Here is a 57,242-nt window from a genome sequence, read left to right as displayed (position 1 = left end):
GCGAGTGCCGCGGATCGGTGACCGGGGTGTGGGCCACCAGCGTCTGCCGGACCCGGAGCAGTTCGGCCAGATCATCCCGCGCTCCGCGAGCCCGGTAGTGGTCGTCGAGAAGGTACGCGAGGTTCTTCAAGCGGTCGAGCACCTCGGACGACCCGGCCGGCGTGAGCTCCACCGCTCGCCGCGCGGCGTCGACGGCTTCCTCCATGACACCGGTCTCCCCGGTCTCACGGGACCAGTCGCGCAGGACGACGGCGAGGAAGTGCAGGCTCCTCGCGGTGAGTACGTCATCGGGGGAGCACTCGACGGCGGCCCGCGCGTGCTCTACGGCTTCCGCCAGGGGGGCGAGGTCCTTCGTCACGGTGAACGCCGTCCGCAGCGCGACAACGAGGTTACCCAGGTAGAACGCCTTCTTCGTGGACGGTTCCTCATCGACGGCCGTCCGGCTCCAGTCCAGCGCGTCGGCCAGGGTTTCGAGGTTCCGGTTCTGCCGGAACGCGGTGTGCATCAGCATGCCGATGTTGTTGGCGCAGCTGGCCGAATCCTCCGGGCTTTCGTACGCCAGGAGGTAAGCCTCCGTGACCTTTCGGACGGCTTCCTGCAGGAACTCGAAGTCGCCGGTCTGGTGGTAGCGGGTCTGCAGCAGGCCCCCGAGATTGGACAGGACCGAGCCGCGCTCGGCCACGTCCTCGGCGGCCAGCACGGCATGGCCGAGGTCGATCGCCTTCTCGATCGACGCGGGGTCCGCGCTGTGCCGGGCCACGCGGAACGCCTCCCAGAACCGCTCGGCCAGGCCGTTCGCGGGTCCGCCATCCACGCGTCAGTCCTCGTCGCCGTTCGAGGTGCCGGCCGGTCCCCCGGGCGCCTCGTCCGGCTCGGCGACCTTGTGTTTCGGGGTGTAGCCGCGTTCCGCCGCCTCCTGCAGCAGCGCCGCCTCTTCGGGCGCGAGTTCGGGTTCCTGCGCCATCACCGCTCCTCCCCCGGCACGGCCGCCGGTTCTCCGGCTTCGACGAACTCCAGCACGTCGAAGTCTTCCGCCCGCAGTCGCAGGCCCGCCGTCCCGTGCACGCGCGCGCCGAACGACCCGTCAGCACCCATCACGCGCGCCGACTCGAGGTACAGCTCGGCCGGGTGGGGGTACGAGGAGGCGTACGACCGGGCACCGTACCAACCGCCTGCCCAGTTGCCGTCCTTGAGCCGCACGCGCACGAAGCACGATTCGCGGTCGCGGAACGCGTGGTCCCAGGCGCTGGGCGTGCGCAGGAACCGAGCCTTGCGCCGCCGCCGATCCACCAGGGAAACGGTGACCGCCGCCACGGCCGGCACGACGAGGAACAGCACCACGGCGACGAAGCCGACCACCCGCGGCCGCTCGACGAAGCCGTTCCAGCCGCCGGTGCCCCGAGCCAGGCGAACCAGCACCGGCCCCGCCACCACGGCGTACAGGGCGTCCAGCGCGATCGACGCGACGATCGCCCGCAGCACCCGCTCACCGAGATCACGCTCACCGGGCACCGGTCCGCGGCGGCGTTCCCGGACGAACTGGTAGGTGACCCCGGGCAGCACCAGAAGGACGAGCAGAGCGAGCTGCACGACGGTCGCAGGCGCCTGCACTCACCACCCCCATATCTCACGAACTCCGTTCGATCACGCTACTGGCTTGCGTGCTCCGCGGTCGGCAGAACCCCCCTTTTCCGCGGCTGCCGGGAGACAGCGGCTGGGACCCGCCTGCGCGCGTGACCAGGGTGCACTTCCCCGGCCGTCCCGTCCGAGCCCCGTATCAGAGCGGCGACAAGCCGCGCACGTGCGGCAACGCGTGTGCAACTCCGAGCGCCCTGCTCTACGGAGACGGAGCCTTCTTGCTCTGCCTGAGGGCTTCCTTGTCAGGCGCTTGCGGCTTGAACTGCCCGTTCACGTCCAAGAGATGGCGTAAGCCAGCTGGGGCAACCACACGGGCAACCACACCTTTGGCGCGGCCCGCTCGAAGAGCGCGCGTATGGCGACGTGGCCGTTCAGTGCAAGGTTCGCTACCGGAGTGAAATGTCTCCAGTGCGTGAGAAAAGTGAGACGAGAGCCTCGGAAATGATCAAGGGCGGATTTGACCTGCGGCCGGTCTGAGCCCATGGCCCGATCAGGCTCTCCCGGAGGTGGGAGGCTCCCTGCGACGAGGGCTCCGCTCCACCTCTGGGCGAGCCTCCTCTCAATCACGTCAAGGGCAGCACTTCAACTCCGCCCTCGCCGAGATGACGATGTGGAGCCGGACAGAACTGTCCGTGAAGATCCGCAGCGCCCGGATGTGTTCGGCGGCGACAGGTTGCCGGTCGAAGACCGGGGTGTCCTCGAAGACCCAGGGTGGATCGAGCTCTGCCGACGGACTGGGGCACGACTCGGTTAAATCGGATCGGCTTCTTCGCGGGTCGGTTCGCATACCACCCTGCTGGACGGGGCAAGCAGCCTTTCGGCGACGATGGCAGGAACGTCAAGCGTGATCGTAGGGCGCCCCCAGTCCGCGTCCACGGCCCACATGGCCACGACGCCCTGCGTCCACAGAGCCAGCCCCGCGAGCAGTGGTCTCGGGAAGGTGCGTCATCACCAGCCCTGTCGACCTGCTCTCAGCCGATGCGGCCAGAACGCGAGTCTGGGCCTCCCAGGACTCGATCAGACGTGCAGCTCCGGCCAGCGCCTCGTCATGTCCCTTCCGAATGCTGCGGATGTCCTGCACGAGGCAGTGGGACATGTACGCGCGAATTGAAAGGTCCCGCCCAACCGCTCTCGGCCGCGCTCTGCCACCGGCGCCACAGCGCGTTCAGCGCTGCGGACGCCTTGTCGCCAACTGCCCAGTACCGCAAAGGCCGGATCCGCTGCGGCAAGCCGGGCATCTCCAGCGTTGCCGCCACCGCAGCTACGAGCAGCCCCGCCGGCTGGACGAGCACTGCCGCCTGCGAGCGCATTGTCTACAGGTCAGGTCTGCACTTCGAGCGCCTCCGGCTCGACGCGCCACCGGACATGTCGAGGCTCCGCAGCCCCCTCCCCCCCACTTCACCCACTTCCATGAGCGCAACCCGGGCCACGAAGGGGGCGTACCGGACCCCTAGGACCGGGGAGCGGAGGTGCAGAGCGCCCAATACGGCGCTCTGGTGGGCCGTTCCCCACTTCACCCCACTTGCGTAGAACAGCACCGCGGCCGAGGGCGACGGCCGCCCCGAGGGCCGGGCGCCGCCGCGGCGGTCACACGCTGCGGAACGCCAGCACCACGTTGTGGCCGCCGAACCCGAAGGAGTTGTTGAGTGCGGTGATCCGGCCCTCGGGCAGGGCCCGGGGTTCGCCGCGGACGATGTCCGCGTCCACCTCGGGGTCGAGGGTGTCGAGGTTGATGGTCGGAGGAGCGAGCCGGTCCCGCAGCGCCAGGACCACGGCGACGGACTCGACACCGCCGGCCCCGCCCAGCAGATGGCCGGTCATGGACTTGGTGGCGGACACCGCGAAGTGGTCGGTGTCGTCGCCGAACACCTTGCGCAGGGCGAGGACCTCGGCGACATCGCCCATCGGCGTCGAGGTGGCGTGCGCGTTGACGTGCACGATCTCGGACGGCTTCACGTCATTGGCGTCCAGCAGGTTGGTCAGTGCGGCGGAGATGCCGCGGCCGCTCGGTTCCGGCTGGGTGATGTGGTGGCTGTCGGCGGACAGCCCCTGCCCGACGGCCTCCGCGTAGACCCGCGCACCGCGCCGCGCCGCGTGCCCGGCCGCTTCCAGGACGACGACACCCGCACCCTCGCCCATGACGAAGCCGTCCCGGTCGGCTTCGTACGGACGGGAGGCCGCCGCCGGGTCGTCATTGCGCTTGGACATCGCCATCATGTTGCCGAAGGCGGCCATGTTCAGCGAGCAGATGGCCGCCTCGGTGCCGCCCGCGAGGACGATGTCGGCCCGGCCGGTGCGGATCATCTCGACGGCGTAGCCGATGGACTCGGCGCCGGTGGCGCAGGCGCTGACCGGACTGTGCACCCCGGCGCGGGCGTTGATGTCCCGGCCGACCGTGGCCGACGGGGTGCTGGCCATCATCATCTGCATGGCGTGCGGGGAGACCCCGCGGGGCCCCTGCTGCTTGAGCATCTCGTACTGGTCGAGCAGCGAGGTCATCCCTCCAATGGCGGAGGCGACAACCACGCCCAGCCGGTCCGGATCCACCGCGGCGTCCGCGCCGGCCCGGCCGGTGAACCCCGCGTCGGCCCACGCCTCGCGCGCCGCGACCAGGGCGAATTGGGCCGCGCGGTCCAGGGTGACCGTCTCGGGCAGTACCTCCCTCGGTTCCACGGCGGCCTCGGCGGCGATGCGCACCTGGACCTCGTCGGCCCAGTCGTGCCGCAGGGGCCGGACGCCGGAGCGGCCGGCCAGCAGGCCCTGCCAGGTCGAGGCGGCGTCACCGCCGAGCGGTGTGGTGGCACCGAGGCCGGTGACGACCACGGTGCGGTCGATCGCTGTCACAGGAGGTTCTCCACGTCCGGATCGGTGAGGGGCTGGGCGGGAAGCCCCCGGAAGGTCAGGGCCACGTTGTGCCCGCCGAAACCGGCGGAGTTCTTCACCGCAACGTTCTGCTCGCCCCCGAGCTTGCGCGGGCCGCCGTGCACCACGTCGACGTCGAGGCCCTCGCCGAGGCGGGTGAAGTTGCGGGTCGGCGGCACGATGCCGTGGCGCAGGGCGAGGATCGTGGCGATCGACTCGATCGCGCCGGCCGCGCCCAGGCTGTGCCCGGTCATGGACTTGTTCGCCGAGACCGCCGGGCCCCGGTCCGCGTCCCCGAAGACGGTCCGGATGCCGTGCGCCTCGGCGGCGTCGCCGGGCAGGGTCGCCGTGCCGTTGGCGTTGACGTGCGCCACCTCCTCGGGCCGGACGCCCGCGTCGGCGAGCGAGGCGCGCAGGGCCGTGGCCGTGCCGGCGCCGGACGGGTCGGGCTGCACCATGTCGTAGGCGTCGGAGGAGATGCCCACGCCGACGAGTTCGGCGTAGATCCGCGCGCCCCGCTCCCGTGCGTGCTCCTCGGACTCCAGGACGAGGATGCCCGAGCCCTCGCCGAGCACCATCCCGTCGCGCTCGGCGTCGTACGGCCGGGAAGCCGAGGCGGGGTCATCCACCCGCTTCGACAGGGCGCGCATGGCGCCGAAGGACGCCAGGACGAGCGGGTGCAGCGGTGCCTCGGTGCCCCCGGCCACCACCACGTCCGCCTCTCCGCGGCGGATCAGCTCGGCCGCGGTGACCAGCGCCTGGGTGCCGGAGGAGCAGGCGTTGACGGTGGCGTGCACTCCGGCGCGCGCGTTGACGAGCAGGGCGACGGCGGCGGCGGCGCCGTTGCCCATGGACATCGGCACGGTGAGGGGCGGAACCCGGTTCCACCCCCGGTTCCGCAGCGCCTCCCAGCCGCCGATGATCGCGTGGAGGTCGCCCAGGGCGGCCGACACGACGACAGCGACCCGTCCGGGGCGCACCGCGGCGGTGTCGAGTCCGGCGTCGCCCCAGGCCTCCGACGCGGCGGTCACCGCGAGCTGCGCGGAGCGGCTGAGCCGCCGGCGCTGCTTGTGCTCGAGGCCGGGCCCGGGTTCGGTCCGGACGCGCCCGCCGATCATCGGGGGCATGTCCTCGGTCCACGGATCGCCGTCCAGCAGACGGATGCCGTTCTCACCGCGCAGCATCGCCTCCCAGGTACCGGCGACGTCACCGCCGAGCGCGGTGGTCTCTCCGAGGCCGGTGACGACGACTTTCGTACGGTCGTGCTGAGGAAGGGTCCCCGGCATGACTTCTCCTGTTCAGGTCGTTGATGAAGAGGGGCACGTTGCCGGCCGTGCCGGCGGGGCCGCCGGAGGCTGTGCTGCCTCCGGCGGGCGACGTGCGGGCGGCCCGTCAGGGCTGGTGGTGCGCCGTCTGCGCGAGCTGACCGGCGAGCTTGCCGGAGTCCTTCTTGACCTGGCTGACGAGCACCTTCTTGAGCAAGGACTTCGGCATGATCCCGAAGTAGTCCCCGGGCTCCACGTCGAACGTCCACTGCACGCCGGTGGTGCCGTCCGCGTGCTCGGTGTAGTCGTAGGTACCCGTGTAGCCGAACGGCCCGTCCACCACGTGGAACCTGGACCGGTGGCCCGGTTCGTACTCGTCGATCTCGACGGTGAAGGTCATCTTCTTGCCGATCAGCTGGAAGGTGATCTCGTAGCGGCAGCCCGCCGCCGCCGCGCCGTTCAGCAGCCGCGTGTCCACGCAGGCGGACTGCCACTCGGGGTCCCGGGCGGGGTCCGACAGCCAGGCGAACGCCTCCTTCGGTGCCACCGGAAGGTCGAACGCGTACTCAGCCCTGAGCGTCATCGCTGTGTGCTCCCATGTGTGGTGCGATCGCCTGTGCGGCGACAGCGGCGTGCGGCGGATACATGACGGAGTTGTGGTCGCCGGAGACGTCGACGACCCGGAGCGACCCCTTGATCAGCGCTTCCCAGCCGAGCTTCGGCCCGTAGTCGACCGTCTCGTCGACAGCGCGCAGCAGCAGCAGGTCGAGGTCGTCGGGCTCGGGCAGGTAGGTCTGCAGGGCGATGCCGTTGGCGAGGTACGCCTCGAAGTAGCGCAAAATCTGCGCGCGGTCGGCGTCCTCGGCGAGGACGCCGATGGCGGCGGCCCGCTGCAGGATGTGGTCGAACGCGGCGTCTCCGCCCAGTGCCCGCAGGTCCTGCGCGGGGATGTCGAGGGTCTTGCCGTAGGGCACCGCGAGGTCGCGCGCGAACCACGACAGGATCGTCGCGTCGTCCGCGGTCTCCGGGATGTTCTCCTCGATGGGGGCGCGGCTGTCGATGGCGGCGAGCAGTTCGATCTCCTCGCCGGCCGCCCGGAGCTGTCCGGCCACCTCGTAGGCGATCACGCCGCCGAAGCACCATCCGCCCAGAGCGTACGGTCCGGACGGCTGGATCTCCCTGAGGTAGTCGATGTACCGGGCGGCCATGCCCTCCACGCTCACCTCGGCCTCGCCCACGTTCTCGATGCCGGGGGCCTCCACCGCCAGGACCGCCCGGCCGGCGGGCAGGTGACGGGTCACCTCGACGTAGCAGAACACGGTGCCACCGAAGGGGTGGAACAGAAACAGCGGCCTGCTGCCCGGCTCCCCCTCGCGCAGGGTGACGATCGGGGCGCGGGAGGTCTCCTGGCCGCCGCGGCGGACGATCGTGGCGAGTTCGGCGATGGTGCCCTGGCGCAGCAGTTCGGAGATCGGGATCTCCACTTCCCATTCCTTGCGGATGGCGGCGCTGAGCCGCACGGCGAGTAGGGAGTGGCCGCCCACGTCGAAGAAGTTGTCGTGGACGCCGACCTCGGGGATGCCGAGGATCTCCGTCCACATCCGCGCCAGGGTGATCTCCGTGGCGTCGCGGGGCTTTTCGAAGACCGCGTCCGAGGTGGCGGCGGGCGCCGGCAGCCGGTTGCGGTCGATCTTCTTGTTGGCCGTCAGCGGCAGTTCGTCCAGGAGGACGACGATGCCCGGGACCATGTACTGCGGCAGCGAGACGGCCGCCGCCGACTTGAGGCCCGCGGGCCTCAGCTCGGCGCCCGGTTCCGGGACCACGTAGCCGACGAGCCGCTCGTCGCGGACCACGACGACGGCCGCGGACACCCCGGCCACCGCCTGCAGTACGGCCTCGACCTCGGCGAGTTCGATGCGGTACCCGCGCAGCTTCACCTGGTTGTCCAGGCGGCCGTGGTGCAGCAGCCGCCCGTCGCTGGTCCAGCGTGCCCGGTCGCCCGTGCGGTACAGCCGCTCCCGGGGAGCTGCGGGCAGCCCGGTGACGAACCGCTCCGCGGTCAGCTCCGGCCGGTCCCAGTAGCCGACGGCCAGTCCGTCGCCGCCGATCCACAGCTCGCCGGGGAACCCGGGCTCGACGCCGCGTCCCTGCGGGTCCAGCACGTACAGCCGGGTGTTGGCGAGGGGTCGGCCGATGTCGATCCCGCGGGCCGGGTCGACCATGCCTTCGGTGGACCAGATGGTCGTCTCGGTCGGCCCGTACACGTTGCGCAGGCTCGCCACCCGGCCGGCGAGGAACTCGGCCAGTTCCAGTGGGAGTTCCTCACCACCGCACAGCACGTTCAGCCCTGGGCAGCCGTTCCACCCGGCGTCGCGCAGCATGCGCCACGAGGTGGGGGTGGCCTGCATCCAGGTCGGGCCGGAGTCCGCGATCCGGGCGGCGAGGCGCGCGCCGTCGGCAGCGGTCTCGCTGTCGCACACGATGACCCGGCCGCCGGCCACCAGCGGCATGAACAGTTCCAGCCCGGCGATGTCGAAGGAGATGGTGGTCACCGCGAGCAGGCTGTCGGCGGCGGAGAACCCGGTGTTCTCCCGCATCGACAGCAGCAGGTTCACCAGGGCGCGGTGCGCGATCGCCACGCCCTTGGGACGACCGGTGGAGCCGGACGTGTACAGGATGTACGCCGGGCCCGACGGAGTCGGCACCGCCGGTTTCGTGCGCGCGCCGTCCCCGGTCCGCTGTGCGACGGTGCCGGTGACACCCGCGTCCAGGTCGTCCAGGTTCAGCACGGGCAGCCCGGCCGGCCGGTTCTCCCGTAGGGCCCGCTCACCGAGCAGCAGCCGGGCCCGCGAGTCCTCGGCCATGTAGGCCAGCCGCTCCACGGGCAGCTTGGGATCCAGCGGGATGTACGCGGCACCGGCTGCCATGACGCCGAGCAGGGCGGCCACGAGCCGCGCCCCCCGCTCCGCCATCACCGCGACCCGGTCGCCGGCGGCGATCCCGGCCGTGCGAAGGGCCCCGGCGATGTGTTCGGTCTCCGTCAGGAGGCGGTGGTAGCTCCACTCCTCCCCGTCGGCGACGAGCGCGATCGCGTCGGGCGTGCGCCGGGCCTGGTCCCGGAAGAGTTCGGGGAGCCCGGCATCGGGCAGTTGGCGCACGGGCCCCGTGCCCTGGGCGGCGAGCTGCGCCCGCTGCCGTTCGTCGCCCCGGGCGAGCCGGTGCAGCGGCTCGTCCGGGTGGCCGACCAGCGTCTCCACGGTGGTGACGAAGGTGGCGGCCAGTTCACGGGCCGTGCCCGGCTCGAAGACGTCGGTGTTGTACCGCAGGACGCCCGCGAAGGCGCCGTCCCGCTCCCCGCCCATCTCGATCCACAGGTCCGTCTGGCCCTCCTGCTGCGGTAGGGGGTAGGGGCGCAGCGTGGCGCCCGCGATGCCCAGTTCGGCCGCCGGACCCGGGTCCAGCAGGAAGAACGCGTCCATGTCGTTCAGGAACGGCAGCCGGTCCCAGGCGAAGCCGGCCTGGTACAGCGGCGTCCGGCTGGGGTCGCGGGGCGGGGCGAGTTCCCGCACCAGCCAGGGGAAGGGCAGTTCCTGCGCCCGCATCGCCTCCAGCGCCCGGGTCCGGGTCGAGGCGAGCACCTCGCGGTACGTCGCGTTCTCGTCGACCTCGCCCCGTACCACGACCGTATTGACGAAGTTGCCGAGGGCATCGCGGAACTGCCGCTGGAGCCGCCCGGAGGTGGGTGTGCCCACCAGGACGTCCGACTGGCCGCTCAGTCGGCTCAGCAGCACGAAGTAGGCGGACAGCAGCACCATGTACGGCGTCGCCGACGCCTCGCGCGCCAGGTCCCGCACCGCCTCGGTCGCGGCGGTCGACAGGGCGAACGGCACCGAGCCGCCGTCGTAGGTCGGGGCCGGCGGCCGGGGCCGGTCACCGTAGAGGTCGAGGCCGGGCGGCGCGTCCGCGAGCCGTGCGGCCTCGCCGTCGACGAGTTCCCGGGCCTTGTCGGTGGTCAGAAACTGCTGCTGCTGCTCGGCATACGTCGCGAACGCGCCACCGTCGAGGGTGAACCGGTTGGGTACGCCCTCCAGCCTGCTGCGCACCTCCGAGAGCAGCAGCGCCAGCGACCAGAAGTCGGCCGCGACGTGGTGCATCACGGCGGCGAACACCCAGGTGCGCTCGGCGGTGCGGTAGAGGTGGACGCGCCACAGCGGGGGCCGGGACAGGTCGAACGGTGCCCTCGTGTCGGTCCTGACGCGGGCCCGCAACGTCTCGGGGTCCAGGTCACGCGCGTCGGTGTGCCGGATGTCGAGGGGCACGGACTCCTGGACCCACTGTTCCGGGCCGTTCTCGCCGGGCCGGAAACAGACGCGCAGTGCGTCGTGCTCGCTCATCAGGTCGCTGAGGATCTGCTCGACCCGGGTACCCAGCTCTGGGTCGGCGGTGACCTCGGCGCCGAACACGAGGTGGTAGGCGGAGCACTGCGGGTCGGTTTCGTGGATGAACCAGAGGCCGACCTGCTGTGCGTTGACGTGGGGCAGCGGGGCCGCCGGGGATGCTGTGGCCGTCGGATTCGTCATCGCCGGCCGTCCGCGGCGACCGGCACGGACTCGGTGTTCATGAGCTTCCACAGCGCCTCGGCCAGGGTGTCCACGGTCGGGTGGTCCCACAGCAGGTCCACCGGCAGGTCGGACAGGCCGCAGGCGTCCTCGACCTCCATGCCGACGGAGAGCGCCGCCATGGAGTCGAGGCCGTAGGAGGTGAACGGCTGGTCGGTGGAGAGTTCCTCGGCGGGTATCCCGGCCTCGGCGGCCACCGCCTTGGTGAGTACGTCCTTCACGTCGTCGAGCGTCAGGTGCGTGGAGTTCATCGCGGTTCGGGACCTTCCGGTGTTGCGGTGGACAAGGGCGTCGTTCACAAGGTGGCGGCCGGCTGGTCGCCGCCGCTCGTCTCGGGCGCGCCCGGCCGGGCCTGGCGCACGGTGCGGATGGAGAAGAACTCGTTGTTCTCGCGCTGGGCGTTCATGCGGTCGAAGAGCTGGCGGGCGATGGCCGGGTCGAGGTCGCCGATCCGGTACTCGTGGATCTGCTCGCGCCCCAGGGCGGCATGCAGCCAGGCTCCGTCGGCGAAGAACGCGTCGAGGTGGTCGCGGTTGTGCAGCCAGACACCGAGGGCGGCCACTGCGGCGTGCAGGGCGCAGAGTTCCTCCGCGAGCCGCATCAGCCGGGGCGAGGTGGTCTTCGCGGAGGCCGGCGAGCGGTCCGTCCGCCGGTCCGGGGAGCGCCGCTCCTCGTCGACGCGCCGGAACAGCGTGTCGAGCCGCTGCCGCAGGGCCTCGGCTCCGGCGCGCAGCGCGGCGAGGCGCTCCGCGTCGCAGCCGGCGGTCGGGGTGAGCCCGGCGAGGTGGTCGATCAGCGCGGGGAGGCTGGCGAGGACCGCGTCCCTGCCACGGCCGAACACGCTGACCCGGGCGGGGTGGAAGGGGGGGAGTTCGGCCCGCAGGTCGTACAGCGTGCTCCAGTCCTCGTCACGGGGCCTGCCGTGGGCCTTGGCGAGGGCGGCCAGCTGCAGGGTGATGCTGTCCAGGCAGACCGGTTCACTGCCGTCGAAGACCGACACGACGGCACCGTCGCGCAGCATCTTCTGGAAGATGCCCGCGTGCTCCGGGGCGCGCATGTAGTACCGGGCGCCCAGCGTGCGCGCCAGCGCCTTGCCGGCGTGGTCGGCGAGGCGGGCCACCTGGACCTTGGCGGCGTTCCCCCAGACGCTGAACTCCTCGGTGTACAGATGCAGCCCGCGCATCGCCACCAGGCTCTCGCACTCCGCGACCAGCATGCTGAGGTAGGCGTTGGCGAGGGATTCGGAGACGTACGGGATCTCGCTGGCCGGGCCGTCGTACAGGGTCCGGCCGGACAGGAACCCGCTCACCGTCCGCAGCATGGTGTCGCCCGTGCCGAGGGACAGGCCGGTGCACAGGGTGCGGGTGATCAGCAGGCCCCGCAAGGACAGTTCGAGCCCTTCTCCCTCGGCGCCCAGCCGGGCGGAGGCGTCCACCCGGGCGTCATCAAAGGCGACTCCGCTGATGTCGCATCCGCGCAGGCCGTAGGTGGGGACGCGAGGCACGCCGGTCACCTCGCCGGAGACGATCCGCGACCTGTCCACGAGGAACATGGACTGCTTGCGCTTGTCCGGTACGTCGTCTTCGCCGGTGGTGCCGAGCAGCACCACGTGGGTCGAGGTGCGGCCCCGGTTGATGGGCCATTTCTCGCCGGAGAGGACGTACTGCCCGCCGTCCGGGACGGCTTGGAAGTCGTTGGCGGCCAGGTCGGCGCCGTGCCCGGGTTCCGAGTAGGCCAGGCAGGGGATGACGCCGCCCCGCAGCACCGTGTCGGACCAGTGCGCCCGCTGCTCGGCGTCGCCGCCGATCCAGGCGAGCATCATCCACACCTGGGTGCTCTCGCTCACCGCCACGTTCATGTCGCGACGCGCAATCACGCGGGTGAGCCACAGCAGTTCCTCGGTGCTGCGGAGATCCCCGCCGAGCCACTCGGGAACGAAGTACCGGTGGAAGCCGAAGGCGCGTGTCCGGCCGATTGCGTCGGCCGGCAGTTCCTCTCGTTCGTCGAGTTCCAGCCCTCGCCGGAAGGACATGGAGTTGGCGTCCACCCCCGGATCGCCCAGCCACTTCTCCAATGCCTCGGCCGGCACTGTCGCATCTGTCGAACGCTGCGCCACTTCTCCGGACACGGCGCCCGCAAGTGGTTTTTCGGTTACCAATTCACGCACGAAGTACTCCCCATTCAGCGCATGACAAAGCAGGACTCGGCACTGGCCGGTAATCACCGGAGGTCACCAGAAACACCGGCAATCATCGGTAGTCACCAGCGATTACCGGCGACCACCGGAAAGCGTCGGCAATAAGGATTCAGCCCAGGACTGCGCACGGCACGTCAATGTGCCGCGGCACCAACTCAGGCCGGAAGGGCACCGCTGCCAAGGCGCGCGCACGCGACCGACACGGGCCAGAGAACTAGCAGGTCAGCAGCTTCGGCGTCAGCGCCGTTCACCGCGACAGACGAACATGATGTGGATCACTCGCACGCCCCCGTGACGTTTCACAAGGCGCGGCGTGAAATGGCCGACACCTTGCCCTTCGGGCTCCGCAGAGCCCCTTCCCCGTTTTGATTGCCCATACAGCAACCCTGCCGCACCCCAGGCGGCTTCGCGCTACGCCAGGACTCTAGCACTTACAAGCCACAATAACTTGTGACGCAGGTCACTGTTTCAGAATTCTTTTGAATGAGGATGCGATTCCACTCGGAAGGTCAAATTCCATTGCCGTGAAGGGGATTATTGAATTCCGATTCACCGTCTCGCATTTCCGTTGAATTCGCAATTGACACTCCATCCAATTCGTCCACCGCGAAGGCCGGCGCCCGACACACGCAGACGCCCGGCCGGGTCGAGCCCGGCCGGGCGTCTGCGTGTTGCTGTGCGGTGTGGGTCAGGAGGGGGCGCCCACCGGTTCCGGTCGCAGCTCGCCGTCCTCGTCGAGGTCCGGCGGGATCGTCGACAGCGCACTGGCGTGGAGATCCTTGGTGCGCAGCATGAGGAAACCGATCAGCGCGGCGATGAAACCAAGGATCGCGCACAGGGTCATGGCATCGTGGAAGGCGGTCATGAAGGCGTCCCGGCCGGCGGCCACCACCTGCTCCTTCATCGAGCCTGCGTTCGCGGCGACGGCGTCGAACGCACCGGCGCTGATGCCGTGGGCGGCTTCCTCCGCCACGCCGTCACCCATCTGCTTGCCGACCGCGGAGGCGGCGAACTCGTCCGCCACCCGGTTCTGGAAGAAGGCACCCACACCGGCGATACCGACGGCGACACCGACCTGCTGGAAGGTTTCGTTGATGCCGGAGGCGACGCCGGACTTGGCCGGCTCCGCGACGCCGATGGCCAGCGCGGCACGGGTCGGGTTGAAGGCGCCCATGCCGAAGCCGGCGATGACCAGGCTCGGGATGAGCACGGTCCAGGCCGAGTCGGCCTCCGCCAGGTTGAGGAAGAGCAGGCCGATCGCCATGACGAGGGTCGAGCCGCCCAGCAGTACCCGGAAGGGGACCTTGCCGATGAGACCGCCGCCGATCGCACCGGCCACGAACATCGCGGCCGTCAGCGGCAGGAACCGCAGACCGGCCTCCCAGGCGTCCATGCCCAGCATGTTCTGGAGGTAGCTGGTCTCGAAGAAGACGGACGGCAGCGCGCCGGCGTTGCCGATCATGGCGACGAGGGAGATGCCGACGAAGGTGGGGTTGCGGAAGAACGACAGGTCGATCATCGCGCGCTCGCCCAGCCGTCGCTCGATGAACAGGAACACCACCAGGAAGACCGCGCTGGCCGCGTACAGGCCGAGCGTGTTGACGCTGGTCCAGCCCTCCTCGGGCGCCCTGATGGTGGCGAAGACCAGCGCGCCGAGCGCGATGCTGAAGGTGATCAGGCCCGCCCAGTCGGTGGGGTGGGCCCTCCGGTTGAGGGACTCGCGCACCCGCAGCGCGCCGATGAGGATGGCGACGATGCCGACCGGCACGTTGATGTAGAAGATCCAGCGCCAGGACAGCGAGCTGGTCAGCGAGCCGCCGATGAGCGGCCCGGTGGCGACGGCAAGACCGACGGCGGCACCGAAGACGGTGAAGGCCGTCGCCCGCTCCTTGCCGTGGAACTCGTGGCTGAGCATCGCCGGGCCGACCGCGAACATGATGGCCGCGCCGACGCCCTGTACGGCGCGATAGAGGCTGAGTGCCGTGGCGTCACCGGCCAGGCCGCAGGCCAGCGAGGCGATGGTGAAGATGGCGAAGCCCACCTGGAAGACCCGCTTGCGACCGAGCCGGTCGGCGAGTGAGCCCGCTGCCACCAGGAAGATCGCGAGGGTGAGGGCGTAGGCGTCGAACACCCACTGCAGGTCGGCAAAGCTGCTGTCCAGGGATTCGTGGATCTGCGGCAGTGCGACGGCCACCACGCTCAGGTCGAGCATCAGCATGAACGTGCCCAACGCGACGATTCCCAGGGTCCACCACCTCGTGGGCGATGGTGCGCGTTCTGCGGACATGGCGGGGACTCTCCTATCAACCGGATTCATAGATGATGGAAAAATAGATGATTGGAAAGCCCGGGGTCAACCTCTCTACGGCGTGTAGCGCGCGTCGCCCGGACGGACGGCGGCAGGGGCACGAGCCCACAGCGGCGGGGCGCGGGAAAAACGAAGGGGGCGGGCCCCGAAGGACCCGCCCCGACAGCAGCCGGTGTCGTTCAGTCGCTGCACACCGACGCGGGCCAGCGGCCCGCGAGCATCCGGTCGAGCATCTTGCGCAGCACGTGGCGCTCGTCGTCGGCGAGCATGCCGAAGAAGGCCGACTCGACCTCGGTGACCACGCTGTCCGCCTCCGCCAGCACCGCACGGCCGGAGTCGGTGAGGATCAGGTTGTAGCGCCGCCGGTCGACGGGGTTGCGCCTGCGCTCGACGTGCTGGTTGCACTCCATCTCGTCGATGACCGTCACGACGGTGGTCGGGTCGAGGTTGAGCAGCCGACTCAGATCCTGCTGGGACAGCTCCGGACCGCCGGCCAGGGAGGCCAGCACGAAGAAGTACCGGCTGCGCATGCCGACGGTCTCCAACGCCTTCTCCACGTCCTCCACCAGCAGCAGCGCCGCCTTGTGGAGCAGGTACCCCGGACGCTCGGCGATCAGGAAGTCCTCGCGGGGCCGCCGGGGCGCCCCGTTCTGCTCGGTGTTACCGCTGCGCGTCATGACCCGACTCCCTTCAACCATCGGAAATGTCTACCGTCGAAGATACCAACGCTTCTCCGGCACGGAACGTGCCCGGTCACGCACGTTCAAGCGGAAGCCACGCTTGGGACACGCGGAGCCCAGGCTCATGCAAGCGCCAGAGTTCACGCCTGGGCCGGAATTCGCAGGGCTGGGGAACGAGGCGGCCCACACCTTCCGTCGCGCATGGCACGAATGGAGCCTCCGGGCCGCCTGGTCCTGGAACAGGCTCGAGGAACACGACTTCGCTGTCGACACCGTCCTTCGCCACGCCTATGGGCGACGACGCAAGGGACGCCCTGAGGCTGAGGCAGCCTTTGAACGGCTCGCTGCGGACTGGATCGCCCAGGCCCGCTCTCACGCTGCCCAGCCGCGGGACACCCAGCTTCATGGCGCCCGAGCAGGCGCTGGGCCATGGCAGCGACATCAGGTCCGACCTGTACGCCCTGGGCATGGTGCTCTACCGGTGCATCGCTGGCCGGCTGCCCCACGAAGACTCCAACACGGCCAGCGTTCTCCACAGGCTCCCGTGAGACATATCGGTGGACGGCCTCCCAGGCTCACCTCCCCTGCTGCACAACGTGGTGCGTACCTGCCTCGCCCGCGATCCCGGCCAGTCACAACGCCGCAGAGGCCGCGCTGCGGACGTTCCTGGAGGGCGAGGCCGGCGGCTTCAACACCGACCCGAACCAGACCGTCGCCGACTACCTGCATACCTGGCTGACGGCGAAGTCGCTGGTGCTCAAGCCGACGACCATGGCCCGCTACGGCGACTACGTGCACAACGATCTCGCCCCCGCCTTCGGCAGCCTCAGGCTCGACGAGCTCCGGCACCGGCACATCGCCGCCTTCGTCACCGGCCAGCTCGCCGCCGGCCGCGGCCGCACCACCCTCTACCGGTGCCTGGCCACCCTGTCCAGCGCACTGGGAGACGCGGTCCGCCAGCACCGCCTCGCCCACACCCCCCCAGCCCACCGGCCCTGCGCCGACCGCCCGCGCCGGAACGCCCGCATCCGGACCACCGACGAGGCGGTCCGCTTCCTCAAGCACTGCCACCAGGCCGCCCCGGACCTGGCCGAGCTGTTCGAGTTCCTCATCGGCACCGGCCTGCTCAAGGGCGAGGCCCTCGGCCTGCACTGGGACGACGTCCACCTACGCGAGGGCGTCCTCTAGGTGCGCTGCACACTCTCCGCTTCGACATCAACCACCTTGTGATCACGACGCCCAAGACCCGCTCCAGCAAGAACGGGGTGGCCATCTCACCGCGCGTCGCCGCCCTTCAACGCCGGGCTCGCTCCAGCGGCCGCACACATAGCAGCCCGAGCGCCCTCTTCACGGGACTGGTCTTCTGCCGACCCGACGGCCGACCGCTGCGGCCCAGCGCAGTTCTCGCCCGGCTCCGCCAGCTCTCCGACGAAGCCGGCGTTCCCCGGGTGACCGTTCACGACCTGCGCCATCTGGCCGCCACCCTCACCATCACCGCCGGCGTCCCCCTCACCGCGGTCTCCAAGACCCTGCGCCACTCCACCCTGTCGACCACGGCCAGCATCTACGGCCACCTCACCGCCAGCATCTACGGCCACCTCACCCAGCAGGCCGCCCGCGAAGCTGTCGACACCCTCGAGCACACCCTCACCTGGGCCGAACAGAGAGCCGAGGGGCAGGCCCGGCCGAAGCGGCCGCGCTCATCACACGACCACATCCAGCGGCTGCGCGAGGCCCTCCACCGGCCCCCCGCCCGGCTTCGGCTCCCCCGCGAGCCGTCCCCAGATCCGGCCTGCGACCACAGTGCGACCACCAGCCCTCCGGGAACGCGAAAGGCCGCCCTCCCGTAAACGAGAGAACGACCTCCGACCTGCAACAAAGCTGGTCGGGACGACAGGATTTGAACCTGCGACCCCTTGACCCCCAGGAGTGTGAGGCACCTGGATTATCTGCATATATCAGACGAATTCCGGGTGCTTTGCGTGTCCTGACACCTCTGCCGTTAGGCATCGCGCAGGCCGTGTGGTCCCCAACCGGTCCCCACGACCAAGATGGGGACGAGGCTCGAGGACGCCAGCCACCCTCTCTCGCTCCCCGGAGCCGGCGAAAGTCCGGGTTCTCCGCCCGGCTGAACTCGAGAAGCGATGACGCCGCCCTGGCTAGCAACGCCCCCAAGGCCCGTCCCGCATCAGCCGCGGACGTGATCATCGAGCCTCGAAGCCCGGTCTGCCGGACCCAGATCGATCTCCTGCTAGCACGATCCGGTGCAGGGCGGCGTTGGCAAGCCTCCCCAGCACGCTGTCAGCACTCCGACAGCTTCGGAGTATCCGCTGAAGACACAGGTTCACCCACCGGCCCCGGTCGCGCGGAAGACGGCTTACCAGCACCATGGCCCGACAGGTGGGCAGGGAATGCGTGCCGATGGCGATGGCTCTGGGAGAGCCGGAGGTGAGGAATTCGCCGGGGGCGAGGCCGCTGGCGCAGGCGATCACCACGCCAGGGCAGAGGAGACGGCACACACGCAGCGCGCGGCGTCCAGCGGCTCCGGCAAGCCGGCCACCATGCAGGCCAAGCCGGTGCCCTGCGAGCCGGCACACCGCCTCATTCCGAAGGAATGCGAAACTCGAATTCGGGGCGGTCCCACGGTACGGCGGGCGGGTTCGCGAACGCGGTCCCGGTCCGAACCGCACCGACGCGGTGGTAGAAGTCCTCGGCGGGAAGGTGCGACACGACCTTGAGACGGTCGATCCCGGCGGCACGGGCCTCGGACTGCATGTGCGCGACGAGTAGCCGTCCAATACCCCGCTTTTGCACTTCGTCGGCGACGAACAGCAGGTCGAGCTCCGGTGGAGCGAGGACGAGCGAGTAGAACCCGAGGACCCGGCCTCCCTGCTCGTCGGCGCCGACGGCCACAAAGGCGCGGTGGGCCTCGATGTAATCAGGCCCGACCCGGTAGCCCGCGACTGCGGCTGCGTACTTACCCTCGTAGGCGCCTGAACCACGCACGAGCCGCGTGAGCCGTTTGGCATCCCCCGCGACGGCCCTCCGTATCGTGATCGGCTGACGGATCGGGGAAGTGCGTGAACTCATCGGGAGAGTATTTCGCACCGGGGAATGCCTTCGCGCGGCGGGTCGGCTGCTCGGGCAGGCGCTCCTGCACCGCTCCCGGGAACCGCTCGCCCAGGCCCCGATCGGCCACGTCACTGCCGCCGAATCGGCCGCCCGCCATCAGCAGCGCTTCGGGGGCACCGCCATCTGTCTGCCCGGCGAAGGAAGCTACCTCGGGGCCCTCTCAGCCCACTTGCTCCTCAGCACCGACGGCACCCGCGTCTCGACTGCTTCGAGTGGACCAGTGCCGAGGCCCACCAGGAAGCAGCGAACGCCGGAAAACACGACGGGGCGCACAAGATCGCCTCCAACACCGGGCGAACGGTTCGGCCAGGGAAGGTGGCACCACTTTCACCACTCCCCGTTCCGGCCACCGGCATGCTCTGATCGTGCCGGGGCACCCACTGCGGGCGCCCTGCTCCGTCGGGAAAGGAGATCACACAGGGAATGGATCACCCTGTCCCGCTCTCCGGGTACCGTCAGGGTATGAGTCATCCGCACCCCGAGCTGAAAGCCGCGCCGCCCCTTCCCGAAGGAGGGCTGCGGGTCATCGCACTGGGCGGCCTGGGTGAGATCGGCCGCAACATGACCGTCTTCGAGCACGCGGGCAAGCTGCTCATCGTCGACTGCGGTGTGCTGTTCCCCGAGGAGACCCAGCCCGGCGTGGACGTGATCCTGCCGGACTTCACCTCGATCCGGGACCGGCTGGACGACATCGTGGCCGTGGTCCTCACCCACGGCCACGAGGACCACATCGGCGGCGTGCCGTACCTGCTACGCGAGCGGTCCGACATTCCCGTCGTCGGCTCCAAGCTGACGCTGGCGTTCCTGGAGGCCAAGCTCAAGGAACACGGCATCCGGCCGCGCACGGTGCGGGTGCGGGAGGGCGACCGGCGCGGCTTCGGGCCCTTCGACTGCGAGTTCGTGGCGGTCAACCACTCCATCCCGGACAGCCTCGCGGTCGCGATCCGCACCGGCGCCGGGATGGTGCTGCACACCGGCGACTTCAAGATGGACCAGTTCCCTCTCGACGACCGCATCACCGATCTGCGCGCCTTCGCCCGCCTCGGCGAGGAGGGCGTGGATCTGTTCCTCACCGACTCCACCAACGCCGAAGTACCCGGCTTCACCACCTCCGAGCGTGAGCTGAATCCGGCGATCGAGCAGGTGATGCGCACCGCGCCACGCCGGGTCATCGTCTCCAGCTTCGCCAGCCACGTGCACCGCATCCAGCAGGTCCTGGACGCCGCCCACCAGCACGGCCGCAAGGTCGCCTTCGTCGGCCGATCCATGGTCCGCAACATGGGCATCGCCCGTGACCTGGGCTATCTGAAGGTCCCCTCCGGTCTGGTCGTGAGCACCAAGGAGCTGGAGAAGCTCCCGGACCACAAGATCACTCTGGTGTGCACCGGCTCCCAGGGCGAACCCATGGCCGCGCTGTCACGGATGGCCAACCGCGACCACATGATCCGCATCGGCAAGGGCGACACCGTCCTGCTCGCCAGCTCCCTCATCCCCGGCAACGAGAACGCCATCTACCGGGTGATCAACGGACTCACCCGGTGGGGCGCCCACGTGGTCCACAAGGGCAACGCCAAGGTGCACGTCTCAGGGCACGCCAGCGCCGGCGAACTCGTCTACTGCTACAACATCGTCAAACCGCGCAATGTCATGCCCGTCCACGGCGAATGGCGCCACCTGCGGGCCAACGCCGACCTCGCCATCCGTACCGGTGTCGACCCCGAACGGGTCGTGATCGCCGAGGACGGCGTCGTCGTCGACCTAGTCGACGGGCGCGCCTCCATTACCGGCAAGGTCCCCGCCGGCAACGTCTACGTGGACGGCATGGAAGTCGGTGGTGCCACCGAAGCGTCCCTCAAGGACCGCCTCACCCTCGCCGCCGAAGGCGTGGTCACGGTGGTGGCGATCGTCGACGCGGACACCGGCGCGCTCGCCGAGGCCCCCGACTTCCTGGCCCGCGGCTTCGTCCACGACGACACCACGTTCGAACCGGTCATCCCCGTCATCGAGAAGACCCTGGCCACCGCGGCGGAGGAAGGCGTCGGGGACGCGCGCCAACTCGAACAACTCGTCGCCCGCGCCGTGGCGAACTGGGCGTTCCGCACCCACCGCCGCCAGCCCCTCATCATCCCCGTCATCATCGACGCCTGAGCCACAGCCCGGCAGCACGGTCCCGTTCCGGCCTCGGCCCCGCCAACACCGAGGTCAGGCACGGGAGTCAGCAGTCAGTCCAGAAGGCAGAGGTGGCAACGCACTCCACATGATGAGTCATCGGAAAGATGTCGACCTGAGCGAGTCATGGAAAGGACCAGGTCAGAGCCGCTTTCTCAGCTCGCCAGGCAGCGTGTGGGCGCTCAGAGCGTCAAACGAGCGTCACGGCCGACAGTCCGTCCCGCCCTACTCGGGTCAGGCCAAGCTGCCGCGACCAGCTCCCCCGGCACGCACGGGCCCCCACTCCAACCACCAGCTGTCTCATCATGACCCGCGCCACTTCTCGGGCCGTCATAATGGACTCATGTCCTCCAGCCCACAGCATTCCGCACCCACCCCGAGCGACTTCTCGGGCGCGGTCGCCGAGGACCTCGCCCTGTACCGGGAGAAGTTCCGCCGCCGTCTGCCGGAGTCGCTGGACGAGCTGCACGGGCCGACCGACGGTGTCGTGGAACTGCCACTGCACATGGCCTGGTCCGGGATGACCTCATACGACCTGGGCAAGCCGCGCCAGCTTATGGGCCTGTACCGCACCGTCCTGCACGAGGGCCTGCGCGAGGACCTGCCCCGCTACCTCAACCAGGACCTGCTTCTCCATCTGTGGCCGGTGCTACGCACCCTCGTCGGCCGGACCGTGCGCACCGTATGGGAAGACGCCTTCCCCCAGCTCGCCTCCCGCACCCGGGCAGCCGCGTGACGGACATGCCGGAGCTGCACACGCGGCTCCTGGCGGATGTGATCGCGCTCGGCTCCCCGTATCCCCTGGTTCTCACCGGTGGATATGCCGTGCGTGCGCACCGCCTCGTGAACCGCCCGAGCCAGGACCTCGATGTCGCCACCGAGAACCCGGCGCCCATGGCCGACATCGCGGCCGTGGTTCGCGCCGGCCTGAAAGCCCGGGGCTGGAAGGTGCAGGCGCTGGAGACCGCCCCATTGTCCGCCCGCTTCACAGTGTCCGACCCAGCCACCGGGCAGGAGTGTGAGGTCGACATCCTCAAGGAAGTCTTCTGGCGGCCAGTCACCCAAAGCCGGTACGGACCCGTACTGGCGGAGGAGGATGTGATCGGGACCAAGGTCCGTGCGCTTGCCGACCGTGGAGCGCCGCGCGACCTCATCGATGTGTTCGCAGCGTCCCGCCGCTGGAACACTGCCGATCTCGAAGAATTCGGCAGAAGGCACGCCCGCGGCCGCTTCGAGCTCGAAGACCTGCAGGCAAACCTCGCCGGAGCCGAGTGGACTGACGACGAAGCCTTCGCTGCCTACGGTCTCAACGACGCCACGATCTCCGCTCTCCGAGCGTGGGCCCTGGAATGGGCCGACGATCTCGCAGCCCGGCTACTCAATGAATCCGACGAACCAGACACCTACTGACAGCGGCACCCCAAGCGCGACTCGCGGAACTCTCGACGAGGGGAACACACCGTGAGCGCCGCCTGAAGCCCACGAATCGTGAACCCTTCTTGGAGCGGGGAGTCCCTGGCGCCCCGTACGGCCGTACTCGTGCCCTCCAAGCATCGCCGCGAGGAAACGGCCTGGGACCATGACGCACCCAACGACGGCGCCCCCGTGCTCATGGAGGTTCTTTCAACAGCTCATCCCCAACGCCTGGAAAGCCTGCTCGAGCCGGTACACATCTCTGTCCCCCACTCCAAACTCCTGCCTGAGTCGTTCCAGCGCGACCCAGCAGCGCTCGGCACTCTGCAATGTCCCGTACGCCTCGAAGTGCACCAGTTCCAAGCCCGCCGCCGTGCGAGCCGTAGCGGGGTGGTCGTCACCAAGCACCCGCCCTTGCAAAAGAAGTGTCTCGGCGAAGAGATCGAGTGCGTCTTTCGTGTGCACTCCTGACTCGTCGTAGGCGCAGGCCAGTTCATAGGCGGTGGAGAGGACGTCAGGATGCGCCCGCCCCAGGACGTGCTGCTGCGCTTCGAGTACCGCTTCGCCCGTCGCCACGGCGTCCCGCCAACGCCCCGCCATGCGTTCGGCAACGGCACGACGGTTCTTGGTGAGCAAAGTGTCCCGATGATCGGCACCGAGCCGGGTGGTCTGTGCCACGAGGGTCTCCTGGGCAAGTTCCACAGCGTCCGCGACATGTCCGCGGCTTCCCAGCGGGATGATCATGGCAGAGGTGCACCTCAGTGTGTCGAGCCCGATGGGTCCACACACCGAGATGCGGCGCTCTCGCAGCACCGCCCCCAGCTTCACCGCATCGGCATAACGATGCGCGGACGTGTATGCGCGCAGGAGGACATCACCGACGCCCAGCACAGCTGCATCATCCTGCGTAAACAGCTCCATCCCGCGTCGGTACAGCACCTCAACCCGCGCCAGGACCGCCTGCCAGCGCCCCAGGTCGGACATGTGATCGTACGCCGCGGCCACCACGGCCAAGGCCTCACGAGTGACGAGCTCTTGGGGATGGCAGGCGAGGAAAGACTGCAGCACGAGCTGCCATCGCTCCCTCGCGCGGCCCCGGTCCGGCACAGAGTAACGGGGGTCCAACGCCACCAGCAGGACATCGGCCCAGCGGGCGGCTTGGCGCTTCTCTTCCTGTGCAAGGAGCCCACGCACGGTCGTGCAGTACACCGGGCTGACGTGCAGAAGAGCGTCATCAAACGTGCTCAGGCCGCACTTGCCCACGACGGGAAAACGCCTTGCTCAGCTCGGCTGGATGGAGAGCGATCTCCGTACTGAGCGTGTCATCGTCGGGGCGGTACAGCGGGCGCGGCCCGATGGAGCGGGCGGGCAGGGGGGGTGGGGCCGAGCAAGGCTGCCGCGTCCAGCAGGTGGACTATCCATCGGTCCGTAGACGCCAGGGAGTTGCGTGTCTCTTCGATTTCTGGCGATGAGAGACCCGGGGTAGCGGTCAGGGCCGGCTCCGCCGAGGACGGCCCGCGGGCGGTCACGCAGCGCATTCAGGAAACTGTCGACTGTGCAGCCGCGCTTAAGCCAGGCTTCCGCGTAGGCGAGTGCCAGGGGGAGGTTGCCGAGGGCGGCCGCGATTCGCCCGGCATCCTCGGTACCGAGCGAGCCGATGTTCGTACGGAGATAGTCGATCGCCTCCTGTCTATCCCAGGGGCCGACGGGCACGACCTCCGCCCACCCACCCCACTCGGCCGCCGATCCGGAGGACGTAATCAATACATGTCCGGCTGTGTCACCTCCCTGAAATCGGTCATAGTCGGTCCAGCTGCGCAGGCCGTCGATCACCACCAGTGCGGGCTTCTTGCCGACATCCGGTGCGCTCTCTGCCTCTGCCGCCGTGTTCCCATGGGCCAGCTTGCCGTCCCTGGCCCTGATCCAGTGCACGGATCCGAATCGTGAGGCGTTGAGGTGCGCCCACTCAGCGGCGATGTGGCGCTTGCCGACACCGAACGGGCCGACGAGGACGGTCGTTCCCCAAGGAGCCTGGGACACGCGCCGGTCCAGCACGGCCAAGTGGTGCCGTCGTCCCCAAAAACGCGGATTGCGCGGCGGTACAACGCCCGGTCCGCGCCTCGGCCCCGGCTCAGAAATACGTGCCCGTGGCGCGGCCGTCTCATTGCTCACTCGGGCTCCCCCGCAGTCATCGCATGTCCGCCAACCAGTCATTGGTGGAGCTCAGATGACGCAGCCCCACACCTTCCTGCGCCCATCGCTCCCCCTTCACAAGAACGTCAACCACTGGTTCGAAGTGATGGCTTTCGCCTAGCCAATTCACCAAGGTCTCCGCCTCCGCACGCGTACTGCTGCACTCCTTGCCCGGGAGAGGAGTGCCCACGGTGATCAGGTCCCGGTAGAGCGCACGCGTGGGAACAAGCTTCAGGCCCAGGCCGACGGCTGCGTCCATCGCCTTGAGGGGGATCTCCAGACCGCTGACGTCGAGGTCGCCGAAGTAGCGGATCTCCCTGAACTGCGTTCTGGCGTGCCCATCGGCCCCATGGTGGGTCGTGATGCTGCGCACCGAGGCCGTGAAGGAGCGGCCGACTCCCCAGGCCACACAGCCAATGCGGTGCTGGTGCTCAAGCTCGCGCAGCCGACGTACGAGCGACGTGTACGTGGCCGAGTTCTCGACGACAAGCAGGATGTCACCGCTACTCAGTGACGTGCTCTGATCGCCCGGACTGAACCTGGAGAAACGAGCGTTGAGAAGAGGCGGGTCGGTAGGGAAAGCACAGATCAACTCATAGAAGTCAGCACGCTTCTCGAACAACGGACCACCAAACCCCTTGTGGTCCAGGCATTTCTCGGGCTCCGGGAAGGCCGCGGTGTACTCACGCTTCCCGAAGATCTCCAGGGCACGTTCCCGCAGCGGCACCTTCAGCACCGGGCCACGCAACGCGTGCAACCAGTTACTGATGGTTGTGTAGGCCACCTCCTGTCTCGGAGTGACCTTTCGCTGTTCCTTGATCAGTGCATGGAGCAAGGGGTGATGAAGGGTCCGTCGCCTCCCTCTGGGTTCCGGCGCCATGCGCACGGGAAGCAGATGGATCCCCGGCGGCTCTCCTGCCTTCTCGCGCATAAGCTGGACACGTCCGGAAGAGGCGAGGACAGCCAGACACCGGCGCAGTGTCTCCTCCTCCGGGTCGCTGTCAGGCCCTGCCCGATAGACGGCTCGAAGAGCTTCGAGCAGCTCCGGCACTCGGACCTGCTTCGCTTGATAGCCGTTCCACCTTCTCGACTCGGCCCACCGGTGAAGACTCTCCAGCAGGTCTTCGGACAAGCGCTCTAATCCCGACATCACCCGACCGCCGCTTCGCTGGACGGGCTCTGGAAATAGCGGACGGCTGTGATGTCGCCCCCGGCTCCGTCCCGTAGGGAGGCGATGTGCCGACCCACGGACCGGTCCGCCACCGAGAGGTACCGCCACCGTGCCCTGAGGTCGGCGTCGTTGCGCATCCTGATGACGAGCGGGAAGACGTCGGTCACGCTAGGCCGGACGCCGCGCCGCCAGTTGTCGCGCAGAGCACGACTCCTTGCCCGCAGGCGCAGCGATCACGGACGCGGACGCGGACAGAACACGGTTCGGGCGCTGACAGGCAAAGCGTCTTCACCGTTCCTCCTTACGGTTCTGTTCGTGCCTGTGGTGCTTCGCCCCTGACCGAACGTCATGCGCGGATCGCCTCTCGGCGCGCCTCCCCCGTACCGCTCTCCACAAGGAGTTCTGCATGTCCCGTTCCGGTAACCCGACCGTCGTCCTTGTTCACGGTGCCTTCGCCGACGCATCCAGCTTCTCCCGTGTCATCCCCGAGCTGACCGCCCGTGGCCTGGACGTGGTCGCCCCGGCCGTGCCCAACCGCAGCCTGCTCGGTGACGCCGCCTACATCGCCTCGCTCGTCCGCCGGATTCCCGGCCCGGTCGTCCTGGTGGGCCACTCCTACGGCGGTGCCGTCATCACCGTCGCGGGCGCGGAGGACAACGTCGCAGCGCTGGTCTACCTGGCCGGGTACGCCCTGGAGGAGGGCGAGAGCCTCGGTGAACTGCAGGGCCGCTTCCCGGATTCCGGCCTCTCCGACGCGCTCGTCTTCACGCCCTTCCCGATCGAGGGCTCGACCACTCCCGGCACCGATGTCTCCGTCCGGATCGACAAGTTCCCGTCGATTTTCGCCGCCGACGTCGAGCCCCGTCTCGCCTCCGTGCTCGCCGTCTCCCAACGTCCCCTGGCCGCAGCCGCGTTCGCCGAAAAGGCCCCGGTCGCGGCGTGGAAGACCAAGCCCTCCTGGGGCCTGGTCGCCTCGGCCGACCGCACCATCAACCCCGATGTGGAGCGCTACGGCTACCAGCGGGCCGGAATGACCACCGTCGAGGTCGACTCCTCGCACCTGGTGATGCTCGCGCACCCCGAGCGGGTCGCCGAACTGATCCACGAGGCGGTGCGGGCCACCGCCCGGTGAACCGTCCCACGCCCAGCACGAGCCCGTTGGCACAACCGTAGAGAGCGAACAATGAACTCACCGATCTCACGCCGCACCGTCGCCGTTTCACTTCTGGCCGGCGCCGCCGCCCTAGGAACTCCGGGCGCCGCGTTCGCCACTCCGTCACCGTCACCGACAGAGGGACTGCCGTCCCGACGACGACACCGACATGATCAGCCCACCATCGTCCTGATCCACGGCGCGTTCGCCGACGCCTCCAGCTGGAGCGCCGTCGTCGAACGTCTCCAGCGGCAGGGCCACCATGCCCTCGCGCCGGCCCTTCCCCTGCGCGGGCTGGCCAGTGACGCCGCCTACATCCGCAGCGTGCTGGACAGCATTCCGGGACCGATCGTGCTCGTGGGCCACTCCTACGGCGGAGCGGTCATCAGCGTCGCGGCAGCTGACGCACCTCGGGTCAAGGCGCTCGTCTACATAGCCGCCTTCGTACCGGACGTCGGCGAAAGCGCCCTGGAGCTCACGGGCAAGTACCCCGGAAGCACCCTGTCACAGGCCACAAGCACCCAGTACTACCCACTGCCTGGAGGCGGCGAGGGCGAGGAACTGATCATCAAGCAGGAGCTGTTCCGGGAGCAGTTCGCGGCCGGAGTGCCCGCCACGACCGCTCAGGTGATGGCGGTGGGGCAACGTCCGATCGCCCTGGCCGCGCTTCAGGAGAAGGCCACCGCGGCGGCATGGAGGAAGCTCCCCAGTTGGTGCCTCGTCGCCACCGAGGACCGCAACATCCCTCCGGCCGCCGAGCAGTGGATGGCCGATCGCGCCCACGCCCACACTGTCAGGGTCCGCGCACCCCACGCGGTCGCCGTGAGCGATCCGGCCCCCGTCACCGAACTGATCCTGCGCGCCGCGCGCTCGGCCTGCTGAATAGATCGACAGACCACCGATGCACGGTCACCAGCCCACACAGATCCGGCTCGACGCATCGCCCGCCTCAACTGCGGTCACTCAGCGTGTCGAGGGCGGCGGTGATTCCGTTTATCGCTGCTGCCCTGGACGTCGCCCCCCTGGGGAGAAGCTGGGGAGGATCCATCGCATAACACAGCACGCCCGTGAAAGACGCTTAAAGAATCATCACCGCAGGTCAGCTCCCCTTGGCGGCCAACTCCACGACGTACGTGCCGAGGTCGTCGGCCTCGACGATTCCGGGGACGGAGTCGCCCGGTCTGCCAGGTGAAGGTCACGATGGCGTGCGCGATCCCGGGCGACGCCGAGGCGACGGCCGGCAACGAGGTTATGACGGTCTCCACATTGTCGGCCGGCGTCGTGACGCCGGCCGGCCGGGACACCTTCACCCTGACGCCCCCAGCAGCCGGACCGGCACAAGGGCCCACTCCCCTGGCGCGCCAGACCGCGGCGCACATCTTGGAACACATCGCCGCAAGCGGACTGACCGCCGATGCGCACCTGGTCGAACGCCTACTCGCCGACCAGCTGAAAGTCTCGCGTTCGCCCATCCGCCAGGCCCTGCGCCTGCTGGCGGACGAAAGCGTCATGGCCCCCGCCGAACGCGGCGGTTACACCGTGGCCCTCACCGGACAGGACCTCGCCGAGGCAGGCCAGGCCCCAGCCGTGGAGGACAGCGCCGAGGACGCCTGTCTGCGCATCGCGGCCGACCGCCTTCACTCGGTACGCTTTCCTTCACCCTGCGGGGCGCGTCTTGCTCGGCAACTGGCAGCAGCAGGGACGCGGCTGCGCCGCCCCGCTGCGTGCCCTGGCCGAGACCGACCCGGACGCGCCCGACCTCATACCACTCGCCGGTGAACTGTTCCTGAAGAGCCCGGACTTCACGCGCATCTGGAAGCGACACACCGTCAAAAACCGTGCGCGCGGCCCCAGGGCGTTCCATCATCCCGAGGTCGGTGACCTCACCCTCGGCCACCAGGCCATGGACCTCGCAGGCACCCCGGCCAACGGGGGGTTCTGCATCGCCTGTTCTGTCACACGCGTGACACCAACACCATCGACGCTCCCGGCCCCCAAGGAACCCACCTACGCAAACGGCATCGTTTCGGACCACGTGGACGCCAGAAGACGCTCTGCCTCCTTGTGCCAAGTGGGACCGTCCTGTCAGAACGCTTGGGCCACCGCCGGCGGCCACCGCCGGCGGATTTGTCGCCCTGCAGTAGCAGCGCGCGGGCCTCAGCGTGAAGGGCAGTGTTGGCCGGTGACCCTGTCTGGCCGGGAGTACGAGCAGTTGCCGTAGGGCACGACTGCTGTCTGCCGCCGGGGCGGCCACCCCGGGCAAAGCAAGATCCGGACCATTCCCGGGCCAACGACTCCGACGAGCTGTCCATGGCCGCCATGTGCGCAGGTCAGCGATGCATTGCCGCTGTACCATCAGCAGACGAAGAACCTTTGGTCTCGTACTCCCCGAAGAAGCTCTAAACGCGCCCTTGGAACACACGTGCGCACGTCAACGGGCCGCATGGCGCACCTTGACTGGGTCAAGATGCGCCATGGCCCAGTCAAGTGCCCTGGTCCCCAACCGGTCCCCAAAAATCATCAAGGGGCCGTTTCAGATCTCCTCTGAAACGGCCCCTGAACTGCGACTTCGCAAAGTCGGGACGACAGGATTTGAACCTGCGACCCCTTGACCCCCAGTCAAGTGCGCTACCAAGCTGCGCCACGTCCCGGTGCCTGTCGCGCGGCGAACCGCGTGATCACGCAAGCAGAACTTTACCCCACGCCGGGGACCGAGCCGAAGAGGGCGTCCGGTGAGGGGGCGGGCAGCGCGATGGACAATCGGTGTATGGCCACCACACCGCCAGGACGGCAGACCGACGCACGGGACCGGGACAGCGAGGGCCGGGCACGCAACGCGCGCCCCCGTGACGGTCTCGGGCGCCCCCTCCCCTACGGCACGGACGGCGTCGCCCGCCAGCCCGAGGGCGTCGTACGCACCCCGGAGCAGAGCGTCGCCGAGGCGCAGCAGCTGCTGGACGCGGGGAAACCGTTCCATGCGCACGAGGTCTTCGAGGACGCCTGGAAGACGGGCCCGCAGGAGGAGCGGGCTCTGTGGCGGGGGCTGGCCCAGCTCGCGGTGGGCCTCACCCACTCGGCTCGCGGGAACGTGACGGGCGGGGCGAGGCTGCTGCGGCGCGGGGCCGGGGCTGTGGAGGAGTGGGCGTCGACTGAAGGGCGGCAGCGGCCGTACGGGATGGATCTGGCCGGGCTGGTCGCGTGGGCGCGGGAGCTGGCGGGGGTCGTGGAGGTGGGCGAGGAGATCGTGGACGCGCGGGGGTGGGCGCCGAGGCTGCGCGGGCGGTCGTAGAGGGGTGGACCACGCAGATCGAGAGCAGATCACCCGCAACGGCGTGACGCGCTGTCGCTGCGGAGGCGGGCGAGGGTCACGGCCGCGTGAGACACCGTCGCGTCGGACCCGCCCGGGCGTTCCGGCCCGGTGCCGCCGCGCCTGTCGGCCGCTACGCCTGGCGGCAGGCACGCGCAGTCCTCCGGCCAAACGAACCGGCCAAACGAACCGGCCACATGAACCGGGCACATCACCGGGCTTCGTCCACCGCAGGCCGTGCCCAGCGCACCGCCGCCGCGAGCCGCGCCCCCGCGCTCTCGGGCCCCCATGCCCTCGGAGCCCACCGCCGAAGACACCGACGCGGTGTCCGCGTTGTCAGTGGCGTGCGGCAGACTCGGGGCGTGCGAAAGATTCAGGTCATCGGTATCGGTGCGGGCGACCCCGAGCAGCTGACGCTGCAGGCTGTCAGGGCGCTGCGGAGTACGGACGTGTTCTTCATCCTCGACAAGGGCGAGGTGAAGTCCGACCTCACGCAGCTGCGCCGGGACATTCTGGACGCGCACATACCGGAGGGGACGTATCGGGTCGTCGAGGCCCGGGATCCGGAGCGGGACCGGTCGGCGGGGGGTGCCGCGTACTCCCCGGCCGTCGGGGACTGGCGCAGTGCCCGCGCCGGGATCTACGCGCGGCTGATCGCCGAGGAACTGGGCGAGGACGAGACCGGCGCGTTCCTGGTGTGGGGTGATCCCGCGCTGTACGACAGCACGCTCGGGATCCTGGAGGAGGTGCTGGACAAGGGCGGGGTCGAGTTCGAGTACGACGTCGTGCCCGGCATCAGCAGTGTCTCGGCTCTCGTCGCCCGGCATCGGACGGGGCTCAACCGGGTCGCCCGGCCCGTGCAGATCACCACCGGCCGACGGCTGGCCGAGGGCTTCCCGGACGGTGTGGACGACGTGGTCGTGATGCTCGACGCCCACCAGGCCTTCCGGCGGTACGCCGACCAGGACATCGACATCTACTGGGGCGCGTACATAGGCACCCCGGACGAGATCCTCGCCTCGGGCCCGATCGCCGAGGCCGCGCCCCGCATCGAGCGGCTGCGCGCCGAGGCCCGGGAGCGCAAGGGCTGGATCATGGACACGTATCTGCTGCGCCGGAATCCGACGGAGCAGAAGGAGCAGAAGGGGCAGTAGGGCAGGCGGCTCGGTCGGGGCACGGGGGCTCCGTAGGCGTGCGCCTCGGGACGGCATCCGTACGGCACCCGAGCGGACCGTCCCCGCATGCGCCCCCGCCCCGCCGCTGTGATCGTGGCCCCGTGACGCTCGCCGAGGAATCCGCCCCGCCCGCCGCCTCACAGCCGCCCGTGCTGGACGCGCGGCGCCGCAATGTGGTCTTCGTGACGATCATGCTGGGGATGCTGCTCGCGGCCCTGGACCAGACGATCGTGGGCACGGCACTGCCGACGATCGTGTCGGATCTGGGCGGCGCCGAGCACATGTCGTGGGTGGTGACGTCGTACCTGCTGGCGGAGACCGTCGCGACGGTCCTGGTCGGGAAGTTCGGCGACCAGTTCGGCCGCAAGGTGGTCTTCCAGGTCTCCGCGATCGTGTTCATCACGGGCTCGTTCCTGTGCGGGCTGGCCTCCAACATGTCGCTGCTGATCGCCTGGCGGGCGATGCAGGGCATCGGGGCCGGCGGGCTGATGGTGACGGCGATGGCGTTGATCGCGGATGTCATCCCGCTCAGGGAGCGCGGCAAGTACCAGGGTGCGATCGGTGCGGTGTTCGGTGTGGCGACGGTGATCGGGCCGCTGCTCGGCGGCCTGTTCACCGACCACCTCACGTGGCGCTGGGCGTTCTACGTCAACGTGCCGATCGCGATCCTCGTCGTCATCGCGGCCGCCCGGACGATCCCGGTGGTGAAGTCGGCGTCGCGGCCCGTCATCGACTACCTGGGTATCGCGCTCGTCGCGGTCGGTGCCAGCGCGCTGATCCTGGCGACGAGTTGGGGCGGCAACGAGTACGCGTGGGGCTCCGGCGTCATCATCGGCCTGTTCGTCGGGGGCGTGGTCGCGCTGGGTCTGTTCTGCTGGGTGGAGACCCGGGCGGCAGAACCGATGCTGCCCATGCGGCTGTTCGCCAACCCCGTATTCACGGTGTGCTCCGTCCTCAGCTTCATCGTGGGCTTCGCGATGCTCGGCGCGATGACGTATCTGCCGACCTATCTGCAGTACGTCGACGGCGACTCGGCCACGGTCTCGGGTGTGCGGACGCTGCCGATGGTGGTCGGGCTGCTCATCGCGTCGGTGTTCAGCGGCAATGTGGTCAGCAAGACGGGGAAGTACCGGATCTTCCCGATCGCCGGCTCCCTGGTGATGGGGGTCGGGCTGTTCCTGATGTCCCTCATGGGGCCGTCCTCCGGTGCCTGGCTGGAGTCGCTGTACATGTTCGTGCTCGGCACCGGGATCGGCCTGTGCATGCAGGTCCTGACGATCGCCGTGCAGAACACCGTCGGGTACGCCGACCTCGGCACCGCGACCTCCGGCGTCACCTTCTTCCGTACGCTGGGCAGTTCGTTCGGCACCGCCGTCTTCGGCACGATCTACACCAACTCGCTCAAGCCCAACCTCACCGACGGCGTCGCGGCCGCCGCGAGGACGGGCAGCGGTCTCGAACCGGCCGCCATCTCCCAGGCCGCGACCAGCCCCGAGGGCCTGCACCGGCTGCCGTCTCCCGTCGCCGCCCCGATCGTCGACGCCTACGCCGACACGCTCCAGACCGTGTTCCTGTGGACAGTGCCGGTCGCGGCGCTCGGCTTCCTGGTCGCCCTGTTCCTCAGACAGGTGCCGCTGCGCGACAGTGCGCGCATGGGGTCGACCGACATGGGCGAGGGGTTCGCGTCGCCGCACGACGCCAACGCCCAGCGGGTGCTGGAGGCGTCCGTCGGGAAAATCATCGGCAGCCTGAGGCCGGACACCGCCCGCCGGATCATCGCGGAGTCCGACACCCGCCTCGATGTGGCCGGCGCATGGGCGGTGATCCAGGTCGAACTGCTGACACGCCTGGTCGGCCACGCCGGCCTCGGCCTGATCGCGGCCCGCCGCCACATGCCCCCGGAGGTGCTGCTGCCGGTCTTCGACCGGATGGTCGACGAGGGCTATCTCACCCGCGACGGCTCCCTCCTCTCCCACACCGAGGCGGGCGCCCGCGAGGCCCAGGTCATCGGCAGGGCGTGGGCCACGTGGCTGGAGGCACGGGTGCACGAGGACATCGGCCGTCCGCCGGGCACGGACCTGCGCGACGCCGTCCACACCATCGCCAAGCGCCTGCTGGTGGAGGACCTGAGCGCCGGGTTGCCCGGCCGCGTGAAGGAGCCGGCGCTGAGCGGGGCGCGCTGAGGACACTGAGCGGGCCGCGCCGAAAACCCGGTGCGGCGTACGGCGGTCCGCCGTGATACTCGCCGCATGTCTGCCGCACCGGTCCGTTTCCACGATCCCCTCAGCAAGCTCTACGAGTTCACCGACTCGGTGCTGGTGCGCTGCCCGCGTTGCGAGGAGATCGCTCACTACGAGAGGCGCTCCGCCGTCGCCCCCGACGACGCACCCGGCACGTCGTCCCCGCGGCGGCGTCTGGTGTGCCGGTCCTGCGGGCTGGCGCGCACCTCACGGGGAGCAGGGGGCCGGTGCGCGCATCCGGTCCTGTGGCTGCAGGCCGAGACCCGGCACGGAGTGGTGTGGGCCTACAACCTCGCGCACCTGGACTTGCTCAGACGGTTCGTGGCCGCCCCGCTGCGGGAACGGCCGCCCTGGTACGAGCACGGCCGCAAGATGACCTACGTCGCACGTCTGCCCGCCTGGATCAAGCGCGCCAAGAACCGCGACGAGGTGCTGCGCGCCATCGACCGTATCCGCGCCTCCGTCGTCACAGGGTGAGGCCGAGCCGCTCCAGCACGCCCGCCACGTCCGGCACCGCGTCCACGCCCTCCGGCAGCGGGGGGCGTCGTACGACGACGACCGGGAGAGCGAGTCGGCGGGCGGCCGTGAGTTTGGCCGATGTCGCCTCTCCGCCGCTGTCCTTCGTCACCAGGATGTCGACGCGGTGCTCCCGCAGCAGCGCCGCCTCGTCGTCCGCCGTGAAGGGGCCGCGGGCCAGCAGGACTTCGGTGTGCGGGGGTGTCGGCGGCTCGGGCGGTTCGACGGAGCGTACGACGAAGTGCAGGTCGGTGAGGTGGGCGAAGGCCGCCAGGCCCAGGCGGCCGGTGGTCAGGAACACGCGGCGGGCGAGACTCGGCAGCAGCGCCGCCGCCTCGTCGAGGGACGCGACCTCGTGCCAACGGTCCTCGGGGCCGGGACGCCACCCCGGGCGGCGCAGGATCACCGCCGGCACGCCGGTCGCCGTCGCGGCGCGGACCGCGTTCGCCGTGATCGACTCGGCGAAGGGATGGGTGGCGTCCACGAGGGTGTCGACATGCTCGGCGCGCAGCCAGTCGGCCAGGCCCTGCGCCCCGCCGAAGCCCCCGATGCGTACGTCCCCCTCGACCACGCCCGGCCGTGACACGCGCCCGGCGAGCGAGGTGGTGACGCGGACTCCGGGGCGCGCCGTGAGCGCGGCGGCGAGTTCACGGGCCTCGGTGGTGCCGCCGAGGATCAGGATGTGGCGGGGGGACATGGGGGGAGCGTACGAGGTGCCGGGCGGACGCCGGCACCTCGGGTCCGCCGACCTGCTCCGACGTCTTTTCGGGCGAACACTATGAACACAACGATCAGATCGTGGTCCCGCACCCCCTCGCTCCCTAGCATCGCGGCGCACGGCTCGACGACGCGCCGACGAGGACGAGGAGCAGCGTCTTGGACTGGACGAGAACGCACGCACTGATCCGCAGGTCTGTCCCCTCGACCGCACGGCGGCGTACGACGCTGTCCGCCGTGCTGGCCGGTGCCCTCGCCGTCGGCATCCTCGTCGGCGCCTCCAACGCCCGGGGGGCGGCGGCCGGACCCGAGCGCACCGAATGCCCCGCCGCTCTGGCCGGTGAGGCCGACTGCTACTCCGGCCGCGACGCCAACGGCGCGTACTACGCGATCGCCGTACCGGAGGACTGGAACGGTTCCCTCGTCGTGCACGCCCACGGCGGACCCGACCTCGCCGCGGACTCCGACCCGGACCGCAGCCGCGACGATCTGGGCCGCTGGACGGTCATGGTGAAGGAGGGCTACGCCTGGGCTGGTTCGTCGTATCGCCGTGGCGGCTACGGGACGCGGATGGCCGCCGCCGACATCGAGAGCGTGCGCCGGCTGTTCGTCGAGGAGTTCGGTACGCCGCGGCGGACGTATGTGCACGGCCAGTCGTGGGGCGGGAACGTCGCCGCGAAGGTCGTGGAGACCTACGGCGGGCGGCAGGGGGCGTACGACGGGGCGCTGCTCACCAACGGCGTCCTCGCCGGTGGCTCGCGCGGCTACGACTACCGCGTCGACCTGCGCGTCGTCTACCAGTACTACTGCCGCAACCACCCCCGCCCGACCGAGCCGCAGTACCCCCTGTGGCAAGGGTTGCGCGCCGACTCGACCATGACGACCGACGGGCTGCGCGCCCGGTTGCAGGAGTGCACCGGGTACGCGTCGGCGCCCGAGGAGCGCACCGCGCGGCAGCAGCGCAATCTCGACGACATCCTGGCCGTCACGAAGGTTCCGGCGCGCACGCTGGAGGCGCATCTGCGGTGGGCGACCTTCACGTTCCGGGACATCGTGCACCACCGTCTCGGCGGCCGGAACCCGTTCGGCAACCAGGGCGTCCGGTACTCCGGGTCGCATGACGACGAGGCGCTCAACGCCGGCGTCGAGCGGTTCGCCCCGGATCCGACGGCCGTACGCGATCTGTCCTACGACAGCGATCTCACGGGCGAGGCCTCGATCCCGGTGCTCACGCTGCGCGCGATCGACGATCCGACGGCGTTCGTGGAGCACGAGGCGGCGTACCGGGACACCCTGCGCGGCGCCGGCCGGGACGAGCATCTGGTGCAGACGTTCACGCGGGAGCGCGAGCACAGTGTGCTGAGCGACGCCGAGTCCGCCGCCTCCATGGCGGCCTTGGAGACCTGGGTACGGACGGGTGAGAGGCCGACGGCCCGGTCCATCGCGGCCTCGTGCGCGGCGTTCGACCGCAGGTACGGCACCGGCTGCTTCTACGACCCGGAGTACCGTCCCTCGCCGTACGCCTCGCGCGTCGAGCCTCGCCCGGGTGGGCTGCGGTGGCCCGCGATGACGGCGGCTCAGGAGCGGGCCTGGAGCAGGATCGAGGGTGTCGGGATCGCTCCTTGAGTGGCGCGCGGACGGTCGATGACTATCGTCCCTCGCATGGGATCCGTACGTGCCGTCCTCATCGACATCGACGGGGTTCTCACCGTCTCGTGGCAGCCGCTGCCCGGTGCGGTCGAGGCGTTGCGGGAGATCCGTGAGTCCGGGCTCGGTGTGGCGCTGGTCACGAACACCACCTCGCGGACGCGGGCGTCGATCGCCCGGACGCTGGCGGACGCGGGGTTCCCGGTGTCGGCCCAGGACATCCTGACCGCGCCCGCCGTCACCGCCGCGTATCTCGCCGAGCACTGTCCGGGGGCGCGGTGTGCGCTGCTGAACAGCGGGGACATCGCGGAGGATCTGGGCGGGGTCAGCGTCGTCGGCGAGGACGAGGGCGACGATTCGGCTCCGGACGTGGTGGTCGTGGGCGGTGCCGGGCCCGAGTTCGGCTACGCGGCGCTCGACCGGGCCTTCGGGCATGTGCAGCGCGGGGCGCGGCTGGTCGCCATGCACCGGAACCTGTACTGGCGTACCGAGCAGGGGTTGCGGCTGGACACCGGCGCGTTCCTGGTCGGCCTGGAGAAGGCCGCGCGGGTCGAGGCGGAGATCACGGGCAAGCCGTCGGCCGCGTTCTTCGAGGCGGCGCTGGCCCATGTGGGGGTCGGTGCGCGGGAGGCCCTGATGGTGGGTGACGACATCGAGTCCGATGTGCTCGCGGCACAGCGGGCCGGTGTCACGGGCGTGCTGGTCAAGACCGGCAAGTACCTGCCGGAGACCCATCGGGACGCGAGCGGTACGCCCGACCATGTGATCGGCTCCTTCGCCGACCTGCCCGCCCTGCTGGCGGAACTGCGGGAGTCAGCGCAGCAGTAGCTGGAGGCCGCCCACGACCGTCGCCGCGATGACCAGTTGCTCGAACAACCGCTGGTTGATCCGGTTCACCGCCCACTTTCCGAGCAGTGCGCCGGGCACGACGAACACCACGAGTGCCGCGTCGAGCAGCAGCGAGGGGCCGTCGATCAGGCCGAGTCCGACGCTGAAGGGCACCTTGGAGACGTTGACGATCAGGAAGAAGAAGGCGGAGGTCCCGAGGAAGCCGAGCTTCCGGAAGCCGGCCGAGAGCAGGTACATCGACATCACCGGGCCGCCCGCGTTGGCGACCATCGTGGTGAAGCCGCCCAGGACGCCGTACGAGCGGGCCTTGACCCGGCCGGTCCGTGTGCTGACCGAGTCGGGTTCCTCCTCCTTCTCGGCCGTGCGGCGGCGCCACACCGTCACGCCGGCCATCAGCAGCAGGATCGCGCCGATCGACGTACGGACGGCCCCGTCGTCCGCCCACATCAGGAACAGCGTGCCGAAGACGACGCCGGCCGCGACCGCGGGGAACAACCGCCACAGCGTGGGCCAGTGGGCGTGCCGTCGGTAGGTGAGGACGGCGAGGACGTCACCGGCGATCAGGATCGGCAGCAGGACGCCGGTGGAGGCGCGGGCGGGGAGCACGGCGGCGAAGATCGCCAAGCTGACCGTGTTGGCCCCGCTCACGGCCGTCTTGGAGAAGCCGACGAGCAGGGCCGCGAAGGCGAGCGCGGCGAACTCCCCACCGGTGATGTGCCAGAGAGTCATCGTGTCCATGCGGAGACCGATGCTATGCGCACCTAACCGACACCCGTAAGGAGCGTCTCGCCAGTTGGGAGATCGCTAGTGCCTCTCCACCAGTACCGCACTCCCCTGCCCCACTCCCACACACATGGTCGCCAGCCCCCGCTCCGCTCCGGTCCGCCGCATCCGGTGCAGCAGCGTCGTGAGGATGCGGGCGCCCGAGCAGCCCAGCGGGTGCCCCAGCGCGATCGCGCCCCCGCTGGGGTTGACCAGCTCGGGATCGATGCCGAGCTCGTCCACGCAGGCGAGCGCCTGCGCCGCGAACGCCTCGTTGAACTCGGCCTCCTGGATGTCACCGATCGTCCAGTCGGCGCGGGCCAGGACCTTGCGGGTGGCGGGGACGGGACCGATGCCCATCACGTCGGGGTGGACGCCGGCCGAGGCTCCGGCGACATAGCGGCCGAGGGACTCCAGGCCCAGTTCGTTGAGCGCCTCCTCGCTGACCAGGAGCAGGCCGGCCGCGCCGTCGTTCATCGGTGAGGCGTTGCCCGCCGTGACGGTGCCGCCCTGCCGGAAGACCGGCTTCAGCCGGGAGAGCTTCTCGTACGAGGTGTCCTCGCGGATGCACTCGTCGCTGTCGACCAGGACCCCGTCCGGGCGCCGCACGGGGAGCAGTTCGTCGTCGAAGTGGCCGTTCTTGCGGGCCTCGGCGGCCCGTTGGTGGCTGCACAGCGCGAACTCGTCCTGCCGTTCGCGCGGGACGCCGTACCGCTCGGCGACCTGCTCGGCCGTCTCGCCCATGGCCAGCAGGCCGTGCAGTTCCTTCATCGCCGGGTTGACCAGACGCCAGCCGAGGCGCGTGTCGGCGGTCTCGATGCGGTGGGGCAGCGCCTCGTCGGGGCGGGGCAGGACGAAGGGGGCGCGGCTCATGGACTCGGAGCCGCCGGCGAGCACGATGTCGGCCTCGCCCGCCGCGATGGTACGGGCGGCCGTCGTCACCGCCTCCAGGCCGGACGCGCACAGGCGGTTGACGGTCGCGCCGGGCACCGTCTCGGGCAGGCCGGCCAGCAGCGCGGCCATGCGGGCGACGTTGCGGTTGTCCTCGCCGGCCTGGTTGGCGGCGCCCCAGTAGACGTCGTCGACACGCGCCGGGTCGAGTGCGGGGACATCCGCGACGAGGCCCCGGATCACGGTCGCGGCGAGGTCGTCGGGCCGTACCGACGACAGCGCTCCGCGCAGCTTTCCGATGGGGGTGCGGCGGGCGGCCGCGAAGTGGACGGGACGCACGACAGGTCTCCTGACCGGGCAGTATGAATCGACACCCATTTAATTAGCACCGCTAGTTTTGGACTATAGACCGACCCGCCGCGCCCTGGGAAGATCCCCGGGCACCTTCACCGAAGCAGCCGAGGGGGACGAGGAGACATGACCGACGACCGCGAGCATGTCCTTGCCGGACGCGAGCATGCCCTTGCCGGAAGCCGGGGATCGATCGCGGTACGCGAATGGCCGAGTCCTCGGCCCCGCTACGTCGCGCTCGTGGTCCACGGCTACGGGGAGCACGCCGGCCGGTACGCCGAGGTGGCGGGTGTTCTCGTCGAGCACGGTGCGGTCGTGTTCGGGCCCGATCACGTCGGTCACGGGAGGTCGGCGGGCGAGCGCGTGGTGATCGAGGACTTCGAGGACGTGGTCGCCGATGTGCACGCCGTGGCCGCACTGGCCCGGGCCGCGCATCCCGGCCTGCCCGTCGTCCTGATCGGGCACTCCATGGGTGGCCTGATCGCGGCCCGCTACGCGCAGCTCCACGGCGACGGGCTCGCCGCCCTGGTGCTGTCCGGGCCCGTGATCGGCGACTGGGTCCTGCCCCGGCGGCTGCTCGCCCTCGACGAGATCCCCGACACCCCGATCAGCCCGGCGGCGCTCTCCCGCGACCCCGCCGCGGGTGCGGCGTACGCGGCCGATCCGCTGGTCTGGCACGGCCCGATGAAGCGGCCGACGGTGGAGGCGTTCGCCCGGATGCTGGACACGGTGTCCAAGGACGGCGGCATCGGGGGCCTGCCCCTGCTGTGGCTGCACGGTGAGGAGGACCGGCTGGTCCCGCTTCCCGGGAGCCGCGTCGGTGTCGAGGCGTTGCGCGGGGACGAACTGACCGAACACGTCTACCCGGGGGCCCGGCACGAGGTGTTCCACGAGACGAACAAGGCGGAAGTGTTCAGGGACCTGATCCGCTTCCTGGACGGTGTGTTCGCCCACTGAGACACCTCGCGTTTTGCACCGGTTCGCCCTGGGCACCCGCGCCCGCATGGAGGGGTTGCGGCGCCTGGCGTGACGACGGCGCCGCGCCGCTCCGTACCGGCCATGACCAAGCCACAAGGAGGAGCTCGGTATGACTGTCGTCAAGAGCACGCTTCCCGAACCGGCTCGCCGGGTCGCCGGGGAGGCCCTGCAGAGCACTCTCGTCGATCTTCTCGGACTCTCGCTGATCGGGAAGCAGGCGCACTGGAACATCGTGGGACCACGGTTCCGCTCGATCCATCTGCAGCTCGACGAGGTGGTGTCGGTGGCCCGCTCGTACTCCGACACGGTCGCCGAACGCTCCGCGGCGCTCGGCCTGCCGCCCGACGGCCGGCCGGAGACCATCGCCGCGGCCTACACGCTGCCCGGCCCCAAGGAGGGCTGGCTGCGCGACACGGAGGTCGTCCAGCTGGTCGTGGATGCCATGGCGGCGGCCATAGAGCGGCTGCGCGAGCGCATCGACGCGACCGCCGAGGCGGACCCGGTGACGCAGGACCTGCTGATCGGCATCACGAGCGAGCTGGAGAAGCAGCGCTGGATGTTCGACGCCGAGAACTGGCCGCGCGACGAGTGACACGGCCGTACGGAACACAGTCCTACGACAGAGCCCTACGCCGTAGAGCCTTACGCCGTTCGCGAAGAGCCGTACTCACCAAGGAGGGGCACCATGACCGACGCCCTCGAACTCGACACGCTGTGGCAGGACTTCCACCGCGTGGTGAACATGACCTCGCAGGAGCTGGCCACCTGGTTGCGGGTCAGTGACGCGGACGAGGAGACCGAGCCGCTGCCGGACCAGGCCGGCACACCGACCGGGCAACACGTCCTCGCGATCCTCCAGAAGCGGCGCACGGACCTCACGGACGACGACATCCAGGTGATGTACGACGTCGTGGACACCGTCACCGCCGAGGCGGACCTGGAGAACGAACCCGAGCCCGAACAGACGCGCCGTCGGCACCAGTTGATGACGATCGGCCACGACCCGCTGAGGCCATGAGCGACGACAGGCGCGTCGTACGGGAACTCGTGCGCGCGCACGGACGGACGTTCGCCGAGGAGGCGGGCATCCGCTGAAGGACACCCCGCAGCCGCTGTACCGGCTGCTGGTCCTGGCACTCCTGCTCAGTGCCCGGATCCGCGGCTCGATCGCCGTCGACACCGCCCGTGAACTGTACGAGGCGGGGCTGCGCGATCCGCGCCGGATGGCCGACGCCGACTGGCAGGAGCGGGTGGACGCGCTGGGCCGGGGCGGCTACCGGCGCTACGACGAGCGCACCGCCACCCAACTCGGCGACGGCGCCGAGCTGTTGACCGAGCGGTGGGGCGGCGATCTGCGGCGGCTGCGCGAGGAGGCGGACGGCGACGTCGCCGAACTGCGCCGCCTGCTGCAGGAGTTCCCCGGCATCGGTCCGGCGGGCGCCGACATCTTCCTGCGCGAGGCCCAGCGGGTCTGGCCGGAAGTGGCGCCCTACCTGGACGAAAAGGCCCTCTCGGGCGCCCGGCGGCTCGGCCTGCCCAAGGACCCGGACCGGCTGGCCGACCTCGCCGGGAACACCGAACCGGCCGTGCTCGCCGCGGCGTTGGTGCGGGCGGCCGTCGACAAGGAGGTGGCCGAAGACAGTCTCCGCCGGGCCGCATGATCGTGAAAGACTGCTCGAACACGCCGTCGTCGAGCACAGGAGGCCTGCGTGACCGGGACCGAGCCGGCCGTATCGCGTATCGACACGAGCAGGCCGCATCCGGCCCGGGTGTACGACTGGTTCCTCGGCGGCAAGGACAACTACCCCGTCGACGAGGAACTCGGGCGGCAGATCACCGCGATGCAGGGGGACGCTCCGCGGCACGCGCGGGCCAACCGCCGGTTCATGGAGCGGGCCACGCGGGCGGTCGTCCGGGAGACGGGGATCCGCCAGTTCCTCGATATCGGTTCCGGCATCCCCACCGAACCCAACCTGCATCAGATCGCCCAGTCCGTGGTCCCGGACGCACGGGTGGTGTACGTCGACAACGACCCGATCGTGCTCGCACACGCGGCGGCCCTGCTGCGCGGCACTCCGGAGGGGGCGACCGAGTATGTGCAGGCCGATGCGCGCGAACCGGAGCGGATTCTGGAACAGGCCGCCGCCGTCCTCGACCTCGACCGGCCCGTCGCCCTGTCACTGATCGCGCTCCTGCACTTCATCGCGGACGACGACGGCGCCCATCAGCTCGTGGACACGCTGGTCGACGCGCTGGCGCCGGGCAGCTGTCTGGTGCTGTCGGCGCTGACGGCGGACTTCGACCCGGAGAACGTCGACCGGGGCATCGCGGCCTACCGCGCGAGCGGAGTGACACTCGTGGCTCGTTCCCACACCGAAATGGGCCGGTTCTTCAAGGGACTCGCGCTGCTGGAACCGGGGATCGCCTCCCTGTCGGACTGGCGCCCTTCCGCGGACGAGCACGACGCGCACAAAGAACCCGTGTCGCTGTACGGCGCGGTCGGCTTCAAGCGCTGATTCCGCATCGCACCCACCACCCCGCACCCTCGCTCAGCCGAGCAACCACCCACCGTCCACGGTGAGTTCGACGGCGTTGACGGACCCGTTGCGCAGCAGAAAGTCCACGGCGTCGACCACGTCGGCCATGGTGGCCAGCCGCCCTGTGGGGGTCTCGGTGCGCAGGGCAGCGAGGACCTTCTCCGGCTTGGCCTGCCAGTAGGGGCTGTCGCCGACGACACCCGGGTGGACGGCGTTCACCCGGATCGGCGCGAGTTCGACGGCGAGGGTGTTCATCAGGCCGCGCACGCCCGCGTTGACCGTCGCCACCGTCGTCGCGCCCGGGTAGGGCCGTTCCTTGGCCTGCCCGCCGAACAGCACGATCGCGCTGTCGTCGTGCAGCCGGGACACCAAGGTGTGCACGACCTCGGTGTAACCGACGAGTTTGAGGGTGACGAGCCGCAGGGCGGCGTCGATGTCGTACTCGGTGACCTTGTTGTCGTCACGGGAGACACCCGCGACGACCAGGTGGTCGACGCGCCCGACATCGGCCAGCGCGGCGGCTATCTCCCCCGGCCGGCCGAGGTCGAGACCGATTCCGCCGGCGCCGAACCCCTTGGCGATGGTGTCGGCACGGTGGCCGTCACGGCCGGTCAGCACGACCTCGTCCCCGCGCCCGGCCCGCATCCGGGCGAACTCCAGCCCGATGCCCGACGTACCGCCCACGACGAGGACGCTGCTCATGACTCCATGGCCTCCCTCAGATACTCCCAGTCCCGTGTGAACCGATAGGAGTGGCGCGACGGCGGCTGCGGCGCCTGTGTCTCCAGCCAACGCAGCGGTCCCTGACCGGCGTTGGCGAACCCGTGCACACAACCGGCGCCCGCCCAGGCGCAGTCGCCGGGCCCGAGCCGGTACCGCTCGCCGTCGAACACCGCGTCCGCCTCCCCTTCGAGGAACAGGTACGTCTCCTCGAAGGGGTGGTCGTGCGTCCCCGCGACGCCGTCGGGCGCGTACTGCACCATGAACATCGTCGAGGCGACCGCGCCCAGATCGCCGTCGACCATCATCTTCACGGTGATGCCGCTGTACACGAGCAGCGCGGTGCGCATGCTCGCCGACACCGCGAGCAGGTCCTGGGACTGCTTACCCGGGTCCATCTGCACGGGTTCGAAGTGCCCGAAGGACCGGGTGCGGGGGTCACGGACGTCGATGCGGACGGGGTCGCGCTCGGGCAGCGCGGGCACCGTCTGCGTGTCGTACCCGTAGCGGGCCCGCGGCACCGGCGCGAGCATGTCGGCCCAGCGGCCGGCGCTGTCCCCGGCGCCACGCCAGGCGTGCGGGACGCCGGTCGGGAGGAGGCCGTAGTCGCCCTCTTCGAGGAGGTACGCCCCTTCGGGCACATCGAGGATCACGGCCCCGTAGAGCACATGGAAGCTCTCCTCGTACGAGTGCACATGGGCCGGGACCCGGCCGTCGGGCCGTATCGCGCACAGGCCGAAGCCGGTGTGCACGCTCCCGTCGTCCTCGCCCACCAACTCCCGCCGCCGGTATCCGAGTTCGTCGTAGGGCGGCTCCGGGCCGTCGGCGGCCCGGCGCACCAGGTGTCGGTTCATGCCGCGCTCTTCGCCTCCTTCGCCGCGAGGAGCCGGTCGCGGGACTCCTGGACCAGGCGCCGGGCCCGGTCGAGGTCGGCGACGAGCCGGCCGTCGCGCTTGCGGATCACGCCGTCGACGATGACCGTGTCGACGTTGGAGACGTCGGCCGACAGGGTCACCGCGGCCGCCGCGTCGTGCACCGGGGCGACGTTCAGCGCGGTGGCGTCGATCGCGACGATGTCGGCGCGTTTGCCGGGGGTCAGGGAGCCGGTGCGGTCCTCGACGCCCGCGACGTGCGCGCCGTTCACCGTGGCGATCTCCAGCATCTGACGTGCCGTCAACATGCTGTCCGGCACGGGCATGTTGGCCTTCCAGCAGTCGGCGTTGACCCGGGCGCGTTCGGCGCCGAAGGCCGCGCGGATCTGGGTGAACATGTCGCCGGGCACGGTGGTGACGACGTCGATGCTGAGCGACGGCCGCAGTCCGTACTCGATGGCCTTCATCACGGGCGGCCAGCCGTGCCCCATCTGCACCTCGACCTGCGGCGCGATCGACACCGTGCCGCCGCTGTCGGCGACCATCCGCCACTCGTCGTCGTGGAGGTAGCAGCAGTGGATGTAGGTGGTGTCGGGTCCGAGGAGTCCGAGATCGTTCAGCTGCTTGACCATGCCGAAGCGGCCGGCGAGCCGCCCCATGGCCACGTGCAGGGTGATCGGGATGCCCAGCTCGCGGGCGAGGGCCCACTCTGCGGTGACGACCTCGTTGGTGCAGAACCCGGGGCCACGGGTGGCGAGCGCCATGGTGAGCAGGCCGCCGTCGGAGGCGAAGTACTTCGCGCGGATCCGCCGGACGTCGTCCCCGGGGACGGCGATCTTGCTCTCGAACCAGTAGTCGGCGAGCGAGGTGTTGGCGCTGCCGTACGCGTACTGGGCGCGGATGCCGGTCTCCGTGAGCGCCTGGATCGCGGCGTCCGGGTGCTCGGGTGTGTTGTTGATGTGGGACCAGTCGACGAGGGTCGTGATGCCGGCGTTCAGGCACTCCAGCGAGCCCGCGAGGTTGCCCGCGTACACGTCCTCGGGGGTGTAGAGGGGTGCGAAGGTGTCGAGGATGTCGACGAAGTAGTCGTCCAGGGTGGCGTCCGGGGCGACGCCCCGGATGGGCGCCTCCCAGGTGTGGCGGTGCGTGTCCACGAAGCCGGGGATCACGATACGGCCGGTCATGTCGAGCACTTCGGCGTCGGCGCTGATCTCCCGGTCCACCGCGGCGATCGTCCCGTCCTCGATGAGGACGTCGCCCTGGGGCAGCTCCCCGATGGCGGGGTCCATCGACAGCACATGACCGGCGCGCAGGAGTATCCGATGGGTCATCGCTCTTCCTCCCATGGGGTGTTCAGTACGCGGCGAGGTCCCGGACGGCCGCCACGACCTTCTCGACGGTGGGGATGACCTCCTCTTCGAGTGCGTCGGCGAACGGCAGGGGCACGCACTCCCCCGTCACCCGCCTGACCGGCGCGTCCAGCAACCCGAACCCCTCGTCGGCGACGACCGAGACGAGCGTCGCGCCCCAGCCGCCCTGATACGGGTTCTCCTCGACGGTGACGAGCCGCGAGGTCCTGCCGAGCGAGGCGAGCACGGTGCTCATGTCCAGCGGCACGAGACAGCGCAGGTCGACGACGTCCGCCTCGATGCCCTCGCCGGACAGCAGCTCGGCGGCCTTCAGCGCGAGCGGCACCATCGCGGCGAGGGCGACGAGCGTCACGTCGGCGCCCTCACGGACGACAGCGGCACGGCCCAGCTCGACGACGTGGTCCGGCGGCGGAGGCGTGCCCTTGGTGGCGAGCAGCGCCTTGTGCTCGAAGAAGACGACCGGGTCGTCGCTGCGGATCGCCGCCGCCATCATGCCGATCACGTCGGCGGGCGTCGCCGGTGCCGCGATCTTCAGACCGGGGATCGTGAACGCCCAGTTCTCGGTGGCCTGGGAGTGCTGCGCGCCGAAGCCGAGACCGCCGCCGTTGGCGGTGCGCACGACGAGCGGCACGGTGACCTGACCACCCGTCATGTACCGCACCTTCGGGATCTCGTTGGCGAGGTAGTCCCAGCAACAGGCAAGGAAGTCGGAGAACATGATCTCGGCGACCGGCCGCATCCCGGTCATCGCGGCGCCCATGGCGGCCCCCACTATGGCCTGCTCGGATATGGGCGTGTCCCACACCCGCTCGGCCCCGAACTCCGCTCGCAACCCGACGGTCGTCTTGAACACCCCGCCCGCCTCGCCGATGTCCTCCCCCAGGCATACGACGGTGGGATCGCGCCGCATCTCCCGAGCGATGCCCTCGGCGACCGCCTCCCGGTAGCTGATCACGTCCGCCACGCCGCGCCTCCGTCCGCCCATACGTCGGTCAGCGCCTCGCGCGGATCGGGCGGCGGGGCGGCCTTCGCGACCTCGACCGCATCCCGTACGACGGCACTCGCGCGCTCGTCAGCCGCGGTGATCGTCTCCGGTGCCACCCCCAGCTCGACGAGCCGCCCACGCGCCAGGTCCAACGGGTCGTGCTTCAGCCAGCGTTCGACCTCCTCGGCCGGACGGTAGGTGGCCGGGTCGGCACGGCTGTGCCCGAAGTGCCGGTAGGTCTGCGCCTCCAGCAGTGCGGGCCCGCCCCCTGTCCGGGCCCGCCCCGCGAGCCGGGCCACCACTTCCCGTACGGCGACGACGTCGTTGCCGTCCACCACCTCGCCCGGGATGCCGTACCCGGGCGCCCGGTCGGCCGCGGGCCGGGGCACGGCCGTGACGTCGGCGATCGGGGTGTACTCCATGTAGAGGTTGTTCTCGCAGACGAACAGCACGGGCAGCTTCCATACGGCGGCCAGGTTGAGGGCCTCGTGGAAGGCGCCGATGTTGGTGGCGCCGTCGCCGAAGAAGGCGACCGCGATCTGCTCGGTGCCGCGCAGCCTGGCCGACCAGGCGGCGCCGGCCGCCATCGGGAGGTGGGCGCCGACGATGGCGTACGAACCGAGCATGCCGGTGGCCGCCTTGGTCAGGTGCATGGAGCCGCCCTTGGCCCTGCACAGTCCGGTGGCCCGGCTCATCAGCTCGGCGAGGCACTCCTGCGGGGTCGCTCCGCGCGCCAGCGCGTGGTGGTGGCCGCGGTAGGTGGCGAAGACGTAGTCGTCGGGGCGCAGTGCGGCGCTCGCGCCGACGGCGATGGCCTCGTGTCCGGCGGCGAGGTGGGTGGTGCCTTTGACGAGGCCTTGGAGGAACAGGTCGTGGGCGGCCTTCTCCGTGCGGCGGATGACGGCCATCTGCTCGTAGGCGGCGAGGAGTTCGGCCGGTTCCATCAGCGCGTCCCGTTGCCGTGCGGGGTGTTGAGGTGGGACTGCGACTCGCGGCGGGTGTTGAGCTCGCCGCCCACCGTCCAGTACTTGCGGCCCGCGACCAGCAGTTCCTCGGCCGGGAACTTGGTGATGACCTCGCAGCCGTCGGCGGTGACGACCAGTTCCTCCTCGATGCGGGCGGCGGACCAGCCGTCGGCGGCGGGCCAGTAGGTCTCCAGGGCGAAGACCATGCCCTCTTCGAGGACCTCGGGGTGGTCGAGGGAGACCAGCCGGCTGAAGATCGGCTTCTCCCAGATCGACAGGCCCACGCCGTGCCCGTACTGGAGGGCGAAGGCGGCGGTCTCGTCGGCGAATCCGAACTCCTCGGCGCGCGGCCAGACCTGGACGATGTCGGCGGTGGTGGCTCCCGGCCGGACGAGGGAGATGGCCTCGTCCATGTACGCGCGGCAGCGGACGTAGGCGTCACGTTGGGCGCGGGAGGCGCTGCCCACGGCGAAGGTGCGGTAGTAGCAGGTGCGGTAGCCGAGGTGACTGTGCAGGATGTCGAAGAAGGCGGGGTCGCCGGGGCGGATGAGGCGGTCGCTGTAGACGTGCGGGTGGGGTGAACAGCGCTCGCCGGAGATCGCGTTGACCCCCTCGACGTACTCGCTGCCGAGGTCGTACAGCACCTTGCTGACGACTCCGACGCACTCGTTCTCGCGCACGCCGGGGCGCAGATAGCCGTACAGCTCCTCGTACGCCGCGTCGACCATGGCGCAGGCCTGGGTGAGCAGGGCGATCTCGTCGCCGGTCTTGATGCGGCGCGCCTCCAGGAAGACCTGCTGTCCGTCGACGACCTCGATGCCCTCGGCGCGCAGGGCGGCGAGGATCGGCATCTCGGCGACGTCGATCCCCAGCGGTTCGCCGGCGAGACCGTGCTCGCGCAGTTCGGCGGCGATCTTCGCGGCGACGTCCTGGGCGATCCCCGCGTCCGGGTGGAAGGCGCCGCGGAGGGTGGAGATACCGGCGCGGGCGCCGGTGGGCGGGCCGCCCTTGCCGTCGCTGTAGTCGAGCCAGGGGTTGTAGAGCTGGTGGTGGCGGGCGGCGGAGCCGAAGTCCCAGATGACCGGTTCGCCGCCGCGTACCAGCAGGGCGAAGCGGATCAGCTTGTCCATCGCCCAGGTGCCGATGTGCGTGGCCGTCATGTAGCGGATGTTGGCGAAGTCGAAGCTGAGCACCGCGCCCAGCTCGGAGCGGTTCAGGGTCTCGTTGAGGCGGGCCAGCCGCTGCCCTCGCAGCCGGCCCAGGTCGACGCGCTCTTCCCAGTCGACGGCGTTGGGTCCGAATGTGCGGATCGCCATGGCGACCACCCCCACCTCGGAGTGAACGACCGCACGCGGCGAGTGTCAAGTGTCACTGAACACGAACCAGACGCCCACGGCCGGTACCTCACCATCATTGCGGTAGCGGTGCGGGGTCGTCGACTCGAAGCAGACCGCGTCGCCGGGGCGCATCGTGTACTCGTCGAAACCGAGGGTGAGGATCAGCTCTCCCGAGGTCAGACAGCCGTATTCGGTGCCCGAGTGGCGCATGAGGCCGCCGGAGCCGGAGGAGGCGCCGCCGGGCCGGTAGGTCACCTGCAGGAAGTCGACATCGATGCCGGGAACATGGCCGAGACGCTCCCACACGACACCCGAGTCCAGTTCCAGCACCTCCCGCTCGTCCGGCGTGACCAGCGGTCCGATACGGCGGCCGGGGTCGGCGGTGAAGGCGGCCAGGGCGTGCAGGACGGTGCCGGGGGCTGCCGCCACGGGGGGCACGGCCGCGGGCTCGCCCGCGTCGAAGAGTGACTCGACGGAGATCGCGAGGGCCGTGGTGATCGCGTACAACGTGCTCACGGAGGGCTGGGTCTTGCCGGTCTCGATCTGCGAGATCAGGCTCGCCGAAACCCCGACCTCGCGGGCCAGAGCGCGCAGGCTCGTCCCACGCGCGAGGCGTGCGTGCCGGATGCGCGCTCCGACGGGTGGTGCGTCGGCGGGTGACACGGACGGCTCCTCCCCCGGTTCTGGCGGCCGCTGGGCCGCGGTGTGCAGCCTCATTGAACAGCTGGGACCGGTCATGGCGCCAGCGCGTCAGGCCGCGGCTCGTCCGGGCGCCACCGTTGTCGAGGCTCAGCGCTTCCCCGCCGGCAACAGCGCCCGCACCTCCCACCCCACCCCGCCCCGCGGCCCGGCGTGCAGTTCCCCGCCCAGCGCGGTCACCCGCTCCTTCAGTCCGACGAGGCCGAAGCCGCCGCCGTGCGCGGCCGCCGGAAGCTGTGTGCCGCCGCGGCCGTCGTCCGCGACCGACACCTCCAGGCGCCCGGCGTGGTCCCGCAGGCGGACCTCGATGCGCGCGGCGTCGGCCGCGTGCCGCCGGATGTTGGTCAGCGCCTCCTGCACGACCCGGAAGGCCGCGGCCTGCACCTCGTGCGGGAGGTCGTCGGACACGTCCGGGTCGCGACGCAGGACGACCTGCTGGATCGGGCTCGCGAACCCGTCCGTCAGCTCGGCGATGGCGGCCAGGTCGCCGACCGGGCGGCGGTCGGTCGCCTCGTCGCCGCTGTCGCGCAGCACACCGACCGTGCGGCGCATCGAGGCGAGGGCCTCGGTGGCGGCGCGTTCGATGCCTGCCAGGACGGGGTCGAGTTCCTGCGGCCGGCTCTGCGCCATCATGCGGGCCATCTGTGTCTGCACGAGGATCCCGGTGACATGGTGGGCGACGAAGTCGTGCAGGTCGGCGGCGATGGCCACGCGTTCGGCGCGCCGGGTCTCGCTGACGGCGAGCGTCCGCCGGTAGTCCATGGTGCGCAGATAGACGGCGAGCCCGGCGAAGACACCGACCAGGACCAGGCCGGCCACCATGAAGCCCAGTACGTTGACGTCCGCCGGCCCGAGCAAGCGAACCGGCAACAGCAGCAGCACGCCCACGTCGAGGGCACCGCACCCCCAGGCCCAGCGCGGCGGGCAGTGCCGTACCGCGACGAACAGCAGACAGAGCAGGATCAGGACCTCGCCGGGACCGAAGGTGTTCGCCTTGAGGGTCAACAGCGATGCCACCGTGTAGAGGGCCGAGACCAGGGCGGGGGCGGCGGTGCGCACCTGAGGCGTCAGCCACTCGGGGCGCCGCCCGGCCGGCCACAGCACGCCGGCCAGGCCCACGGCCAGCACGGCCAGGGTCGGCCAGATGGGGCTCGCCGTCGGCAGGACGCTCGTCCCGTCGCTTCCCGCCATGAGGACGTCGACGACACAGGCGGCGAGCAGGACACCGACGGCGAAACCCCGGGCGCAGCCGCGGGGGGAAACGGACTTCATGCCGATCACGGTAGGTGAGGCCGTGCGCGGCGGGATCGGCCGATCGGCCGAGGGCCCGCCGCTGACGCCGACCTTATGGCCGAGGCGCGCGGCCGGGCGCGCGAGCGAGGGTGGAGCCGCATGCTCACCGCGGGCTTACGGACGCACGGACTTACGGACCCTCGGACTTACGAACCCACAGACTGACGGACCCACAGACTGACGGACCCACAGACATCAGAAGTACGCGATACAGCGGTCGCCTGACCCCGCCTTCCCTGGAGCCGAGGGCCAACCCGGGGCCGCCCCCACCCCTCACCCCCGTAGGGCATGATCGACCCATGACCGTCCCGACTCCGCCCGGCGCGCCCATCCGCGTCCTCATCGCCGACGACCAGGAGATGGTCCGCACCGGCTTCCGCTTCTTCCTCGACGCCCAGCCCGACATCACCGTGGTCGCCGAGGCCGCCGACGGCGAGGAGGCTGTGGCGCTGGCCCGGCGGGAGCGGCCGGACGTGTGTCTGCTGGACATCCGGATGCCGAAGCTGGACGGCCTGGAGGCGACCCGGCTGCTGGCGGGTCCCGAGGTGGCGGACCCGATGCGGGTGGTCGTCGTGACGACGTTCGACCTCGACGAGTACGTGTACGGGGCGCTGCGCGGCGGCGCGTGCGGCTTCCTGCTGAAGGACTCGGGGCCCACCCTCCTCGCGGAGGCGGTCCGTGCCGCCGCGGCCGGCGACTCGCTGGTCTCGCCGTCGGTCACGGTCCGCCTGCTCAAGCACGTCACCGCCCCGCAGACCGTCGCCGCCACCCCTGCTCCGGCGAAGCCCGCCCCGCCCTCGGAGCCCCTCACCGACCGCGAGCTCGACGTGGTCCGCCTGGTCGCCCTCGGCCGTACGAACGCCGAGATCGCCGCCGAGCTGTACGTCTCCCTGTCCACGGTCAAGACGCACCTGTCCAGCGTGCAGCTCAAACTGTCCGCCCGGAACCGTGTCGAGATCGCCGCCTGGGCCTGGCAGCACGGGTACGGCCGGCCCGGCACATGACCCGTCGGCCCGCCCGGCCGCGCTCACCCGAACGGGCCGGTGCCGCTGGTGGGCCGAGAGGGCCGGTGGTGCCCTGAGGACACCTGTCCCGTGTCCCAGGAGGCCCCGCGATGAGCCGTCGCCCTTCCCGCCCCGTCCGTGTCGTCGCCTCTGCCCTGGCGGCAGGCGCGCTGCTGACCACCGCGGCCTGCTCGGACGACGGCGCCGGAAGCGGTTCGCGGGCCTCGGAGGCCTCCGCGTCCCCCCTCGCACGGCAGCAGCCGACCTACTCTCCCAGCCCCACTCTCACCGAGGCGGGCGCACAGGCCGCGCTGATCACCGAGGCGGACATCGAGGACGACTGGACGCAGGTCAAGGACACCACGGCCGAGAACTGGCACGACAGCCTGCTCATCGGCACCGTCGACGTCTCGGACTTCCTCACCGCCAAGGCCGACGCCGCCGACTGCCAGCGGCTCCTCGACTCCCTCTTCGACGACGACCTGCTGGGCAGACCGTCGGGGGCGTCCGCGCTGCGCGGCTTCGAGGAGGGCGACTCGCGCCTGCTGTACCAGGTCGCCTCCTACGACCGGACCGACCCGCAGGACTCCCTGGACTGGATGGCGAGCCTGCCCCAGAAGTGCGACCGGTTCACCGCGAACGACAACGGCGAGCAGCGCACCGTCCAGGTCGTCGAGACCTCGCTGCCCGACGTGGGCGACGCCCGCGAGGGCCTGCTGGTGACGGTGCAGGGCACGGTCGATGACACGCCTGCCACGCTCACCCTCAACGTCGCGGCCGTACGCGTCGGTGCCGACGCGATCACCGTCACGGCGGGCGGTCTCGACGGGGACGAGGACGACTCGGTCAAGGAGGCCCTGGAGAACGGCACCCAGCGCCTCGAGGACGTCCGGGCCGGCAAGACGCCCGCGGCGAGCCCCAGCTAGATCGAGTGACAGCTCCGGCGGTTCTCCCCGCCGCACGCCAACAGCCGTACCGGCTACCGGCTGTGCCGATTCCCGGGACAGCGTGATCAACGGGACGGCACAATGGCGGCGATGGCCGGTTTCGGTCGTTCGTGCGAGGAGAGGACGAGTCGTGAGTGATGGCCACACCCCGTCGGGCGGGTCGGCGAAGCTGAACACCGGTGTGGCGCACAACGCGCGCGTGTGGAACTACTGGATCGGCGGCAAGGACAACTACGAGGTCGACCAGCAGGTCGGCGAACAGGTCGCCGGGATGTTCCCGATCATCCGGGACATCGCCCGCGCGGACCGTGAGTTCCTCGGCCGGGCGGTGCGCTTCGTGGCCGAGGAGCGGGGCATACGGCAGTTCCTGGATATCGGCACCGGGCTGCCGACGGCGGAGAACACCCACGAGATCGCCCAGCTCGTCGCGCCCGACTCACGGATCGTGTACGTCGACAACGACCCGATCGTCCTCGTGCACGCCCGCACGCTGCTCACCGGCACCCGCGAGGGCGTCACCGCCTACATCGACGCCGATGTGCACGACCCGGACGCCATCATCGAACGCGCCGGGCAGACCCTGGACTTCACCGAGCCCGTCGCCGTGATGATGCTGGGCATCCTCAACTTCGTCCTGGACTACGACAAGGCCCGCGAGATCGTACGGCGCGTCCTGGCCGCGGTCCCCTCCGGCAGCCTCCTGGTCCTCACCCACCCCACCTTCGACTCCGAGCTCGGCGGCGAGGGCCAGATCCCGGCGATGAAGTTCTGGAACGAGAACGCCACGCCGCCGATCACGGCTCGCAGCGGCACGGACATCGCCGCGTTCTTCGACGGTCTGGAGCTGCTGGAGCCGGGCATGGTGTCCTGCTCGCAGTGGCGCGCCCCCGGCTCCCCCGTCCCGGTGCCGCAGTACGGCGCCGTGGCCGTGAAACCCTGACGCCCGGGCAGGGACCGTCCGTACAGCTCCGCCGCGTATGGTCTGGCCGAGGTTCTCCCGGCTCGGCACACTGGCGTTCGGCCGCGGCCTGATCGACCTGCTCCAGGACCTGCCTCTACGGACTGCCCGCCCCCGACCCCCGTCAGCCCCGCGACTGAGCGTTCGCAATTCCCGGAAAGTATGATCAAGCAATGTCTGACTTGACCGAAACCACGCCCGGCTGGCTGTCCCCCGACGATCTGGAGATGGCACGCGCCCGCATGCCGATCCTGTATGTCGAGGCCGTGCCCGTGCGCGTCGACGACAGCGGCGAGGTCACCAGCATCGGCCTGCTGCTGCGCATCGGACCGGACGGTACGGTCAGCCGGACCCTGGTCTCCGGCCGCGTACTGCACCACGAGCGCGTCCGCGACGCCCTCCTGCGCCACCTGGAGAAGGACCTCGGCCCGGTGGCGCTCCCCCGCGTCCCGACGTCCCTGCAGCCGTTCACCGTCGCGGAGTACTTCCCGACGCAGGGCATCACGCCGTACCACGACCCGCGCCAGCACGCGGTCTCCCTCGCCTACGTCGTCCCGGTCACCGGCGACTGCCGCCCCCGCCAGGACGCCCTGGACCTGGTCTGGTTCAGCCCGCAGGAGGCCCTGTCGCCGGCGGTGCAGAGCGAGATGCCGGGCGGGCACGGGGTGCTGCTGAAGCAGGCGCTGGCGCATGTGGGCTGCGTGGTCTGACCGGCGAAGAGGGGCCGCGGGGCGTGTCCGTCGTCGTGGTCGGCGCCGGGATCGTCGGCGCGTCCGTGGCGTACCACCTGGCGCGCTGTGGAGCGCCAGTGACCCTGATCGACCGGGGCGCAGCACCTGCCACCGGGGTGACCGGCGGCTCCTTCGCGTGGATCGGGGGCCTGGGCGGCGACTGGCCCGGTGGCGCACAGGATCTGCGGGGTTCGGTACTGGCGGACTACCGACGGCTGGAGGCCGAGCTGCCGGACGTCGCGGTGCGCTGGAGCGGCTCGCTGGCGTGGGGCGGCACTCCGGTGGGGCCCGAGTCGGGTGAAGGCCGGTTCCGGGTGGGGGCCGACGAGATCAGGCGGATGGAGCCCGGCCTGCGCGTGCCTCCCGAGTGGGCCGTGCACACGCCGTCGGACGGCGGGGTGGATCCGGTGGCGGTCACGGGCGCGCTGGTGCGAGCCGCTCGCGCGCTGGGCGCGCAGGTGGTCCTCGGTGCGGGCGAAGTCGCCCTGAAGATCACCGGTAGCGGGGTCACAGGGGTGACCTCGTCCGCGGGGTTTTGTCCGGCGTCGACGGTGGTCCTGGCGGCCGGCACCGCGGTCCCCGAGCTGGTCGCGCCGCTGGGCGTCGAGCTGCCCATCGACGCGTCCCCCGCCTGCCTGGTGCGCCTCGCGGCGCCGCCCGGCCTGGTGCGCACGATCGTCGCGGGGCCGGATTTCGAGGTGCGGGAAGGGCGGGAGGGGCAGTTGCTGATGACCGTCCCCCGGCCGTCCGACGGGGACACCGCGCTGCGCCGCCTGCGGGCGGCCTTCCACGGGGCGGACGGCTGCCGCGTCCTGGACTGCCGTGTCAGCGCCCGCCCGCTACCGGCCGACGGCCCGCTGCTGGGCCCCCTGACACCGGACGGGTCCGTGTACGTGGCCGTCCTGCACTCGGCCGTCACCCTGGCACCCACGGTCGGACGGCTGGTCGCGCAGGAACTCGTCACCGGCGAAGCCGTCGGCGAGCTGCGCCGGTGCCGACCGGGCAGCGGCGCGTGACGGAGCGGATTCCGCGGTCGTAAGGCTCGCGCGCGCTCACTCCGGTTGGCCGGGGTGGCGATGTGCCAGGTCGGGCTCGTCGCCCTTGCGCTGGGTCGTGCCGGGCTCGCCGCTGTCCCTGCGCCACTCCACCACCAGCTCGTCCTTGGCGCCGAAGCGGACCAGATGCCGGCCCACGACGTCCTCGAACAGCTCCAGGCGCTCGGCGTCGGCCTCGACCGACAGCAGCAGGGCACCCTCGGCCGCGGTGAGGGTGCCGGTCCCGCCCTGGAAGAGGATCCGGCCCTCCCCTGTCTCCTCGTCCCAGCTGGTCTCACTGCGGCGGCCCAGGTGGGAGGCGAGTTGCTTGGCATAGCGGTGGGGACGGTCGGTGACGACGCGGGCTTCGGAGCGGGGCATGACGGACTCCCGGTGTGACAGGTGTGACGGCAAGCGCGGAACGCCTCGATCATGCCGCAAGGAGGTGAAGGGCGGACGCTGTCGGCGGCCACCTTCGTGCGCAAGGTACGGATGCGGCTTCATCGGCCGTCTGGACCGGCTGCGGTGGACGCTGTCGCGTACTGCGCCGCACGAGCACGGAGCACGCCGAGTCGGCCACGCGTCCACCTCGCCGGTCTACGCACGGGTACGCCGGGGCGGCGCGGCGGCCGAGCCCGAAGCGGTGAGTGCGAACGCCGTCTCCACCAGGGCGATGTGGCTGAACGCCTGGGGCGTATTGCCCAGTTGACGCCCCGCGTCCGGATCCCACTGCTCCGAGAGCAGACCGACGTCGTTACGGATGGCGAGCACCCGCTCGAAAGACTCCCGGGCCTGCTCGGCGTGGCCGGTCGCGGCAAGGGCATCGACGTACCACAGGGTGCACGCCACGAAGGTGCCCTCCGCACCGTTCGCACCGTCCGCATGGGGCACACCGTCCCGGCCCGGCGCGTACCGCCGCACGAAGCCCCCATGGTTCAGCCCCCGCATCGCTCGGACGGTGCCGAGCACCCGCTCGTCGAGGGCCGGCAGGAAGCCGAGACGGGGCATCAGCAGCGCCGAGGCGTCCAGGGCCGAAGAGCCGTAGGACTGCACGAAGGACCGCTGTCGCCCGTCCCACCCTTCACGGCACACCTGCCGGTGGACCTCGTCCCGCATGGCCCGCCACATGTCCGAGGGGCCGTTGCGGCCCAGCAGCTGCCCCATCCGCAGAGCACGGTCGGCGGCCACCCAGGCCATGACCTTGGAGTGGACGAACTGCCGTGCCGGGCCACGCACTTGCCACAGCCCCTGGTCCGGCTCCCGCCAGTGCCGTTGTACAAAGCCCATCAGCGCCTCGACCAGGCCCCACACATGGGCCGCCATGGGGATCCCGGCCCGCAGCGACAGGCAGAGGGCGTCCAGGACCTCGCCGTACACGTCCAGCTGGAACTGGTTCATCGCGGAGTTGCCGAACCGGACCGGCCGTGACCCCTCATAGCCGGGCAGCCACGGCGCCTCGGTCTCCGGCAGCAGCCGCTGTCCGCCGACGCCGTACACGGTCTGCAGATCGGCTGGATCCCCCGCGATGGCCCGCACCAGCCAGTCCAGCCAGGCGCT

Annotated in this window: 52 protein-coding genes, 1 tRNA gene and 1 pseudogene (2 of these 54 running past the window's edge); 25 read left to right on the top strand and 29 right to left on the bottom strand. The window is 70.4% G+C overall.

The genetic code is table 11. From position 1 onward, the window contains the following. The 11 genes from ACIREI_RS34260 to ACIREI_RS34210 form a co-directional block, all read right to left on the bottom strand. Positions 1-814 carry the 5' portion of a CHAT domain-containing protein gene (locus ACIREI_RS34260; RefSeq protein WP_403341345.1) on the bottom strand. It extends 2,708 nt beyond the left edge of the window, so the window shows 814 of its 3,522 coding nt (coding positions 1-814); the start codon lies at positions 812-814; its stop codon lies off the left edge, out of view. Positions 815-817: 3 nt separating this feature from the next. Further along, positions 818-964, bottom strand: a complete 147-nt coding sequence (locus tag ACIREI_RS34255) for a hypothetical protein (RefSeq protein WP_403341342.1) — start codon at positions 962-964, stop codon at positions 818-820. Next, complete coding sequence (locus ACIREI_RS34250) at positions 964-1,611, bottom strand: DUF6338 family protein (protein WP_403341339.1); 648 nt, start codon at positions 1,609-1,611, stop codon at positions 964-966. The genes ACIREI_RS34255 and ACIREI_RS34250 overlap by 1 nt, the downstream gene beginning before the upstream one ends. A 1,614-nt stretch (positions 1,612-3,225) precedes the next feature. After that, positions 3,226-4,482, bottom strand: coding sequence for a beta-ketoacyl-[acyl-carrier-protein] synthase family protein (locus ACIREI_RS34245; RefSeq protein ID WP_403341336.1), 1,257 nt, complete (start codon positions 4,480-4,482; stop codon positions 3,226-3,228). Then, positions 4,479-5,786 (bottom strand): beta-ketoacyl-[acyl-carrier-protein] synthase family protein, encoded by a 1,308-nt coding sequence (locus ACIREI_RS34240; RefSeq protein ID WP_403341333.1) that lies wholly within the window; start codon positions 5,784-5,786, stop codon positions 4,479-4,481. Before ACIREI_RS34240 ends, ACIREI_RS34245 begins: the two co-directional genes overlap by 4 nt. Positions 5,787-5,892: 106 nt before the next feature. Further along, entirely contained in the window at positions 5,893-6,348 is a 456-nt protein-coding gene (locus ACIREI_RS34235; RefSeq protein WP_403341330.1) for an SRPBCC family protein, read from the bottom strand. Further along, positions 6,332-10,345: an amino acid adenylation domain-containing protein gene (locus ACIREI_RS34230; protein WP_403341327.1), complete on the bottom strand. Its 4,014-nt coding sequence runs from the start codon at positions 10,343-10,345 to the stop codon at positions 6,332-6,334. Before ACIREI_RS34230 ends, ACIREI_RS34235 begins: the two co-directional genes overlap by 17 nt. Next, a complete protein-coding gene (locus ACIREI_RS34225) occupies positions 10,342-10,635 on the bottom strand; it encodes an acyl carrier protein (RefSeq protein WP_403341324.1) in 294 nt (97 codons plus the stop codon). Before ACIREI_RS34225 ends, ACIREI_RS34230 begins: the two co-directional genes overlap by 4 nt. A 44-nt stretch (positions 10,636-10,679) precedes the next feature. Beyond that, entirely contained in the window at positions 10,680-12,473 is a 1,794-nt protein-coding gene (locus ACIREI_RS34220; RefSeq protein WP_403341321.1) for an acyl-CoA dehydrogenase family protein, read from the bottom strand. A gap of 796 nt (positions 12,474-13,269) precedes the next feature. Then, the gene (locus ACIREI_RS34215) at positions 13,270-14,868 is read right to left on the bottom strand and encodes an MFS transporter (RefSeq protein WP_403341319.1); all 1,599 of its coding nucleotides are present in this window, start codon (positions 14,866-14,868) and stop codon (positions 13,270-13,272) included. A gap of 200 nt (positions 14,869-15,068) precedes the next feature. Then, positions 15,069-15,566 carry a MarR family winged helix-turn-helix transcriptional regulator gene (locus ACIREI_RS34210; protein WP_403341316.1) on the bottom strand — a complete coding sequence of 166 codons (498 nt, stop codon included), beginning with the start codon at positions 15,564-15,566 and terminating at the stop codon, positions 15,069-15,071. Positions 15,567-15,998: 432 nt separating this feature from the next. Here ACIREI_RS34210 and xerC point away from each other — a divergent pair, with 432 nt between their 5' ends. After that, a complete protein-coding gene (gene xerC, locus ACIREI_RS34205) occupies positions 15,999-16,757 on the top strand; it encodes a tyrosine recombinase XerC (protein WP_403341313.1) in 759 nt (252 codons plus the stop codon). Positions 16,758-16,795: 38 nt separating this feature from the next. Further along, positions 16,796-17,419, top strand: coding sequence for a tyrosine-type recombinase/integrase (locus ACIREI_RS34200; protein ID WP_403341310.1), 624 nt, complete (start codon positions 16,796-16,798; stop codon positions 17,417-17,419). Between the two features lie 751 nt (positions 17,420-18,170). Here the strand turns inward: ACIREI_RS34200 and ACIREI_RS34195 are convergent. Then, complete coding sequence (locus ACIREI_RS34195; RefSeq protein ID WP_403341307.1) at positions 18,171-18,659, bottom strand: GNAT family N-acetyltransferase; 489 nt, start codon at positions 18,657-18,659, stop codon at positions 18,171-18,173. 504 nt (positions 18,660-19,163) lie between these two features. Between ACIREI_RS34195 and ACIREI_RS34190 the strand changes: the two genes are divergently transcribed. The 3 genes from ACIREI_RS34190 to ACIREI_RS34180 all read left to right on the top strand — a co-directional run bounded on the left by ACIREI_RS34190 (position 19,164) and on the right by ACIREI_RS34180 (position 22,280). Next, positions 19,164-20,849 (top strand): ribonuclease J, encoded by a 1,686-nt coding sequence (locus ACIREI_RS34190; RefSeq protein ID WP_403341304.1) that lies wholly within the window; start codon positions 19,164-19,166, stop codon positions 20,847-20,849. 364 nt (positions 20,850-21,213) lie between these two features. Beyond that, positions 21,214-21,606 (top strand): hypothetical protein, encoded by a 393-nt coding sequence (locus tag ACIREI_RS34185; protein ID WP_403341301.1) that lies wholly within the window; start codon positions 21,214-21,216, stop codon positions 21,604-21,606. 5 nt (positions 21,607-21,611) lie between these two features. Next, positions 21,612-22,280 carry a nucleotidyl transferase AbiEii/AbiGii toxin family protein gene (locus ACIREI_RS34180; protein ID WP_403341298.1) on the top strand — a complete coding sequence of 223 codons (669 nt, stop codon included), beginning with the start codon at positions 21,612-21,614 and terminating at the stop codon, positions 22,278-22,280. Between the two features lie 213 nt (positions 22,281-22,493). Here the strand turns inward: ACIREI_RS34180 and ACIREI_RS34175 are convergent, their stop codons facing one another. The 3 genes from ACIREI_RS34175 to ACIREI_RS34165 all read right to left on the bottom strand — a co-directional run bounded on the left by ACIREI_RS34175 (position 22,494) and on the right by ACIREI_RS34165 (position 25,814). Further along, on the bottom strand, positions 22,494-23,546 hold the full coding sequence (locus ACIREI_RS34175) for a tetratricopeptide repeat protein (RefSeq protein WP_403341296.1): 1,053 nt from the start codon (positions 23,544-23,546) through the stop codon (positions 22,494-22,496). Between the two features lie 925 nt (positions 23,547-24,471). Beyond that, positions 24,472-25,608, bottom strand: a complete 1,137-nt coding sequence (locus tag ACIREI_RS34170; RefSeq protein ID WP_403341293.1) for a hypothetical protein — start codon at positions 25,606-25,608, stop codon at positions 24,472-24,474. 17 nt (positions 25,609-25,625) lie between these two features. Next, positions 25,626-25,814 carry a hypothetical protein gene (locus ACIREI_RS34165; RefSeq protein WP_403341290.1) on the bottom strand — a complete coding sequence of 63 codons (189 nt, stop codon included), beginning with the start codon at positions 25,812-25,814 and terminating at the stop codon, positions 25,626-25,628. Between the two features lie 239 nt (positions 25,815-26,053). Between ACIREI_RS34165 and ACIREI_RS34160 the strand changes: the two genes are divergently transcribed. The 4 genes from ACIREI_RS34160 to ACIREI_RS34145 all read left to right on the top strand — a co-directional run bounded on the left by ACIREI_RS34160 (position 26,054) and on the right by ACIREI_RS34145 (position 29,021). Further along, positions 26,054-26,779, top strand: coding sequence for an alpha/beta fold hydrolase (locus ACIREI_RS34160; RefSeq protein ID WP_403341288.1), 726 nt, complete (start codon positions 26,054-26,056; stop codon positions 26,777-26,779). 51 nt (positions 26,780-26,830) lie between these two features. Beyond that, positions 26,831-27,682: an alpha/beta fold hydrolase gene (locus tag ACIREI_RS34155; RefSeq protein ID WP_403341285.1), complete on the top strand. Its 852-nt coding sequence runs from the start codon at positions 26,831-26,833 to the stop codon at positions 27,680-27,682. 306 nt (positions 27,683-27,988) lie between these two features. Further along, a complete protein-coding gene (locus ACIREI_RS34150) occupies positions 27,989-28,579 on the top strand; it encodes a GntR family transcriptional regulator (RefSeq protein ID WP_403341283.1) in 591 nt (196 codons plus the stop codon). Then, positions 28,476-29,021 (top strand): hypothetical protein, encoded by a 546-nt coding sequence (locus ACIREI_RS34145; protein WP_403341280.1) that lies wholly within the window; start codon positions 28,476-28,478, stop codon positions 29,019-29,021. Before ACIREI_RS34150 ends, ACIREI_RS34145 begins: the two co-directional genes overlap by 104 nt. A 356-nt stretch (positions 29,022-29,377) precedes the next feature. Here the strand turns inward: ACIREI_RS34145 and ACIREI_RS34140 are convergent. Beyond that, positions 29,378-29,451 (bottom strand) — tRNA-Pro (locus ACIREI_RS34140). Positions 29,452-29,567: 116 nt separating this feature from the next. Here ACIREI_RS34140 and ACIREI_RS34135 point away from each other — a divergent pair. From ACIREI_RS34135 to ACIREI_RS34120, 4 genes are all read left to right on the top strand, one after another. Then, the gene (locus tag ACIREI_RS34135; protein ID WP_403341277.1) at positions 29,568-30,089 is read left to right on the top strand and encodes a DUF309 domain-containing protein; all 522 of its coding nucleotides are present in this window, start codon (positions 29,568-29,570) and stop codon (positions 30,087-30,089) included. Between the two features lie 380 nt (positions 30,090-30,469). Next, positions 30,470-31,261, top strand: coding sequence for a precorrin-6A synthase (deacetylating) (gene cobF / locus ACIREI_RS34130; protein WP_403341275.1), 792 nt, complete (start codon positions 30,470-30,472; stop codon positions 31,259-31,261). A 122-nt stretch (positions 31,262-31,383) separates the two neighbouring features. After that, positions 31,384-33,465, top strand: coding sequence for an MDR family MFS transporter (locus tag ACIREI_RS34125; protein ID WP_403341272.1), 2,082 nt, complete (start codon positions 31,384-31,386; stop codon positions 33,463-33,465). A 66-nt stretch (positions 33,466-33,531) separates the two neighbouring features. Beyond that, complete coding sequence (locus ACIREI_RS34120; protein WP_403341269.1) at positions 33,532-33,999, top strand: hypothetical protein; 468 nt, start codon at positions 33,532-33,534, stop codon at positions 33,997-33,999. On the opposite strand, the gene ACIREI_RS34115 is transcribed toward ACIREI_RS34120, so the two are convergent. Further along, on the bottom strand, positions 33,989-34,735 hold the full coding sequence (locus tag ACIREI_RS34115; RefSeq protein WP_403341266.1) for a cobalt-precorrin-6A reductase: 747 nt from the start codon (positions 34,733-34,735) through the stop codon (positions 33,989-33,991). The genes ACIREI_RS34120 and ACIREI_RS34115 overlap by 11 nt on opposite strands. Before the next feature lie 179 nt (positions 34,736-34,914). On the opposite strand from ACIREI_RS34115, the gene ACIREI_RS34110 reads away from it, so the two are divergent. After that, positions 34,915-36,381: a hypothetical protein gene (locus ACIREI_RS34110; RefSeq protein WP_403341264.1), complete on the top strand. Its 1,467-nt coding sequence runs from the start codon at positions 34,915-34,917 to the stop codon at positions 36,379-36,381. Between the two features lie 36 nt (positions 36,382-36,417). Continuing rightward, positions 36,418-37,230 (top strand): HAD-IIA family hydrolase, encoded by an 813-nt coding sequence (locus ACIREI_RS34105; protein ID WP_403341261.1) that lies wholly within the window; start codon positions 36,418-36,420, stop codon positions 37,228-37,230. On the opposite strand, the gene ACIREI_RS34100 is transcribed toward ACIREI_RS34105, so the two are convergent. Together ACIREI_RS34100 and ACIREI_RS34095 are read right to left on the bottom strand one after the other, a co-directional pair. Next, positions 37,216-37,989 (bottom strand): sulfite exporter TauE/SafE family protein, encoded by a 774-nt coding sequence (locus tag ACIREI_RS34100; protein ID WP_403341258.1) that lies wholly within the window; start codon positions 37,987-37,989, stop codon positions 37,216-37,218. The two genes, ACIREI_RS34105 and ACIREI_RS34100, sit on opposite strands and share 15 nt — an antisense overlap. A gap of 66 nt (positions 37,990-38,055) precedes the next feature. Next, positions 38,056-39,243, bottom strand: coding sequence for a thiolase family protein (locus ACIREI_RS34095; RefSeq protein ID WP_403341255.1), 1,188 nt, complete (start codon positions 39,241-39,243; stop codon positions 38,056-38,058). Positions 39,244-39,381: 138 nt separating this feature from the next. Here ACIREI_RS34095 and ACIREI_RS34090 point away from each other — a divergent pair, with 138 nt between their 5' ends. The 5 genes and pseudogenes from ACIREI_RS34090 (at position 39,382) to ACIREI_RS34070 (ending at position 42,749) form a co-directional block, all read left to right on the top strand. Further along, on the top strand, positions 39,382-40,212 hold the full coding sequence (locus ACIREI_RS34090; RefSeq protein ID WP_403341252.1) for an alpha/beta fold hydrolase: 831 nt from the start codon (positions 39,382-39,384) through the stop codon (positions 40,210-40,212). A 130-nt stretch (positions 40,213-40,342) separates the two neighbouring features. Next, positions 40,343-40,825, top strand: coding sequence for a Dps family protein (locus ACIREI_RS34085; protein WP_403341249.1), 483 nt, complete (start codon positions 40,343-40,345; stop codon positions 40,823-40,825). 93 nt (positions 40,826-40,918) lie between these two features. Further along, on the top strand, positions 40,919-41,251 hold the full coding sequence (locus ACIREI_RS34080; protein ID WP_128436752.1) for a DUF3140 domain-containing protein: 333 nt from the start codon (positions 40,919-40,921) through the stop codon (positions 41,249-41,251). Further along, positions 41,248-41,894: pseudogene (locus ACIREI_RS34075) on the top strand (endonuclease). The gene ACIREI_RS34080 and the pseudogene ACIREI_RS34075 overlap by 4 nt, the downstream one beginning before the upstream one ends. Positions 41,895-41,942: 48 nt before the next feature. Then, complete coding sequence (locus ACIREI_RS34070; RefSeq protein WP_403341246.1) at positions 41,943-42,749, top strand: SAM-dependent methyltransferase; 807 nt, start codon at positions 41,943-41,945, stop codon at positions 42,747-42,749. A gap of 33 nt (positions 42,750-42,782) precedes the next feature. Here the strand turns inward: ACIREI_RS34070 and ACIREI_RS34065 are convergent, their stop codons facing one another. From ACIREI_RS34065 to ACIREI_RS34030, 8 genes are all read right to left on the bottom strand, one after another. Beyond that, on the bottom strand, positions 42,783-43,472 hold the full coding sequence (locus tag ACIREI_RS34065) for an SDR family oxidoreductase (RefSeq protein ID WP_403341243.1): 690 nt from the start codon (positions 43,470-43,472) through the stop codon (positions 42,783-42,785). Beyond that, complete coding sequence (locus tag ACIREI_RS34060; protein ID WP_403341240.1) at positions 43,469-44,344, bottom strand: cupin domain-containing protein; 876 nt, start codon at positions 44,342-44,344, stop codon at positions 43,469-43,471. The genes ACIREI_RS34065 and ACIREI_RS34060 overlap by 4 nt, the downstream gene beginning before the upstream one ends. Continuing rightward, positions 44,341-45,693: an amidohydrolase family protein gene (locus ACIREI_RS34055; protein WP_403341237.1), complete on the bottom strand. Its 1,353-nt coding sequence runs from the start codon at positions 45,691-45,693 to the stop codon at positions 44,341-44,343. The genes ACIREI_RS34060 and ACIREI_RS34055 overlap by 4 nt, the downstream gene beginning before the upstream one ends. A gap of 22 nt (positions 45,694-45,715) precedes the next feature. Next, the gene (locus ACIREI_RS34050) at positions 45,716-46,696 is read right to left on the bottom strand and encodes an alpha-ketoacid dehydrogenase subunit beta (protein ID WP_403341234.1); all 981 of its coding nucleotides are present in this window, start codon (positions 46,694-46,696) and stop codon (positions 45,716-45,718) included. Next, positions 46,684-47,661, bottom strand: a complete 978-nt coding sequence (locus ACIREI_RS34045) for a thiamine pyrophosphate-dependent dehydrogenase E1 component subunit alpha (protein ID WP_403341231.1) — start codon at positions 47,659-47,661, stop codon at positions 46,684-46,686. Before ACIREI_RS34045 ends, ACIREI_RS34050 begins: the two co-directional genes overlap by 13 nt. Next, the gene (locus ACIREI_RS34040) at positions 47,661-48,998 is read right to left on the bottom strand and encodes a M24 family metallopeptidase (RefSeq protein ID WP_403341229.1); all 1,338 of its coding nucleotides are present in this window, start codon (positions 48,996-48,998) and stop codon (positions 47,661-47,663) included. The genes ACIREI_RS34045 and ACIREI_RS34040 overlap by 1 nt, the downstream gene beginning before the upstream one ends. A gap of 45 nt (positions 48,999-49,043) precedes the next feature. Continuing rightward, entirely contained in the window at positions 49,044-49,682 is a 639-nt protein-coding gene (locus tag ACIREI_RS34035; protein WP_403341226.1) for a helix-turn-helix domain-containing protein, read from the bottom strand. Between the two features lie 126 nt (positions 49,683-49,808). Then, positions 49,809-50,990: a sensor histidine kinase gene (locus ACIREI_RS34030; protein WP_403341223.1), complete on the bottom strand. Its 1,182-nt coding sequence runs from the start codon at positions 50,988-50,990 to the stop codon at positions 49,809-49,811. Positions 50,991-51,310: 320 nt separating this feature from the next. On the opposite strand from ACIREI_RS34030, the gene ACIREI_RS34025 reads away from it, so the two are divergent. The 5 genes from ACIREI_RS34025 (at position 51,311) to ACIREI_RS34005 (ending at position 55,667) form a co-directional block, all read left to right on the top strand. After that, positions 51,311-52,015 (top strand): response regulator, encoded by a 705-nt coding sequence (locus tag ACIREI_RS34025; protein WP_403341220.1) that lies wholly within the window; start codon positions 51,311-51,313, stop codon positions 52,013-52,015. A gap of 110 nt (positions 52,016-52,125) precedes the next feature. Beyond that, entirely contained in the window at positions 52,126-52,941 is an 816-nt protein-coding gene (locus tag ACIREI_RS34020; protein ID WP_403341219.1) for a hypothetical protein, read from the top strand. A gap of 151 nt (positions 52,942-53,092) precedes the next feature. After that, a complete protein-coding gene (locus ACIREI_RS34015) occupies positions 53,093-53,902 on the top strand; it encodes an SAM-dependent methyltransferase (protein ID WP_403341216.1) in 810 nt (269 codons plus the stop codon). 191 nt (positions 53,903-54,093) lie between these two features. Beyond that, positions 54,094-54,630 carry an NUDIX hydrolase family protein gene (locus ACIREI_RS34010; protein ID WP_403341214.1) on the top strand — a complete coding sequence of 179 codons (537 nt, stop codon included), beginning with the start codon at positions 54,094-54,096 and terminating at the stop codon, positions 54,628-54,630. A gap of 23 nt (positions 54,631-54,653) precedes the next feature. Then, positions 54,654-55,667 carry an NAD(P)/FAD-dependent oxidoreductase gene (locus tag ACIREI_RS34005; protein WP_403341211.1) on the top strand — a complete coding sequence of 338 codons (1,014 nt, stop codon included), beginning with the start codon at positions 54,654-54,656 and terminating at the stop codon, positions 55,665-55,667. Between the two features lie 36 nt (positions 55,668-55,703). Here ACIREI_RS34005 and ACIREI_RS34000 read toward each other — a convergent pair whose 3' ends face one another. Together ACIREI_RS34000 and ACIREI_RS33995 are read right to left on the bottom strand one after the other, a co-directional pair. Next, the gene (locus tag ACIREI_RS34000; RefSeq protein ID WP_403341208.1) at positions 55,704-56,066 is read right to left on the bottom strand and encodes a DUF2218 domain-containing protein; all 363 of its coding nucleotides are present in this window, start codon (positions 56,064-56,066) and stop codon (positions 55,704-55,706) included. 216 nt (positions 56,067-56,282) lie between these two features. Further along, positions 56,283-57,242, bottom strand: the 3' portion of a protein-coding gene (locus tag ACIREI_RS33995) for a glycoside hydrolase family 15 protein (protein WP_403341206.1). 861 nt of this gene lie beyond the right edge of the window; the window shows 960 of its 1,821 coding nt (coding positions 862-1,821); its start codon lies off the right edge, out of view; its stop codon occupies positions 56,283-56,285.

It is taken from the genome of Streptomyces sp. NPDC093591 (assembly GCF_044764885.1).
Lineage (GTDB): Bacteria > Actinomycetota > Actinomycetes > Streptomycetales > Streptomycetaceae > Streptomyces.
This window is presented reverse-complemented; position numbering and strand designations above follow the sequence as displayed.

Coding starts and splice junctions, on each gene's coding strand:
- ACIREI_RS34030 (WP_403341223.1), bottom strand. CDS start 50,990: ATGAAGTCCGTTTCCCCCCGCGGCTGCGCCCGGGGTTTCGCCGTCGGT.
- ACIREI_RS34045 (WP_403341231.1), bottom strand. CDS start 47,661: ATGGAACCGGCCGAACTCCTCGCCGCCTACGAGCAGATGGCCGTCATC.
- ACIREI_RS34240 (WP_403341333.1), bottom strand. CDS start 5,786: ATGCCGGGGACCCTTCCTCAGCACGACCGTACGAAAGTCGTCGTCACC.
- ACIREI_RS34060 (WP_403341240.1), bottom strand. CDS start 44,344: ATGAACCGACACCTGGTGCGCCGGGCCGCCGACGGCCCGGAGCCGCCC.
- ACIREI_RS34135 (WP_403341277.1), top strand. CDS start 29,568: ATGGCCACCACACCGCCAGGACGGCAGACCGACGCACGGGACCGGGAC.
- ACIREI_RS34080 (WP_128436752.1), top strand. CDS start 40,919: ATGACCGACGCCCTCGAACTCGACACGCTGTGGCAGGACTTCCACCGC.
- ACIREI_RS34210 (WP_403341316.1), bottom strand. CDS start 15,566: ATGACGCGCAGCGGTAACACCGAGCAGAACGGGGCGCCCCGGCGGCCC.
- ACIREI_RS34000 (WP_403341208.1), bottom strand. CDS start 56,066: ATGCCCCGCTCCGAAGCCCGCGTCGTCACCGACCGTCCCCACCGCTAT.
- ACIREI_RS34195 (WP_403341307.1), bottom strand. CDS start 18,659: ATGAGTTCACGCACTTCCCCGATCCGTCAGCCGATCACGATACGGAGG.
- ACIREI_RS34065 (WP_403341243.1), bottom strand. CDS start 43,472: ATGAGCAGCGTCCTCGTCGTGGGCGGTACGTCGGGCATCGGGCTGGAG.
- ACIREI_RS34185 (WP_403341301.1), top strand. CDS start 21,214: ATGTCCTCCAGCCCACAGCATTCCGCACCCACCCCGAGCGACTTCTCG.
- ACIREI_RS34180 (WP_403341298.1), top strand. CDS start 21,612: ATGCCGGAGCTGCACACGCGGCTCCTGGCGGATGTGATCGCGCTCGGC.
- ACIREI_RS34120 (WP_403341269.1), top strand. CDS start 33,532: ATGTCTGCCGCACCGGTCCGTTTCCACGATCCCCTCAGCAAGCTCTAC.
- ACIREI_RS34190 (WP_403341304.1), top strand. CDS start 19,164: ATGAGTCATCCGCACCCCGAGCTGAAAGCCGCGCCGCCCCTTCCCGAA.
- ACIREI_RS34160 (WP_403341288.1), top strand. CDS start 26,054: ATGTCCCGTTCCGGTAACCCGACCGTCGTCCTTGTTCACGGTGCCTTC.
- ACIREI_RS34055 (WP_403341237.1), bottom strand. CDS start 45,693: ATGACCCATCGGATACTCCTGCGCGCCGGTCATGTGCTGTCGATGGAC.
- ACIREI_RS34020 (WP_403341219.1), top strand. CDS start 52,126: ATGAGCCGTCGCCCTTCCCGCCCCGTCCGTGTCGTCGCCTCTGCCCTG.
- ACIREI_RS34255 (WP_403341342.1), bottom strand. CDS start 964: ATGGCGCAGGAACCCGAACTCGCGCCCGAAGAGGCGGCGCTGCTGCAG.
- ACIREI_RS34115 (WP_403341266.1), bottom strand. CDS start 34,735: ATGTCCCCCCGCCACATCCTGATCCTCGGCGGCACCACCGAGGCCCGT.
- ACIREI_RS34010 (WP_403341214.1), top strand. CDS start 54,094: ATGTCTGACTTGACCGAAACCACGCCCGGCTGGCTGTCCCCCGACGAT.
- ACIREI_RS34100 (WP_403341258.1), bottom strand. CDS start 37,989: ATGGACACGATGACTCTCTGGCACATCACCGGTGGGGAGTTCGCCGCG.
- ACIREI_RS34105 (WP_403341261.1), top strand. CDS start 36,418: ATGGGATCCGTACGTGCCGTCCTCATCGACATCGACGGGGTTCTCACC.
- ACIREI_RS34215 (WP_403341319.1), bottom strand. CDS start 14,868: ATGTCCGCAGAACGCGCACCATCGCCCACGAGGTGGTGGACCCTGGGA.
- ACIREI_RS34155 (WP_403341285.1), top strand. CDS start 26,831: ATGAACTCACCGATCTCACGCCGCACCGTCGCCGTTTCACTTCTGGCC.
- ACIREI_RS34090 (WP_403341252.1), top strand. CDS start 39,382: ATGACCGACGACCGCGAGCATGTCCTTGCCGGACGCGAGCATGCCCTT.
- ACIREI_RS34085 (WP_403341249.1), top strand. CDS start 40,343: ATGACTGTCGTCAAGAGCACGCTTCCCGAACCGGCTCGCCGGGTCGCC.
- ACIREI_RS34025 (WP_403341220.1), top strand. CDS start 51,311: ATGACCGTCCCGACTCCGCCCGGCGCGCCCATCCGCGTCCTCATCGCC.
- ACIREI_RS34235 (WP_403341330.1), bottom strand. CDS start 6,348: ATGACGCTCAGGGCTGAGTACGCGTTCGACCTTCCGGTGGCACCGAAG.
- ACIREI_RS34230 (WP_403341327.1), bottom strand. CDS start 10,345: ATGACGAATCCGACGGCCACAGCATCCCCGGCGGCCCCGCTGCCCCAC.
- ACIREI_RS34040 (WP_403341229.1), bottom strand. CDS start 48,998: ATGGCGATCCGCACATTCGGACCCAACGCCGTCGACTGGGAAGAGCGC.
- ACIREI_RS34225 (WP_403341324.1), bottom strand. CDS start 10,635: ATGAACTCCACGCACCTGACGCTCGACGACGTGAAGGACGTACTCACC.
- xerC (WP_403341313.1), top strand. CDS start 15,999: ATGGCAGCGACATCAGGTCCGACCTGTACGCCCTGGGCATGGTGCTCT.